The 57671-nt window shown below is 43.7% G+C and carries 49 protein-coding genes and 1 pseudogene (2 of these 50 cut by a window edge); 44 read left to right on the top strand and 6 right to left on the bottom strand.

The features are described 5' to 3' along the window. Together NV379_RS15450 and NV379_RS15445 are read left to right on the top strand one after the other, a co-directional pair. Positions 1-947 carry the 3' portion of a sodium-dependent transporter gene (locus NV379_RS15450; protein WP_258208223.1) on the top strand. Its footprint begins 406 nt before the window's first position, so only the last 947 of its 1353 coding nucleotides appear in the window; its start codon lies beyond the left edge, outside the window; the stop codon is at positions 945-947. Between the two features lie 169 nt (positions 948-1116). Then, positions 1117-2469: a sodium-dependent transporter gene (locus NV379_RS15445; protein WP_258208222.1), complete on the top strand. Its 1353-nt coding sequence runs from the start codon at positions 1117-1119 to the stop codon at positions 2467-2469. Between the two features lie 78 nt (positions 2470-2547). Here the strand turns inward: NV379_RS15445 and ald are convergent, their stop codons facing one another. Together ald and NV379_RS15435 are read right to left on the bottom strand one after the other, a co-directional pair. Next, on the bottom strand, positions 2548-3687 hold the full coding sequence (gene ald, locus NV379_RS15440; RefSeq protein WP_258208221.1) for an alanine dehydrogenase: 1140 nt from the start codon (positions 3685-3687) through the stop codon (positions 2548-2550). 140 nt (positions 3688-3827) lie between these two features. Further along, entirely contained in the window at positions 3828-4445 is a 618-nt protein-coding gene (locus NV379_RS15435) for a TetR/AcrR family transcriptional regulator (protein ID WP_258208220.1), read from the bottom strand. 255 nt (positions 4446-4700) lie between these two features. On the opposite strand from NV379_RS15435, the gene NV379_RS15430 reads away from it, so the two are divergent. The 4 genes from NV379_RS15430 (at position 4701) to NV379_RS15415 (ending at position 7680) form a co-directional block, all read left to right on the top strand. Next, positions 4701-5429, top strand: coding sequence for an amino acid ABC transporter ATP-binding protein (locus NV379_RS15430; RefSeq protein WP_258208219.1), 729 nt, complete (start codon positions 4701-4703; stop codon positions 5427-5429). 32 nt (positions 5430-5461) lie between these two features. Further along, positions 5462-6277 carry a transporter substrate-binding domain-containing protein gene (locus NV379_RS15425; protein WP_258208218.1) on the top strand — a complete coding sequence of 272 codons (816 nt, stop codon included), beginning with the start codon at positions 5462-5464 and terminating at the stop codon, positions 6275-6277. A 77-nt stretch (positions 6278-6354) separates the two neighbouring features. Next, positions 6355-7008, top strand: coding sequence for an amino acid ABC transporter permease (locus tag NV379_RS15420; protein WP_258208217.1), 654 nt, complete (start codon positions 6355-6357; stop codon positions 7006-7008). A gap of 15 nt (positions 7009-7023) precedes the next feature. Then, positions 7024-7680, top strand: a complete 657-nt coding sequence (locus NV379_RS15415; RefSeq protein ID WP_258208216.1) for an amino acid ABC transporter permease — start codon at positions 7024-7026, stop codon at positions 7678-7680. A 375-nt stretch (positions 7681-8055) separates the two neighbouring features. On the opposite strand, the gene kynU is transcribed toward NV379_RS15415, so the two are convergent. After that, positions 8056-9342 carry a kynureninase gene (gene kynU / locus NV379_RS15410; RefSeq protein WP_258208215.1) on the bottom strand — a complete coding sequence of 429 codons (1287 nt, stop codon included), beginning with the start codon at positions 9340-9342 and terminating at the stop codon, positions 8056-8058. 233 nt (positions 9343-9575) lie between these two features. Between kynU and NV379_RS15405 the strand changes: the two genes are divergently transcribed. The 11 genes from NV379_RS15405 to NV379_RS15355 all read left to right on the top strand — a co-directional run bounded on the left by NV379_RS15405 (position 9576) and on the right by NV379_RS15355 (position 19647). Continuing rightward, positions 9576-11687 carry a copper amine oxidase N-terminal domain-containing protein gene (locus NV379_RS15405; protein WP_258208214.1) on the top strand — a complete coding sequence of 704 codons (2112 nt, stop codon included), beginning with the start codon at positions 9576-9578 and terminating at the stop codon, positions 11685-11687. Between the two features lie 111 nt (positions 11688-11798). Then, positions 11799-12545, top strand: coding sequence for a tetratricopeptide repeat protein (locus tag NV379_RS15400; protein WP_258208213.1), 747 nt, complete (start codon positions 11799-11801; stop codon positions 12543-12545). A gap of 186 nt (positions 12546-12731) precedes the next feature. Continuing rightward, entirely contained in the window at positions 12732-13496 is a 765-nt protein-coding gene (locus tag NV379_RS15395) for an IclR family transcriptional regulator (RefSeq protein ID WP_258208212.1), read from the top strand. Positions 13497-13518: 22 nt separating this feature from the next. Further along, positions 13519-14292 (top strand): SDR family NAD(P)-dependent oxidoreductase, encoded by a 774-nt coding sequence (locus tag NV379_RS15390; protein ID WP_258208211.1) that lies wholly within the window; start codon positions 13519-13521, stop codon positions 14290-14292. A 31-nt stretch (positions 14293-14323) separates the two neighbouring features. Next, positions 14324-15220: a fumarylacetoacetate hydrolase family protein gene (locus NV379_RS15385; protein WP_258208210.1), complete on the top strand. Its 897-nt coding sequence runs from the start codon at positions 14324-14326 to the stop codon at positions 15218-15220. A 17-nt stretch (positions 15221-15237) separates the two neighbouring features. Continuing rightward, positions 15238-16089 carry an amidohydrolase family protein gene (locus tag NV379_RS15380; protein WP_258208209.1) on the top strand — a complete coding sequence of 284 codons (852 nt, stop codon included), beginning with the start codon at positions 15238-15240 and terminating at the stop codon, positions 16087-16089. A gap of 106 nt (positions 16090-16195) precedes the next feature. Further along, positions 16196-16519: an L-rhamnose mutarotase gene (locus NV379_RS15375; protein WP_258208208.1), complete on the top strand. Its 324-nt coding sequence runs from the start codon at positions 16196-16198 to the stop codon at positions 16517-16519. 40 nt (positions 16520-16559) lie between these two features. Further along, entirely contained in the window at positions 16560-16883 is a 324-nt protein-coding gene (locus NV379_RS15370) for a UxaA family hydrolase (RefSeq protein ID WP_258208207.1), read from the top strand. After that, positions 16880-18040, top strand: a complete 1161-nt coding sequence (locus NV379_RS15365) for a UxaA family hydrolase (RefSeq protein ID WP_258208206.1) — start codon at positions 16880-16882, stop codon at positions 18038-18040. The genes NV379_RS15370 and NV379_RS15365 overlap by 4 nt, the downstream gene beginning before the upstream one ends. 12 nt (positions 18041-18052) lie before the next feature. Next, positions 18053-18847, top strand: a complete 795-nt coding sequence (locus NV379_RS15360) for an SDR family NAD(P)-dependent oxidoreductase (protein WP_258208205.1) — start codon at positions 18053-18055, stop codon at positions 18845-18847. 89 nt (positions 18848-18936) lie between these two features. Then, entirely contained in the window at positions 18937-19647 is a 711-nt protein-coding gene (locus tag NV379_RS15355) for a class I SAM-dependent methyltransferase (RefSeq protein ID WP_258208204.1), read from the top strand. A 91-nt stretch (positions 19648-19738) separates the two neighbouring features. Here NV379_RS15355 and NV379_RS15350 read toward each other — a convergent pair whose 3' ends face one another. Further along, positions 19739-20344: a pentapeptide repeat-containing protein gene (locus tag NV379_RS15350; protein WP_258208203.1), complete on the bottom strand. Its 606-nt coding sequence runs from the start codon at positions 20342-20344 to the stop codon at positions 19739-19741. 192 nt (positions 20345-20536) lie between these two features. Between NV379_RS15350 and NV379_RS15345 the strand changes: the two genes are divergently transcribed. The 16 genes and pseudogenes from NV379_RS15345 to NV379_RS15270 all read left to right on the top strand — a co-directional run bounded on the left by NV379_RS15345 (position 20537) and on the right by NV379_RS15270 (position 41404). Continuing rightward, the gene (locus tag NV379_RS15345; protein WP_258208202.1) at positions 20537-22333 is read left to right on the top strand and encodes a CocE/NonD family hydrolase; all 1797 of its coding nucleotides are present in this window, start codon (positions 20537-20539) and stop codon (positions 22331-22333) included. A gap of 24 nt (positions 22334-22357) precedes the next feature. Next, on the top strand, positions 22358-22531 hold the full coding sequence (locus tag NV379_RS15340; protein WP_258208201.1) for a hypothetical protein: 174 nt from the start codon (positions 22358-22360) through the stop codon (positions 22529-22531). Between the two features lie 6 nt (positions 22532-22537). Further along, positions 22538-23725 carry an MFS transporter gene (locus NV379_RS15335; RefSeq protein ID WP_258208200.1) on the top strand — a complete coding sequence of 396 codons (1188 nt, stop codon included), beginning with the start codon at positions 22538-22540 and terminating at the stop codon, positions 23723-23725. Positions 23726-23878: 153 nt separating this feature from the next. Next, complete coding sequence (locus tag NV379_RS15330) at positions 23879-24577, top strand: Crp/Fnr family transcriptional regulator (RefSeq protein ID WP_258208199.1); 699 nt, start codon at positions 23879-23881, stop codon at positions 24575-24577. A gap of 18 nt (positions 24578-24595) precedes the next feature. Beyond that, positions 24596-26206 carry a response regulator gene (locus tag NV379_RS15325; protein ID WP_258208198.1) on the top strand — a complete coding sequence of 537 codons (1611 nt, stop codon included), beginning with the start codon at positions 24596-24598 and terminating at the stop codon, positions 26204-26206. Then, positions 26206-27975, top strand: coding sequence for a sensor histidine kinase family protein (locus tag NV379_RS15320; RefSeq protein WP_258208197.1), 1770 nt, complete (start codon positions 26206-26208; stop codon positions 27973-27975). Before NV379_RS15325 ends, NV379_RS15320 begins: the two co-directional genes overlap by 1 nt. Then, positions 27968-28942 carry a substrate-binding domain-containing protein gene (locus NV379_RS15315; protein WP_258208196.1) on the top strand — a complete coding sequence of 325 codons (975 nt, stop codon included), beginning with the start codon at positions 27968-27970 and terminating at the stop codon, positions 28940-28942. The genes NV379_RS15320 and NV379_RS15315 overlap by 8 nt, the downstream gene beginning before the upstream one ends. Before the next feature lie 315 nt (positions 28943-29257). After that, positions 29258-30333: pseudogene (locus tag NV379_RS15310) on the top strand (galactose ABC transporter substrate-binding protein). A 121-nt stretch (positions 30334-30454) separates the two neighbouring features. Continuing rightward, the gene (locus NV379_RS15305) at positions 30455-31972 is read left to right on the top strand and encodes a sugar ABC transporter ATP-binding protein (RefSeq protein WP_258208195.1); all 1518 of its coding nucleotides are present in this window, start codon (positions 30455-30457) and stop codon (positions 31970-31972) included. Positions 31973-32000: 28 nt separating this feature from the next. Continuing rightward, complete coding sequence (mglC, locus tag NV379_RS15300) at positions 32001-33020, top strand: galactose/methyl galactoside ABC transporter permease MglC (RefSeq protein ID WP_258208194.1); 1020 nt, start codon at positions 32001-32003, stop codon at positions 33018-33020. Between the two features lie 179 nt (positions 33021-33199). After that, positions 33200-34627: an aspartate ammonia-lyase gene (aspA, locus tag NV379_RS15295; protein WP_258208193.1), complete on the top strand. Its 1428-nt coding sequence runs from the start codon at positions 33200-33202 to the stop codon at positions 34625-34627. Between the two features lie 132 nt (positions 34628-34759). Beyond that, positions 34760-35665 carry an HPr(Ser) kinase/phosphatase gene (gene hprK / locus NV379_RS15290; protein WP_258208192.1) on the top strand — a complete coding sequence of 302 codons (906 nt, stop codon included), beginning with the start codon at positions 34760-34762 and terminating at the stop codon, positions 35663-35665. A gap of 197 nt (positions 35666-35862) precedes the next feature. Further along, positions 35863-37377: an efflux RND transporter periplasmic adaptor subunit gene (locus tag NV379_RS15285; protein ID WP_258208191.1), complete on the top strand. Its 1515-nt coding sequence runs from the start codon at positions 35863-35865 to the stop codon at positions 37375-37377. Between the two features lie 13 nt (positions 37378-37390). Beyond that, positions 37391-38086: an ABC transporter ATP-binding protein gene (locus NV379_RS15280; RefSeq protein ID WP_258208190.1), complete on the top strand. Its 696-nt coding sequence runs from the start codon at positions 37391-37393 to the stop codon at positions 38084-38086. A 20-nt stretch (positions 38087-38106) separates the two neighbouring features. Next, the gene (locus NV379_RS15275) at positions 38107-39258 is read left to right on the top strand and encodes an ABC transporter permease (RefSeq protein WP_258208189.1); all 1152 of its coding nucleotides are present in this window, start codon (positions 38107-38109) and stop codon (positions 39256-39258) included. 34 nt (positions 39259-39292) lie between these two features. Next, positions 39293-41404: a hypothetical protein gene (locus tag NV379_RS15270; RefSeq protein ID WP_258208188.1), complete on the top strand. Its 2112-nt coding sequence runs from the start codon at positions 39293-39295 to the stop codon at positions 41402-41404. Positions 41405-41471: 67 nt separating this feature from the next. Here NV379_RS15270 and NV379_RS15265 read toward each other — a convergent pair whose 3' ends face one another. Together NV379_RS15265 and NV379_RS15260 are read right to left on the bottom strand one after the other, a co-directional pair. Further along, positions 41472-43229: a M56 family metallopeptidase gene (locus NV379_RS15265; protein WP_258208187.1), complete on the bottom strand. Its 1758-nt coding sequence runs from the start codon at positions 43227-43229 to the stop codon at positions 41472-41474. Continuing rightward, on the bottom strand, positions 43226-43609 hold the full coding sequence (locus tag NV379_RS15260) for a BlaI/MecI/CopY family transcriptional regulator (protein WP_258208186.1): 384 nt from the start codon (positions 43607-43609) through the stop codon (positions 43226-43228). Before NV379_RS15260 ends, NV379_RS15265 begins: the two co-directional genes overlap by 4 nt. 229 nt (positions 43610-43838) lie before the next feature. On the opposite strand from NV379_RS15260, the gene NV379_RS15255 reads away from it, so the two are divergent. The 11 genes from NV379_RS15255 to NV379_RS15205 form a co-directional block, all read left to right on the top strand. Beyond that, positions 43839-45011 carry an ROK family transcriptional regulator gene (locus tag NV379_RS15255; RefSeq protein WP_258208185.1) on the top strand — a complete coding sequence of 391 codons (1173 nt, stop codon included), beginning with the start codon at positions 43839-43841 and terminating at the stop codon, positions 45009-45011. Positions 45012-45034: 23 nt separating this feature from the next. Further along, positions 45035-46144, top strand: a complete 1110-nt coding sequence (locus tag NV379_RS15250) for an extracellular solute-binding protein (protein ID WP_258208184.1) — start codon at positions 45035-45037, stop codon at positions 46142-46144. A gap of 60 nt (positions 46145-46204) precedes the next feature. Further along, positions 46205-47287 (top strand): ABC transporter ATP-binding protein, encoded by a 1083-nt coding sequence (locus NV379_RS15245; protein ID WP_258208183.1) that lies wholly within the window; start codon positions 46205-46207, stop codon positions 47285-47287. Between the two features lie 13 nt (positions 47288-47300). Next, positions 47301-49031: an ABC transporter permease gene (locus tag NV379_RS15240; protein ID WP_258208182.1), complete on the top strand. Its 1731-nt coding sequence runs from the start codon at positions 47301-47303 to the stop codon at positions 49029-49031. 78 nt (positions 49032-49109) lie between these two features. Further along, entirely contained in the window at positions 49110-51644 is a 2535-nt protein-coding gene (locus NV379_RS15235; protein WP_258208181.1) for an NEW3 domain-containing protein, read from the top strand. Between the two features lie 83 nt (positions 51645-51727). Next, entirely contained in the window at positions 51728-53233 is a 1506-nt protein-coding gene (gene argH / locus NV379_RS15230; protein WP_258208180.1) for an argininosuccinate lyase, read from the top strand. Then, a complete protein-coding gene (locus NV379_RS15225; protein ID WP_308860294.1) occupies positions 53221-54207 on the top strand; it encodes an N-acetylglucosamine kinase in 987 nt (328 codons plus the stop codon). Before argH ends, NV379_RS15225 begins: the two co-directional genes overlap by 13 nt. A gap of 110 nt (positions 54208-54317) precedes the next feature. Then, positions 54318-54791, top strand: coding sequence for a flavin reductase family protein (locus NV379_RS15220; RefSeq protein ID WP_258208179.1), 474 nt, complete (start codon positions 54318-54320; stop codon positions 54789-54791). Between the two features lie 89 nt (positions 54792-54880). Next, positions 54881-56419, top strand: a complete 1539-nt coding sequence (locus tag NV379_RS15215; protein WP_258208178.1) for a methyl-accepting chemotaxis protein — start codon at positions 54881-54883, stop codon at positions 56417-56419. A 92-nt stretch (positions 56420-56511) separates the two neighbouring features. Beyond that, the gene (locus NV379_RS15210) at positions 56512-57240 is read left to right on the top strand and encodes an NAD-dependent protein deacylase (protein ID WP_258208177.1); all 729 of its coding nucleotides are present in this window, start codon (positions 56512-56514) and stop codon (positions 57238-57240) included. 273 nt (positions 57241-57513) lie between these two features. Continuing rightward, on the top strand, positions 57514-57671 hold the 5' end (the start) of the coding sequence (locus tag NV379_RS15205) for an esterase-like activity of phytase family protein (protein WP_258208176.1). Its footprint extends 1294 nt past the window's final position; only the first 158 of its 1452 coding nucleotides appear in the window; the start codon lies at positions 57514-57516; its stop codon lies beyond the right edge, outside the window.

The following is a 57671-nucleotide window of genomic DNA, read 5'->3' as shown; positions in this document are numbered from 1 at the left end:
CTATGATTGCTAACCCTTATGAAGCTGTAGGCGCACACTTTATATTCATATTACTGACGATTATCGTGGTAGCACGCGGTGTTCAAGATGGGATTGAGAAATCCAGTAAGTACTTGATGCCTGCACTATTTGTTCTCTTCCTTGCATTAATCGTAAGATCATTGACACTAGAGAACGCAATAGAGGGTGTAAAGTTCTTCTTACTTCCTGACTTTGCAAAGCTCGATTCGAAAGCAATCCTATTCGCACTTGGACAATCCTTCTTCTCTTTAAGTGTCGGTGTGTCTGTCATGGCGACATATAGTTCGTATTTAAGCAAGAAAGAAAGCTTAACAAGATCAGCTTATTCAATCGCTGGTTTAAACGTATTGATCTCCTTATTTGCCGGGTTAGCGATTTTCCCAGCGATCTTCTCACTAGGAATGGAGCCTTCGCAAGGTCCAGGATTATTATTCGTTGTCCTTCCATCTGTATTTGAGAAAATTCCGTTAGGAAGTATGTTCTTGCTTATGTTCTTAGCGTTGTTCTTATTCGCAACACTGACATCTGCTTTCTCGATGCTTGAAATTATCGTGGCGAATTTGACGAAGGGTAATCCTGAGCAGCGTAAGAAATGGTCATGGGTTTGGGGTCTTATCATCTTCATTGTGGGTATTCCTGCTGCACTATCTTTTGGTATCTGGGCTGACATTAAGATTTTTGGACTTTCATTCTTCGATGCATCGGATTACTTAGTAAGTAATATATTGATGCCAATGGGCTGCTTATTAATTGCGATCTTCGTTCCGCTTCGTATGAAGCGTCAAGTATTGTTGGAGGAGCTTCAAGTTACCACTTCGTGGGGTAAGAAAATGTTTGTCGTATGGCTCATGTTGCTTCGCTACTTGGTGCCGTTTGTGATTATTATTGTATTCCTTAATGCGATTGGCATTATAGGATCTAAATAGAACGGAGAAGGAGCCTTGCGGTTATGCCACGGAGGCTCTTTTTGATAGGATCATGTTTATATAGTCGTGTGTGCATCAGCTGCTGCTTATTTGAAGGTGATCTGGGCAAACTTATGCTATAATCAAAACTTATAAAATTACATCTTAGATAAACGGAGCGAGTGAAGGTATGGAGAAACAAGATGAACAATGGACAAGTAGATTAGGATTTATTCTTGCTGCAGCTGGATCTGCTATAGGATTGGGTGCAATCTGGAAGTTTCCTTACATGGCGGGAATGGGCGGCGGTGGCGCATTTTTCTTACTCTTTATCGTTTTTACGCTCTTGGTTGGATTACCTCTATTATTAGCTGAATTTGTTATCGGTCGCAGTACAGGTAAGGTAGCCATTCCTGCGTATAAAGAAATTGCACCGAAGAAAAAGTGGTATTTACTTGGCTATGTTGGTATGGTATCTTCTGGAATTATGCTATCCTTCTATGCGGTAGTTGGAGGATGGATTCTCCTTTACTTATACAAAGCGATAACGGGTCAATTGATGAAGCCTGCTGGCGGTTATGGCGAGCTATTCAACAATATGATTGCTAACCCATATGAAGCTGTAGGTGCACACTTTATATTCATATTACTGACGATTATCGTGGTAGCACGTGGTGTTAAGGATGGGATTGAGAAATCCAGTAAGTACTTGATGCCTGGACTATTTATTCTCTTTGTTGCTTTGATCGTAAGATCATTGTCACTTGAAAACGCAATAGAGGGTGTGAAGTTCTTCTTACTTCCTGACTTTGCAAAGCTCGATTCTAAATCAATCCTATTCGCACTTGGACAATCCTTCTTCTCTTTAAGTGTCGGATTTTCTGTCATGGCGACATATAGTTCGTATTTAAGCAAGAAAGAAAGCTTAACAAGATCGGCTTATTCGATCGCTGGTTTAAACGTATTGATTTCCTTATTTGCTGGGTTAGCAATTTTTCCAGCGATCTTCTCACTAGGAATGGAGCCTTCGGATGGACCAGGATTATTATTCGTTGTTCTTCCATCTGTATTTGAGAAAATTCCGTTCGGAAGTGTGTTCTTGCTTATGTTCTTAGCGTTGTTCTTATTCGCAACACTGACATCTGCTTTCTCGATGCTTGAAATTATCGTGGCGAATTTGACAAAGGGTAATTCTGAGGAGCGTAAGAAATGGTCGTGGATTTGGGGACTAACCATCTTCGTTGTGGGTATTCCTGCTGCTCTATCATTTGGTATTTGGTCAGACATTAAGATTTTTGGACTGACATTCTTTGAAGCATCGGATTACTTAGTAAGTAATATCATGCTGCCATTGTGCTGCTTATTCATTGCGATCTTCGTTCCGCTTCGTATGAAGCGTGAAGTATTGATGGAGGAGCTTCAAGTTTCCACTTCGTGGGGCAAAAAAATGTTTGTTATATGGCTCATGTTGCTTCGCTACTTGGTGCCGTTGGTGATTGTGATTGTATTCCTTAATGTAATTGGCATTATAGGACCTAAATAGAACCTAAATAGAACCTAAATAGAACGAAGAAGGAGCCTCGCGGTTATGCCGCTGGGGCTCCTTTTTGATAGGACAAGTTTATACAGTCGTAACTAAGTGCTCATTTGCCAAAAAATCTTGGATACTCACATAAGTGTGACCATGTGCCTCAGCAACTGCTTTGTAGGTTACGTGTCCATCAACAACATTGATACCTTTTGCAAGAGCTTTGTTATCAAGTGCTGCTTGCTTGTACCCTTTGTTTGCGATTTGAACACCATAAGGAATGGTTACATTCGTAAGAGCGTTCGTGGAAGTGCGAGCTACTGCACCAGGCATGTTCGCAACGGAGTAGTGAACCACACCATGCTTTTCATAAGTTGGATTGCTGTGTGTTGTAATGCGGTCAACCGTCTCGATGGAACCACCTTGGTCGATGGCAACGTCAACGATTACGGATCCTGGCATCATGGATTTAACCATTTCGTCAGTAACAAGACGCGGCGCGCGAGCACCTGGAATAAGAACAGCACCAATAAGAAGGTCTGCTTTCTTAACCGCTTGTGCAATGTTGTAGCTGTTGGACATTAATGTCTTGAGGCGTCCACCGAATAGGTCGTCCAATTGACGAAGACGATCAGGGCTCACATCGATAATCGTTACGCTTGCACCCATTCCTACTGCCATTTTCGCTGCATTCGTACCTACGATACCACCGCCGATAATCACAACTTCAGCAGGGGATACGCCCGGTACACCACCTAGAAGCACACCTTTACCGCCATGTGGATTCTCAAGGAATTGTGCACCGATCTGGATGGACATTCTGCCAGCAACTTCACTCATCGGAGTAAGAAGTGGAAGAGCGCCATTATCCAGTTGGATTGTTTCATAAGCGATAGCTGTTACTTTTTTCTCGATTAATGCTTTCGTTAGTTCTGGTTCTGGAGCAAGGTGAAGGTACGTGTATAGAACTAAGCCTTCTCTGAAGTATTCGTACTCCTCAGCGATTGGTTCTTTTACTTTAATGACCATTTGTGCAGACCAAGCTTCTGCTGCTGTTGGTACGATCTTAGCGCCTGCTGCTGTGTAATCGCTATCCGCGAAACCGCTTCCAGAACCAGCATTCGTTTGAACCCATACCTCGTGTCCATTATTTAAGAAAGTTGTTACGCCAGCAGGTGTAATCCCTACGCGGTTTTCGTTATTTTTTATCTCTTTTGGAACCCCAATAATCATGTTGCTTGTCATTCCTTTCAGATATATAATTATGATGGTCAATATAGCTTCAATATAATACGAAATATGACATGATGTCAATATTTTCCTTTAAAAAAGCCACTGCGAAGTGGCTTTAAGTGATTTTATAATGATTGCGCTTACAAGTAGAGTGCATCCGTGTACATCGTTGTGATCGTTTCGGCTATTTGCTCCATTGGGGCGATGTGCCTGTTATGCACAATTTCCCATTGGTACATTTCATTGGAATAGAACCACTGACGAGCAAGTAACTCTGCCTTCAAGTCTGTACGAGCTAAACCATTCTTCTGCGCATAAGTGATATCTACCGTAATATTAGCAATTAATTTATTACGAATTTCATCCCATTTCATCGTAATAGCGCTAGAGAGTCCCATCGCTTCAGCAAACACTTTCATCATCGCCCGTTCGGATTCAGCAATCTGAAAAAAAGTATGTACTTGTCCTAGAATGATGGTACGAGCTTCTTCTTTTGATTTTGGAAAAAAGGATATATCCGCAATCTCAAAAAACTTTTGCATGACATCTTCCATTAATACAATAAGGAGATCATCTTTACCTGTAAAATGGGTGTAGGCAGTACCGTATCCTGTTTTTGCAAGTTTAATGATCTGATTAATTGTCGTATTCTGGAAGCCTTCTTTCAAGAATACATCTCTAGCTGCAAGCAGTAATTTTTGACGAGTCTGTTTGGATCTGAGATGTCTGCCATCTACACTTTTAATCGCTTTATCCATAACACCTCTACCTTTCCAGAGATTGATACTGTCAAATCTCAGTTTAATATAATATACACATATTTTTCCTAAAGTCAATTGAAATGGAAATAAGAAAATTTTTTGAACATCATATTGACACGGTGTCACTATTATCTTATATTCTAATTATTACAACTAGTCAGAAAACAAGGGAATCGCTCAGCCAGAAACTTGACTTAATGTCGTTAAGATTAACTTGTGTTCAATGATAAGAGATGGTCTGGGGGAATTGCATTGATCGAATTTCGCAACATTAACAAACATTATGGTTCCAACCATGTACTGAAAGATATTAATCTTCAAATTAAAGAAGGCGAAGTCGTCGTTATCATCGGACCATCTGGATCAGGCAAAAGTACGCTGCTGCGCTGTATTAATCGTCTAGAGACCGTAACTTCTGGTGAATTAATGGTACACGGTCAGAAGGTAAATGACAAGCATACCAACATCAATGTACTGCGCCAAGAGATCGGCATGGTATTCCAACACTTTAATCTATATCCACATAAATCAGTACTTGAGAACATTACACTAGCACCTACTAAAGTGCGTGGCATGTCTCCGGATGAAGCGAAGAAGATCGCGATGAGCTACTTAGAGAAGGTAGGTATTAAAGAGAAGGCAAACGCGTACCCAAGCAACTTATCAGGTGGTCAACAACAGCGTGTGGCGATTGCTCGTGGTCTTGCCATGCAGCCGAAGATCATGCTCTTTGATGAACCGACATCTGCACTTGATCCTGAAATGGTGGGCGAAGTTTTGGATGTTATGAAAGCGTTAACAAAAGAAGGGATGACGATGGTTGTCGTGACACATGAGATGGGTTTTGCACGTGAAGTAGCGGATCGCGTTATTTTCATGGATCAAGGCCAGATTGTGGAAGAAGGCACGCCAGAGCATTTCTTTACGAATCCGCGTGAAGACAGAGCACGACTATTCCTTAGTCGGATTCTGGTTCATTGATATTTTTGATAAAAATGATTGGGGGCTTAAGTATGAAAACGTGGCATAAGAAAATGGGTATTACAATGGCAACGGTTCTACTTGCAATTGGTGTGGCAGGTTGTGGAAAAAGTGATACAACAGGGTCCAAGGCAGCTGATGGTCAATCATCTTTAAAAAGTAAGGCGAAGTTAGTAGTTGGTGTTGGTGCTGACGCATTCCCATTCGGTTATGTGGATACGGCAGATAACAAGACTAAGGGCTTCGACCTTGATATCGCTGCTGCCATTGTAAAAGACATCTTAGGCGCTGACAACAAGATTGAATATAAAGAAGTAAATGGTCAAACACGTATTCCGATGCTTAAGAACGGCGACATCGACATCATCGTAAGAACAATGACGATCACAGAAGATAGAAAGAAAGAAGTGGATTTCTCTGATCCTTACTTCAGTGCTGGTCAATCCTTGCTAGTAAAGAAAGATTCCACAATTACAGGGATTCAAGATCTTAAAGGCAAGAAAGTTATTGCTGTAAAAGGAACAAGAGATGGCAAGACGATTCAAGACAAAGCACCGGGTGCAGATGTAAGTGAGTACAACAACTTGGGTGAAGCATTCACTGCGCTTAGCACAGGTAAAGGTGAAGTTCTTACAACGGACAACGCAATTCTAATGGGTCTTTCCTTGGAGAACCCAGGATATAAATTAGTTGGCGGTGTGATCAGCGATGAGCCTTGGGGTATTGCTGTTCGTAAAGGCGACAAGGAAATGTTAGATGCAGTTAATGCATCCCTTAAGAAGCTGAAGGACAATGGCGAATACGCGAAAATTTACGAGAAGTGGTTAAAAGAAAAACCTGCTAAATAATGATTCGTGGGGATGAACGGGTATCGCTCGTCCCCTTACTTCCTTTGTGCATCTAGATAAGGAGAGGGTTTGGTCGCATGCTGGACTTTTCGATCTTAATCGATTATAGAAAAGAGTTTCTATCTGGTTTCTTAACGACAGTTGAAGTGAGTGTTCTTGCCCTCTTGCTTAGTATCGTAATTGGGATTGTATTTGCCATTATGAAAATATCGCCGGTCAAACTACTCAATGTTATCGCAACGGCGTATATCGAATTTATCCGCAATACACCGATGTTAATTATTATTTTCTTCTTCTATTTTGGATTACCGTCATTAGGGGTTCATTTGAACCCGTTTATGAGTGGTACACTGGGACTTGCTGTATACACGAGTGCGTATATTGCAGAAGTAATTCGAGCTGGTATTCAGGCTGTGCCGAAGGGTCAGGTTGAAGCTGGAAGAGCATCAGGACTTAATTATATCCAAACGATGCGTTATATTATTTTGCCGCAAGCGATCAAAATTGTTATTCCTCCACTTGGAAATCAGTTCTTGAACTTGGTGATGGGGTCTGCGATCTTAGGCGTCATCTCGGGGAAAGACTTAATGTACTATGGCGACATTATTTCGTCGAACACATTCGTCGTATTTGATGTGTATATCTTTGTAGGGATGTTCTATCTATTACTCACCATACCACTCAGTCTTCTGATTCGATACCTCGAACGCAGATTTGCTGTGAGTGATTAGAAGGGAGCAATTCATATGGATTTTGCAGGCGCATATTCACCGAACAATTTATTGTATATATTAGAAGGATTTCTTGTCACGATTGAGGTGTCCCTCATTGCGATTGTCTTATCTTTCATTATAGGAAATATTCTGGGCTTGATTCGTTTTTCCAAAGTTCCTGTATTGTCCAAGGCAGTGGGAGTCATTGTAGACGTGATTCGTAACGTACCGCTGATCTTGATTATATTCTTCGTGTTCTTCGCACTTCCGGAGATTGGGATAAAGATGAGCATCTTTGCGGCTGCGACGAGTGCGATTACGATTTATGCATCAGCGATGCTGTGCGAGATTGTACGTGGGGGACTCAACTCCATTGCCAAAGGGCAATTTGAGGCAGCAAGAGCTTCAGGACTTACATACGTACAGACGATTCGCTATATCATTTTGCCACAAGCGCTAAGACGCATGATTCCACCGATCCTAAGTGAATGTACATCTATATTCAAAGGAACATCGCTTGCGATTGTGATTTCCTTGCCGGATATGATGCATCATGCGCAGATGATCTATAATTTTAACGTGAAAGCTGTTATTCCGGTCTTATTGCTCGTGTCAGTCTTGTACTTTGTTGTGAACTACGGTTTGACACGCCTGGCGAATGTCGTTGAGAAGCGATTGTCGGTCTATTAATAGGAAAAAAGCTAACATCAAGTGACTGCATTCGGTTAAACGGTGCAGTCTTTTTGTGGTTACTAAATATTTCTTATTTATTCTGTACAAATATCCATTTATAATATAAATTGTATTTTTATAGAAAAATCGAATGATAGAGGGATGGTAAATGGAAATAACTGCACTCATATTCGGCTTAGCCGTTTTATTTTTCTTACAAACGATTAGTTGCATTGTAAACAAGAAACAAAATGCGTACATATATGCATGTTTAACTGCTTTATGCTCAGCAATTAGTTTTTACTTCTTATTGGGAGTTCTAATGAGTAAAGTATGAAAAAGGAGTCAGAACAAGTCGAGCTTGTTCTGACTCCGTTGCTATTGATCAAGCGATTAGGCAACAACGCCACGCTGTGAATCATACTTCTCATACTGCTTCTCGGTAATGATCGCTTTAAGCACTTGAACCGTCTTCCATACGTCTTCATATGTCACGTAGAGGGCAACTGGAGCAAGGCGTACGATGTTCGGTGCACGGTAGTCTGGAATGATATTATTATCCTTCAGCGCCTTACAGATTCGAACCGCTTCCTCATGGTGCAAGCTGATATGACCTCCACGACGAGGATCTTCAGTCGGATTCATGAGGGTGAAGCCTAGACCTGCTAACGCATCATTTACTAATTGAGTGAAGTATTGCGTAATGTGAAGCGACTTCGCACGAATTTCTTCGATGGATGTCATTGCAAAAATTTCCAACGAACCAATCAATGGAGCAATACTTAGAATGTGTGGCGTTCCAGTCTGGAAAGCACCAGCAGAATGCTCAACAGTTAGTGTATGTTCCATATCGAACTGCTTATCTTTACGAGAGCTATACCAGCCTGTTAGACCTGGAACACGGCCAAAGTGTTTCTTGTTCACGTAAAGGGAGGCAACACCGCCAGGACCGGCATTCAAGTATTTGTAGTTGCACCATAGGGCGAAGTCTACATCCCACTTGCTGAAGTAGTGAGGGATTGCGCCTACAGAGTGACAACCATCAAACCCAATTACAATTCCACGCTTATGTGCTTCAGCTGTTAGACGCTCTATATCGAGCAATTGACCGCTGCGGTATAACACGGTAGGAAGTAAGATAAGAGCAACTTCATCGGACATTGCTGCGATAATATCGTCTTCTTCGATTATACGACCATCACGGCTTTCAATGGAGATCAAATGTGTCTCAGGATCATAGCCACGTAGACGAATCTGGCTTTGCAGCGCATAAATGTCAGTCGGGAAATCAAGGGAAGTTGCGATGATCTTCGTACGATTGCCTTGTGGCTGGTAGAACGTAGCAACAAGTTGATGAATATTGATTGTAGTTGACCCCGTTACGATAACTTCTTCTGGCTCAGCGCCAACAAGCGGTGCCATGAGTTTCCCTAATCTTTCAGGTAAGAAGAACCAAGGGTCTTCGCCTGATGTCCAACCGTCGATATTATAATTTTTCCAAGATTGGAGCATATCTAGCAAAGTCTGCTCCGCACGCTTGGAGAGAAGTCCAAGTGAATTTCCATCTAGGTAAATCATCCCTTCAGGGATATAGAACTCTTCACGAAGAGCACTTAATTTATCTTGTGCATCTAGGCTTTTAGCATAATCTAGCGAGTTGTCAAATGTTGTGATTCCCAAGTCAATTCACCTCTTATTTTGTATATTCAGTCAATTTATTTCCAATATAATATAAATATGACGTAGTGTCAATATTTATAGGAAAGCGCTAACATTTTTTCGTTAAGCCTAAAAGATAATGTTCAGAAAATTTTAACAAATTATATTGACGTTGTGTCACATTCATTATATTCTATGTTTATTCCGGAATGTCTTATCCTATTTTATCCAAATCGATGGAGGAGTTCACTTAGATGAAAAAAGCATTGAAGCAACGTATCTTAAAAAGCGTGCTTGCCGCTTCTGTTGTTGTAAGCGCTCTCTACTTGCCGACAGCTCCTGTAAGTGCTGCAAGTGATGACAAAGCTGCTCCAGTTGTAAGAGAAGACATTTATGGTGCACCTGCTACAGGTGCAAATGCGAATGCGCCGCTTGTTGCGCTTCCAGAGCACGAAGAACCGCGGAAGCCACTACCTGGTGAGCCGACTGAACCAGATTCAAGTTCTTGGGGATACGATGTCAAGACAGGTAAGTTTACACATCCGAAGTACACACCAGACAATGAAGGACCTCAGCCGTTTAATGGCAGCTTGCCGTACCTCGATCAGAATCAATATTTGAAAAATACGAAGGTAGAAGCATTCTATCCATACGTAGCAGGTTATGGTCACAGCTGGCAGACAAGCTTCGATCTTGATGGTCGTCGTTATTTGTATGACTATGAAACGAACCAATACAACTTGTTTGACATTACAGATCCACTAAATGCAAAACATATTACGACCAAATGGTTCGATACAAAAGTCGAGCACCAATTCGGACCACTAAACGTGAAATACAACAAAACATTGGACAAGAACCTTGCGGTTCAATGTTATGAGGTTCCACGTTACGGTAAAATTACGAACAAATACTTAAACCCTAAAGAAGTAGATACAATCCGTGAGTGGAAAATGCTTCGTGGATTCCGTATTTACGAAGTAAACGGACCAAACTGGACAGATTGGAAAGTTCTTTCCGAGACGCCACTAGACTCCAGCACTTATGATCCAAGTAAACCACAACAAGGCTCTGGTTGCCAAGATATTCCAGTGTATTCTGGTGATCAATACTTATTCGTTGCAGGTGCACCGAATGATTCTTATGCGAACACAGAATACAAGACTTACTTGTACTCGGGTGCACAAATCGCTTATGACATTTCCGATCCAACGAAGCCGAAGCAATTAGACATTTGGTCTGTACCTGGCCAAATTAAAGGTGAAGAGGCTGATTACAACAAGAATCCGCGTGCTGGCAACAAAACAAGCTGGATGGGTTCACGTATGCCGTTATTTATTCCAAAGACAGTTGAAGAAGGCGGTAAGTATGGATACGCTGCAATGGGCGGATTTGGTTTCTACGTTGTAGACATTACAGATCCAGCTAACATGAAGACGGTATCACATATTGATATGCCGATGAGCTACACGGGTACAGAAGGTGACAACATCGACGTATCCAAAGTAGAGACGACAGGTATGGTGTATTACAGTGGTTATCCGCTAAGCGAGGATTGCCATGAGCCATACAAAGAAATTTATGCAATTGATGTAAGAGATCCGAAGAATCCTAAGATTGCAACGACACTTGAGCGTCCAACGCCTCCGAAGGATGCGCCGTTTACTGATTATTGTCAGCGTCGTGGCAGCTTCGGTCCGAAGCGTACAGGTTATGCGGAAGTTCAACCAGGTACACCAAGTCAGAAGTATATGCCTTATTCGTTCTACAATGCAGGTATGCAAATGTTCGATTTGACTACCCCTGACAAGCCGACAATCGCTGCTTACTTCGTTCCGAAAATGGCTGGCGAATTAACGGATGATGAAGGAAACAAATACTTTAACGATCAGTCAGATCCTGTACACGGTATTTTCGTTGAGTGGGATCGTAACTTGATCTGGGTATTCTCTGGTCATGGTATGTACGTAGTATCTTCACCATTACTAGGTGAGCCAGTTAAAGGAATGCCGCAAGCAGGTCTTCAAGTTGCGGATGCTAAGGGCGAACTTGCTACAGATTCTCAGCCATTCACACGCGATGGTGCAACGATGGTTCCACTTCGCTCTGTGTTTGAAAAATTAGGCTTAACCGTTTCTTGGGATGCAGCAGCAAACAAGATCACAGGTAAGAAAGATGAACTGACACTTGAGCTTATTGTAGGTGAGAAGTTCGTTACAGTTAATGGCGAAAAGAAAGAAACGGCTGCAGCGACAATCGTAGAAGGTGGACGTGCATTCGTTTCCTTGAAAACAATTGCTGACGCAGCTGGTGTCAAAGCAGAGTGGAATAACAAAGCGAAGACCGTTGTTATTTCTAGTAAATAATGAGTATGTAGTGATGATAGAGGAGACCGTGAGCGATTTTGCTCCGGTCTTTTCGTATGGATGGAAGGATGTCATAATAAATAATTTCATATATAAAGGGAGTAAAAGGTTATGAAGCTATGGAATGCAGTTAGTTTTATTATCACAGCTGGAGGGACTTTTTATTTGCTTTGGACCGGACAGACATGGGGATTGTTTTGGTTTCTCCCATTGGTACTGATAATGGCACTAGTGAGTTCGTTTATAGATTCTTTAAAGTATTATCGTCTATTTCTAGCTGGACGTATTAAAGAAGCGTTTGAAGAAATTGAAAAGAGGGAACAGAAATATCCGAAAAATATCAAATTTAAGAATCAAATGAAGCTTGCAAAGGCGATAATACATACAAACATTGGTAAATATGAGATGTCTGATCATACGTTAAAGTTAATGACAGGTTCCCTTGATAAGAATCTAGAAGGCGTGAAGTTAGGTCTTCTTCCATTTAATACGTTTATGACAGGTGGAGATTTTCTAGAGGCTAGAGAAATGATACATCAATCGATGAAATTGGTTGATCTACCTAGTAACTTCATCATTCTAGCAAATATTGAATTAGAACTTGGGAACAAGGATATTGCTAGACAACCGATTGAATCCTATAAGCAGAATCGTAACAAGAGATCGATTATTTATGGTCGAAGTACACTTCTAGTTAATAAGAAACTACAAGAGCCGTTTGATAATTATTTGTTAGGTCGGTATTACCTCTCGTTAGGCGAGACGAAGGCAGCACGAGAACACTTCAAGCTTGCTTCCGAATCCACGTTACCTAACCTATATACGGAACTTTCGAACAAGCTTATAACAGATTTGTGACATACGAATAAGAGAAAAGAGATAAGTAAACCGTCCATGTAAGCCTTAATCATGCGGCGGTTTTTTATTATGCAAAAATACAAGAAAATGAGTTGACACCCATTTTGCTCGTTGTTATGATTAAGTTGTATTAAATACAAAACATGGTTTATTATACAAAACCAATTAGACGATTGGATGAAAATGATGGAGAAAAAGTATTGGGTTCCCGCACTTGAGAAGGCGAACGATATTTTACTACTTATCGCTCAGTTTCCTTCAGAATTAAAAATGATGGATTTATCGAAGCAGTTAAACATTCATAAGAGCTCGATGTTCTCCTTGCTTAACACAATGGAGATACTGGGGTGGATCGTCCGCAATGCGGATAGCACGTACGGACTTGGTGTACAGATGGGTATGCTTGGTATGTGTTACAGCAATAACAATTCATTAATACACAGCTTTCATCGAGAGGCAGCAATTAGTCGAGAGTTGCTCGGTGAGACGATTCAACTTGCTAAGCTGGAGCAGCAGGACGTTCTTTATTTGGCTAAAGAAGAAGCGCCTACACCAGTTAAGCTAGCTTCCCATCCGGGTATGAAGTTGCCAGCCCATGCAACAGCACTTGGGAAGTGTATGCTTGCTCGACTGGATCAAGCGAAGCTCACGCAGTTATATCCAGTTGAAGAAGCAACGCTGAAAGTATTAACACCTTATACATTAAGCACAACTAGACAACTGAAACAGGAGCTCACGGAGATTCGAGTGAATGGCTATGCCCTGGATCAACAAGAATCAGTTGAAGGGTTTCAGTGTGTTGCCGCACCTATCGTTCAAGCAAATGGTCAAGTCGTCGCTGCCGTAAGTTGTTCCATGCCCAAGCATGTGTGGGAGCATAAAGAACAGGCCGTGATACGTGAGATCGTCTCATTAGCTGAACGCTTATCTGGCAGCACACACATCATATAACGGGTTAGAAGGAGTTGTTACTATGCGCTTACAGGATAAAGTGATTCTAATTACAGGCTCAGGTTCAGGCATTGGAAAAGCGACAGCGTTATTGTTCGGTCGTGAGGGAGCGACAGTGATCGTGAATGACTTGGATTCGTCCAAGGGTCAAGAGACGTCTGATGAGATCGTTAAAGCTGGTGGCAAGTCAACTTTTATTCAAGCAGATGTAACGAATCCCGAATCTGTGAAGCAGATGGTGGACGCGATAATAGCGCAGTATGAGCGAATCGATGTTCTTTTTAACAATGCAGGAATTAGTGGGGTTGGAGCACTTCATGAAGTGGAGCCTGAGACGTGGAGTCGCGTGATGAATGTGAATATTAACGGGGTGTATCTGCCTTCGAAATATGTGCTTCCGCATATGATGGATCGCCGTTCAGGCTCAATTATTAACATGTCTTCATGTATTGCTGAGATTGGACTTGCGGTGCGTGCATCCTATGCAGCAACCAAAGGAGCGGTACTCGCTCTAACGAAACAGATGCAGGTCGATTATGCGCCATATAACATTCGAGTGAATGCCCTGCTTCCGGGGACGATTCTAACGCCTTTTGTAGAAAATTACTTGCGAACGTCGTATGACAATCCAGAGGAAGCATTCGAATCGCTCAAGAAGCGTCAGCTTAGTGGAGATCTGGGACGCCCAGATGATGTTGCGAAAGCAGCTCTGTTCCTTGCTTCAGATGAATCTCAGTTTATGATGGGTTCCCCACTATATATCGATGGCGGTGTGGTATTCGGTAAGAATGCTTAATTAAACCTACCAATAAAGGAGTGTATCGCAAGTGAAATTTCTTAATTTTCAAAATAATAATGAGCTAGCACTTGGAGTAAAGGTAGATGCAGGCATTGTCGATTTGGCTAAAGCATCTGAACTGACAGGTCAAGTCATAGCTTTAGATATTCATGAGGTTATGGAAAATGGTCAATGTGCTGTGAGTCGAATTCATGATGTTGTGGAAAGCGTACTAGCAGATGCGACTTTACGTGAAGCATGTGTATTAGATGAAGAAACAATTACATACGGTCCTTGTGTGACACGTCCGAATAAGATCATTTGCGTTGGTTTGAACTATCGAAAGCATGCGGAAGAGACGAATGCACCGATACCGGAATATCCGATTCTTTTTAACAAATTCAACAATACGATCTCCGCACCAAATCAAGATATTCCACTACCAAAGGTTTCAACGAAAGTTGACTATGAAGCGGAGCTTGTCATTGTAATTGGGAAGACAGCGAAGTATGTTGCGCAAGAGGATGCATTAAGTCACGTATTCGGTTATTGCAATGTGAATGACTTGTCTGCACGTGATTTGCAATTGCGTACGCATCAATGGCTGCTCGGTAAATCTTGTGATGGTTTCAGTCCGCTTGGACCTTACCTTGTGACAGCAGATGAAGTGGGTAATCCGAATGATCTTACGATTAGCTGTACGGTCAATGGAGAAGTGAGACAGAGCTCGAATACATCTGATATGATCTTCCACTGTGATTATATTGTCAGCTACATTTCGCAGCATATGACACTTGTGCCGGGTGACATTATTCTAACGGGTACGCCTGAGGGGGTTGTGCTGGGTTTGCCGCCTGAGAAACAAGTGTATCTGCAAGATGGAGATATGGTAACGATCGAGATTGAGAAGCTTGGCAGCCTTACGAACCGCATGGTGAAGGAGTAACGCATAAGGAGGTACTTATGGCGATTAGAATTGACTCTCATCAGCATTTCTGGAATTTGGATCAGGTCGAATATCCTTGGCTAGTCCCTGCATTTGGACCGTTGTATCGGACGATTGAAGCGGATGAGTTGGAACCGCAATTACGGGATAGCGGTGTGGAGAAGACGGTAATCGTGCAAGCAATGGATTCGTATGCGGATACGGCTTATATGTTAGACACGGCAGAGCGTTACAACTGGGTTGGTGGCGTGGTAGGCTGGGTACCTCTACATCGACCAGCGGAAGCAGCGGAACGTTTAGCGCAATATGCGAAACTGCCTATATTCAAAGGAATTCGCCATCTCATCCATGAAGAGCAAGACCCAGATTGGGTTGTACAAGATACAGTCATTGAGAGTTTGAAAGTACTGGCAGATATGAATCTAACTTTCGATGTAGTAGCTGTATTTCCGAATCATCTGAAGCATATTCCAACCCTTGCTAAACGTATTCCGAATTTGAAAATGGTCATCGATCACTTGGCGAAGCCGCCACTTGATCAGGAGGCACTGCGTCAATGGGAGCGGGAGCTCGCGGAAGCTGCGCAATATCCGAATGTGTACGCCAAAATCTCAGGATTGAATACGGTAATGGCAGATCCGCTCAACTGGACTTATCTGGACTTGAAGCCCCATGTTGATAAGGCAATCGAGTTGTTCGGTGCGAACCGCTGCATGTTCGGAAGTGACTGGCCAGTTGCCTTACTTGCAGGCGACTATGCGAAAGTATGGAACGAGACGAACCGTGCATTAGCTGATTACTCGCAAGCGGAAATCGACGCCGTGCTCGGCGGTACAGCTGCTGCATTTTACAAGATTGATGTGGGGTAGGGTGTGCGTAAAAGTTAAACGGAGGAGGAAAGTAGCGACTGGAAGTGCTATTTTCCTCCGCAGTGATCGAACTTTGAATCACACGATTTAGAAGGAGGCTTGTCTAGTGAAGCGTTATGGCAGTGTGATCGGAGTACAGCCTGAGAAGCTGGAAGAGTACAAAGCGCTTCATGCAGCCGTATGGCCGGAAGTACTCCAGATGATAACCGCATGCAACATTCGCAATTATTCCATTTACTATAAAGACGGATATTTGTTCAGCTATTATGAATATATCGGTGAGGATTATGCTGCAGATATGGCGAAGATGGCGGCTGATCCGACAACTCAGAAGTGGTGGGAAGTATGCGAGCCATGCCAACAGCCGCTTGAGACAAGAGGCGAAGGTGAATGGTGGGCAGCGATGGAAGAAGTGTTCCATACGGATTAAGGATTTCGCTATTGATCATGGCATGGGAGGATGAGCTACGATGGCAGGTAAAATTGAAACGGGTGCTGACGCGCTCGTGATGGATGAGCAAGATCATGTAGCAACGGCAATTCGGGAAATGCAAGCTGGTGAACGTATTCAATACCGTAAAGGCGAAGAGTTGCACGAGGTTACGTTGGTTGACGCGATTCCTTTTGGGCATAAAATTGCACTGGAGACAATTGCGAAAGGGACTGAAGTTCGTAAGTATGGTGAAGTGATTGGCTTATCGAATTTAGACATCGCACAAGGTGCGCATGTGCATGTACATAATATAGAAGGTATTCGTGGCAGAGGAGACCAAGCAAAGGGGGATGCACAGTGAGAACGATTATGGGGTATGAGCGAGCAAATGGAGAGATCGGGATTCGGAATCATCTATTAATTATTCCTACCGTTATATGTTCGAATCAGGTGTGTAGTCGCATCATGCAGATGGTTCCGGATACTGTCGCGATTCCGCATCAGCATGGTTGCAGTCAGATTGGCGCAGATAAATCACGTACATTCGATGTGCTAGCAGGAACAGGGAAGAATCCGAATGTAGGTGGGGTCATCATCATTAGTCTAGGCTGTGAAGTCGTTGACCCGATTGCACTTGCGGAGGATATCCGATCAACTGGAAAATTAGTAGAAGTATTCGATATCCAGTCCGTTGGTGGCTCAGTGAAAGCTATTCAGCATGGCGTAGAACTTGCTCGCAAGATGCGTGCTGAGCTTGATACGATGGAGAAAGTGCCCGTACCGCTTAGTAAGTTAAAAGTAGGTGTGAAATGCGGGGGGTCTGATGCAACTTCAGGACTTGCTTCTAATCCTGCGCTTGGTGTTGCGGCAGATTCTCTTATTGCAGAGGGCGGCAGCATTGTGATTGGAGAAACTACCGAGATTATCGGGGCGGAACACGTCTTAGCGAAGCGTTGCAGTACAGCAGCTATTGAGCAGCAGCTTTATCATATTGTGGATCGGTTCGAAAAAGAAGTCGAGCGAATGGGTGCGGACATGCGTGGCGGCAATCCAAGTCCAGGCAACATTGCAGGTGGTCTGTCTACAATTGAAGAGAAGTCATTAGGATGTATTAGTAAATGTGGAACCTCCCCGATTAAAGGCGTAATCGAATACGCGGAACATATTCCAGACGGGGGACTTTATTTCATGGATTCCCCGGGAAATGATATCGAATGTGTATCGGGTATGGCTGCGGGTGGTGCTCATATCGTATGTTTCACAACAGGGCGTGGAACACCAACCGGTGCTGCTGTTATCCCAGTTATTAAGATTACAGGCAACAAGCAGATGTTCGATCGGATGTCGGACAATATGGATGTTGATGTAAGTGATATGCTTGCAGGTACGCTGAGTCTTGAAGTAGCAGGAGAATCGATCTGGCAGGAAATCGTGAATGTAGCAGATGGTCAGCTGACAAAAGCAGAAGTTCTAGGGCATCAGGAATTCAGTATTAATCGAATCGGCCCGAGCTTATAGGAGGAGAAACGCATGAAAAGGTTAGAAAATCGCGTAGCGCTAGTTACTGGTGGCAGTCAAGGTATTGGAGAAGCGATTGTTCTGCGTCTTGCAGAAGAAGGTGCAGATGTAGCAATCATTTTCCGTTCAGATAGTTCTAGAGAGATGTCAAGTGAAGTGAAGGGGAAAGTGGAAGCGCTCGGTCGTAGAGCCATTATTGTTCAAGCAGATGTCGGCATCAAATCGTCTGTTGAAGAGATGTTCAGACAAACGGAGGAACAGCTTGGACCAGTTGATATTCTCGTAAACAATGCGGGGATAGCACCGTTTGAATCCTTTTTGAATGTAACAGAAGAGACTTGGGATCGTACATACAACACGAATGTGAAGTCGATCTTCTTAGCTTCTCAGCGGGCAGCTCAGGGTATGATCGAACGTCGTTACGGTAAAATTATCAATATCTTATCTACAGCAAGCCTAGTCGTGACAAGTCCAGTCATTCCTCACTATCAATCTTCTAAAGCTGCTGCTCACATGCTAACCAAGGGAATGGCAATTGAGCTGGGTAAATTTAATATTAATGTGAATGGTGTTGGACCGAGTACGGTAGATACTGAGATGTGTCGGGATTACTTAGCAGATCAGACGATTTATGATCGCGAAGTTGAAGCCAATCCGATGAAACGTCTGGGAACAGCTCGTCAAATCGGAGATGCAGTTGTATTCCTAGCTTCGGAAGAGTCTATGCAGATCAACGGTCATCTGCTTATGGTCGATGGCGGACTATCTGTGAAGGCAGCCCAGCCAGAAGATCATATGGAGCGATAAATATGGGTTGAATTGTGCGAATAGGCTTAGTACGAGAGTCCTTGATCTTGCATAAGATATGTCAGTTGCAAGAGGAGGGTGGTACTTACATGAATGTTTTTTGGGAAAAAATCATATATCCTATATTGCTTAGTGAGAATTCAAAGCGCATGGTAGAAGTAGGATGTGAATATGGAATAAATACAGTGAACTTACTAAGTTATGCCTATCGATTTAGTGGGCATGTCACTGTAATTGATCCGTTCTTATCGGATAATGTGCGTATGTTGATGACACAAGCAGGTTCCTTTATGGATTTTATTCCTATAACAAGCTTAGAGGCACTTCCCCAACTAACGGATTATGACGTTATTTTCCTCGATGGGGATCACAATTGGTATACGATTTATCATGAATTGAAAATAATTGAAGCAAAAGCCGTACGTACGGGTAAATTCCCACTTGTTCTGATGCATGATGTTTGTTGGCCATATGCAAGACGCGACATGTACTACAATCCAGAAACAATTCCACCCGAATACTTATTGCCTTATGCGAAAAAGGGGATTCTGCATGGTGTGTCTGAACTTGCAAGTGTAGGGGGAGCTAATGCAGAGCTGAACAATGCGATCTATGAGAATGGAGTGCGCAACGGGGTACTTACAGGTGTTGAAGATTTCATGAAACAGACGACACTTTCCTTAACTTTCCATTTGTTCCCAAGACAATACGGTTTGGGAATAATCGGATTGCAAGATCGCAGACGGGATGCGCTCATTCAGCAACTCATGCACATTTGTGGAGAGATTCCAGCAAGTTAATAAGGTTTATCATAACCTTAACAAAAATCCTGATTACAAGCTGGGGGCTTGCGATCAGGATTTTTCGTGCATTCGTATGGAATGGAGGGTCCTAGTCGATCTTTGCACCATAAGAGCGGGCAACAGCTACAGCTTGTTGCATATCCATGCGTACCCCTTTAATATCGAGAAACTTAAAGTCAACGCCATCTAAGAGCGCTCCTCTTAAATCAGCCCCATGCAGACGGCATTTGGACATTTGGGCGCGAGATAAGTCGGCATCTCGTAAGTCCGCTTTCTCCAGATTCGTTTCGTGAAGATCAGCTTCAATGAAGCGAACACCGCGTAAGTTTTGTTTGGCAAGATGTGCATGGCGCAAATTGGTATACGACCAATCGCCTTCAAGTATCGTGATCCCATCCATATGAGCTTCGGCAAAGTCAGAACCGACCATTTTACAAGATTCAAATTTAGCGACGAACAGATTCGCCCCTCGGAAACGGCAATTCGTAAAGGACGAGCCCTTATGTATAGAAGCATTGAATGCGGTATTCGTAAAATCACATTCGATAAAATGGCATGCATTCGTCCACACTTCATCTAGATGCGCACCCGTAAAGCGGCATTTAGTAAATGTGCACTTGTTCAATTCACCTTCTCTAAAGTCGGCATGGCTAAAATCAACTTGATTGTACTCTTGTTCATTATATTGTTGCATGGAGCGAGTCCCCTTATCTTATCGGTTTCTTCAAAGTTACTTGTATTTTTATCCTACACCATGAATAGAGAGGGAACAACTTTCTATTCTCAAATAAATTTTCAGACAATTTGATTTTATGTCGCATATGCGATAGACGGTGATGCTTGCTCCCCTTAAACTATCAATAATACGTGAAAGGAGGGCGACATCATGCGTATCGACTTACAAGAAACAGCAGGTCTTGATCGGGTTCCCCCGTATTGGGACAGCAGGTATACGAAAAATTTGGAGCAGCTATCAAAACCCATTTATCAGGTAAAAGAGGAACGAGACGTCTGGATGACACTCCGGGACGGTACGAAGATTTGTGTGGATATTTTTAGGCCGGATACAGAGGATGAGCAGTTCCCAGCATTGTTATCTTGGGCAGCGTATGGTAAGACGATCCAGTCCATGAAGCGGGGGACGATACCTCCAAGTTCGCTACTATTCGATCATAGCTTGGAAGCAGGGGATATTGATTTCTATGTCAAAAGAGGCTACGGCTTCATTATTCCTGATCCGCGTGGAATTGGTAAATCGGAAGGTGAGTTCTATGGGGTATATAATCCGCAAGAACAAGAAGATGTATATGACGTTATTGAATGGATGGCTGAACTGCCCTGGTGTGATGGCAATGTGGCGATGAACGGCTACTCGTACTTTGGGATTATCCAAATGCTTGTAGCAGCCCAGCAGCCTCCTCATCTGAAATGCATCATGCCGTTGTCCTTTACGAACGATTATTATCAGCATGGCTATTATGGCGGTGTGGGAAATACGTATATGAGTATTTATTGGGAGTTATCTCCAGCGAACAATCCAGTTGCGTGGTCAACGAAGTTATATGACGACAAAGAGTTGCAACAAAAGATGGCAGATCGACTTCAAGATCCGGACATCGCAGTGAACTCTTATTTTGCCAAAATATTAACGACATGGCCGCCGAAGTATCACACGTTCTATCTGGATTACTTGCTGCATCCGCATGATGGTCCATTCTGGGAAGCGCGATCGGCTAAGTCGATGTATGACAAAGTAAAGGTTCCGGTGTACATGAAGTGCGGTTGGTCGCCGAACGGACGTTGGAGCGCGCCTGCCTTTGAGGCTTTTAATAATGAAAGCTTGAATGTGCCGAAGCGAATGGCAGTGATGGAAGCGTATAACGGACTTGAGCTGCCTTATCGGTTTATGAACGAAGAGAGTCTGCGATGGTATGATCATTGGCTCAAAGGTGTGGATACAGGCATCATGGATGAACCACCGATTAAGCTGAACATTATTGGTGCTGGTTATCGTTATGAGAAGGAGTGGCCGCTGGCACGAACCGAGTGGCGGAAGTTGTATTTACGCAGTTTTGGCAAACTTCGCTGGGAGGTAGATCCAGAAGGTCAGGTACCCCCGGATAGTCTGACTCATCTGCCACCTAACATATCGACAGAAGTGAAAACGCTTACGTACACTTCGGATATTCTAACTCGCCCAATGGAGTTCACAGGTCCGATTGAGCTACACTTGTTCGCTGCAATTGATGCAGAGGATGCGAACTTTATCGTGAAACTGTGGGATATACTTCCGGGAGGTAGTCGATTACCGGTGTCACGTTGGGGTGCCTTACGAGCATCGCACAAGCTAGATACGGAGAAGTCGCTTCCAGGACGTCCTGTCCATGATCATACGCAGTCGGTTCCCGTTGTTCATGGAGAGATCAGTGAGTATGTCATTGAGGTCAATCCAATTGGCATGGTATTTGGACCTGGTCATCGCATTGAAATTGAGATTATGAGTGCGGACCCATTCGAGCATCAGCAGAATAGCTGGACGGGAAAGACAGGTTTCATGGGACCTATTCCAAGTGCCAATACGATTCATTACAAAATATACAGAGATGCGGATTACCCTTCCTATATACTCATGCCTTACATTCGGGAAACACCGAGAGATCAATGGCTCCAGCCGATGGACTAAATTCATGTGGAGGAGACGATGAACATGTCAAATCGCCCGTCTAGCAGGTCTTTGTTAAGCAGAGTGGATGACATGCGTGTGAACGGCTGGCATTGGAGGCTGCTGCTTATCTGCGCGCTGGGGATTACGTTCGAGAATTTTGATCAAATCTCTATTGCGATGACGATGCCTGTTATTGCTGGGGCGTGGAAATTGTAGCCTTCGATGATCGGTGTACTGCTCTCTGGAAGCTCACTTGGCTTATTGATCGGAGCCGCTGTATTCGGAATTTTGACAGATGTGATCGGTCGGAAGAAAACGCTCATTCTCACCACGATTATTTATTCCGTATTTGTAGGATTGTCTAGTTTCTCTCAAACGTTCACAGTTCTATATTTGTTTCGTGTACTTGCCGGTGTTGGATTAGGCGGATTTATTCCGGTTGCTTCCGCCTATGTCAGTGAATTTACGCCAGTGAAGGTACGAGGTAGATTCATGGGAATGTTCACCATTGGTAACGGAATTGGGTACTGCTTAGCCGTAGTTGCTTCGATGTTGCTTGTTCCAAACTTGAAAGAAGGCTGGCGCTATGTGTTCGCGTTCGGCGCACTTGGAATCATACTCATCCCATTCGTTATCCGCATGCTGCCTGAATCGGTTCGTTGGTTACTGAGCAGAGGACGGAAGGAAGAGGCGATTCGCACGGTCGAACGTATTGAACAGAAGGCGCTGGGTCAAGTTACGGTTCCGTTTGAAGAGGCACTAGAAATGGAGAATGAGGCGGCGAAACAATCTGTTGGTCAGAAGAGTGGCTTGCGCTCCTTATTTACCCCGCAGCTGCTTAAGTTCTCGATCTTAGTGGCGATTCTCTGGTTTATTTCCAGCTATACGTTCTATGGATTTATTCAATGGCTGCCGACGTTTCTAACGAAATCGATGGGCTATACGCTGACAACAGGTTATCAGTTCACGCTTATCGCAGCGCTCGTCGGCACAGGTACACCAGGAATTGCAATGGGTTACTTGTGTGATTATATCGGTAGACGCAAGACGCTCATTCTCTGCTTTCTGACTTATGCGATTGCAGGACTGCTGTTCCTCGCCTTCGGTGGATGGTGGATCTTACCGCTCTATTGGTTCTCCTCAGCAATGACATCTGTCTTGTACATCTACTCACCTGAATTGTTCCCAACATTGCTCCGTGGAAGTGGACTTGGATTTGCGACAAGTATGGGTCGGATTGCTGGATTTGCTGCACCGATGCTTATTGGTCTTACCTTGCAAGGTTATGGATTTAGCGGTGTGATGTATGTGAATACGGGATTGCTTATCGTAGGTATTCTTGCGATGCTTCTGCTCGGTGTAGAGACTAGAGTGAGAACACAAGCTGCAAATCATCATCAAGCGATGTAAGTGGATGTATTGACCGACGGTCCTATGTGGATCGTCTTTTTTTGTCTTTTTTCTTAATGCCAAACAGATATAAATATGATAATATTTCGTTGAACTTTGAGATATATACAATAGAAAGCGCTTTCTATTCTTAAACGGTCAGGAGGATTGCATGTGGCAGACTCACGAATGAAAGCTTCCGAAATCTACTCGTTTATTCAAAAGGTTCCGCTTCTTGCTGGACTTAGTCAAGCTGCACTTATCTCCCTCTCTACATGCTGTTACATGAAACAGGTGCCGAAGGGTAAACCGATCTTTACTCGCGGGGAGCCTGCGGAAGCCGTATATATCGTGATGTCAGGTGGCGTGGCAGAGTTTGTCGGTGGTCCTAATGATCTAGAGATCGTTGTGAAGGTCAGAAGAGAGTATGACTTCTTCGGTGAACTCGGAATGCTGATCGATGAACCTCAATCTGTTACAGCGATTTCCATGCATGCAAGTACACTTATCGTGATTCCACGTGAACAATTCCTTCAATTAATTCGAACAGAATCTGACCTCGTGCAATATTTACTGAAGACATTTGCGATGCGCCTCAAGATATCGGGTGAACGCATGATTGCCAAAGCTTTACTTGATGCTCATGCTCACCTCGCTTATGTGCTGTTGTGGCTGGAGCAAGAAGAAGGCGGGCATGGAACAATTGCTGTACCTCAAGAATATTTGGCGCAATGCTGTGGGCTTGTTCGGCAAACTGTTGCCAGAATATTGGGTGAATGGCGCCGGGAAGGTTTTATCCAGACGCAGCGCGGTAAAGTCGAAGTTAGGGATCGAACGGCACTTCGCAATGTATTATTACGCAATCTTCCATAGAGAAAGGTACGAGAAACCATGTATAAATTGCTGCTTGTTGATGATGAAGAAGATGTGCGAGATGAAGTGGATTGGTCCCTATATGGCTTTCAGGCGGTAGAGAAGGCAGATAACGGCATCGATGCATTAGAGATTATAGAGCGGTCACTGCCTGATGTGGTAGTAACAGATATTAAAATGCCTTTTATGGACGGTCTGGAACTATCTGAGATCATTCGTGAGAAATATCCGCATACGAAGATTATCATATTAACCGGGTTCGACGAGTTTGAATATGCGCAGAAAGCGGTACATCTTCATATTGACGAGTATGTGCTCAAGCCTTTTTCCGCACAAGAATTGATCGAAGTGCTTGTGAAGGTGAAAGATAAGATCGATCAGGAAATTGCGCAAAAAGAAGACATTCAAACGCTCAAGGAGCAATATCGCAAAAGCCTCCCGATTCTCAGAGAAAACTTTCTCACCTCTCTTATTAACGGAAGACTCACCCCGCAGCAAATCCAAGATAAATCCTACTATTATGGGCTTCAATTGCTTGGAAAAGGATACTTGGCATCCGTCATCCGCATGGATGCACAGACTACGCAATCTTCTCTTATGAACGCCTCGAATAAAGAACTTCAAGGATTCGCTGTGTTTAACATTACCGAAGAAATTGTGGATAAGCACGGTCTTGGGGTTGCTTTTGTTTACCATGAAGATGTGATCCTGCTAACAGTAAGTGATGAAGGTGATCGTGAAGCGATCATGTATACCACGATTCAAGTGCTGAATGAAATTCGCCAAAGTATTGAAAAGCATCTCAAAACGACGGTAACCATCGGTATGGGCACGGTTGAGCATGAAGCGGTTCGATTGAGTCATTCGTATGAGGATGCTAGGCAAGCGCTCGACTATCGTCCGATTCTGGGCAATAACCGTGTGATCTGTATTGATGATGTGGAGAAGCGCTTTAACGATCAATTACGATTCGATGAGAACAAAGCGCATTCACTCATTCTTGGTATCAAGATTGGAACGGCTGAGGAAATCACAGTTATCGTCGAGGCGTTGTTCGCAGGTATTGCGGATCGGAATATTTCATTTAAGGACTATCAGATCTATTTGCTAGAGATGATGACAACGATTCTAAAGGCAGCCAAGGATGCGAATGTGGATTTGGATACGGTCTTTGGTATGAATAGCATGCCGCTTGCACAGCTGTATCAATTTACGAATTTGAGTGAAACGAAGAGTTGGTTCTTACATATTTGCATGCGGATGATGGAGCAAATTTCATCTGCGCGTCAATCAACCTATACGCATTTAGTCAATAAGGCGATTCACTATACGAAAGAACATTATGCCGAAAGTGACATCTCGATCCAGAAGGTGTGCGATCATCTCCATATTAGCGCCGGGTACTTCAGTAGTATTTTTAAAAAGGAAACGAAGTTGACGTTCGTCACTTATTTACTACAAGTTCGCATGGAGGCAGCGAAAGAATTACTGCGAACGACTGATCTTCGAGCACTAGATATTGCGGAAAAGGTTGGCTATGCCGATGCGAATTACTTCAGTCACAGCTTCCGTAAATTCGTAGGTCAATCGCCGAAAGAGTATCGGAATGTGGCAGGAGCGGCAGGATGATGAAACGTTTCTTGCGGAGGTCATTTCACAATGTAAAGGTGAAGAGTATCCAGTTCGTCATCACGGTTTCGTTTACCTTAATCTCAGTCGTGATGTTAATAGTCGGGATTGCTCTTTATCAGAAATTTTCCAATACGGCGGAGCAGAATGCGTTCTTAAATACCGAGCAAATCGTCGATCAGGTTAGTTACAACTTGGAGTATTACATCAAAGGGATGTCCGATCTATTCGAAGTCATTGATTACAAGATCCAGAATAACAAAGCGGTGGAAAGCGATGTGCTGCGTGAGCAATTGGATGGGATTCTAAGCTCAAGGCAAGATATTGTATCGCTTGCGCTATTTACGAATAAAGGCGAGATTTTTACTGAAATTCCAAAGCACGATGTCCGGCGCAATGTGAATTATAAGGAGCAAAGTTGGTTCCAAGCGGCGATGGAGAACCCGAATCACCTGACTTTCTCGCTGCCGCACATCCAGAATATATTCAAGGATCAATACAAATGGGTCGTCTCGATGAGTAAGGAAATTGTATTCAATCGAGGTGGGGAGCAAGTTCGCGGTGTGCTCTTAATCGATGTGAATTTCAAGACAATTGATGATCTGTGTCAGCGGGTAAGTCTGGGAAAGAAAGGTTATGTATATATCATTGATGAGTCGGCAGGTAACATTGTCTATCATCCACAGCAGCAATTAATTAATGTGGGACTGAAATATGAGAATGTTGAACAAGCTTTGCAGTTCTCGTATGGACGTTATACGGACAAGATGAACGATGAGAAGCGGTTAATTACGGTGAAGACGGTTAGCAATATTGGATGGAAAATTATCGGCGTATCGTATTTGAATGAAATTGTGACGGTAAAAAAGGATACGGGCAGCTTTATCGTGTGGCTGCTTGTGATCGTAATCCTCTGTATCTTGCTGTTATCAGCCTTCATGTCGGCACGCATTTCCAAACCGATTAATCGCTTGAAGAAGTCCATGGAACAAGTCGAGCGTGGAGACTTTGATATTAGCATCAATGTAAAAGGCGGCGATGAGGTTGAGCAGTTATCTCGTAGATTCAACCTCATGGTCGCGCGAATTAGGCAGTTAATGGATCAGAGCATGCGAGAGCAAGAGACGAAGCGCAAGAATGAGTTGGAAGTGCTGCAGTCGCAGATTAACCCACATTTTCTCTATAATACGCTAAATTCGGTCGTTCGGATGGTCGGAAGCGGGAAGAGTGAAGATGTGGTGACGACGATTACGTCGCTGTCGAAGTTCTTCCGAATATCGCTGAGTCGGGGGAAGTCGATCATTACGGTTCAAGAAGAATTGGAACATATTCGGCACTATCTGATCATCCAGACGATGCGCTACAAGAATAAATTCGATTATGAAATAACAATCGATGATAGAGCGCTGGTGTGCTTAACGCCGAAGCTGGTTCTCCAACCCATTGTAGAAAATGCGATTTATCACGGCATCGAATATATGGTGGATAAAGGGCTCATTCAGATTACTGCTTCTGTAGTTGATGAGAAAGTGTTAATTGTCGTTCGGGACAATGGGCTTGGGATGAAGCAGGAGGCACTTGCCAACATCCTAGTTGGTGAAACGAAGAGTGATGCAGGTTCGGGTGTTGGTGTACGTAATGTGCATGAGCGAATCCGGCTATATTTTGGCGAAATGTACGGACTCGAAATTGAAAGTGAGCTAGAAGAAGGCACAGAGGTTCGAATATGGCTGCCACTGCTTAAAGAGGGGGATGAAGCAAGTGGATAATAAGCGAATCGGATTGTTGTTCATGCTGCTGTGTATCGTATTATCGATCAGTTCCTGCTCCGATCAGACGGTAGAACAGAGCGCGAATCAGCGCAAAGAGGTGACATTCGTTGCGAAGCTAAAGCAAGGTGACTATTGGAATACGATTCGTATGGGTGCTGAAGCAGCAGCCAAAGAATTCGGAGCGAACTTGAATTTCATTGCGCCAGATCTAGAAGAGGACACGAATCGACTTCATAATATGGCGCTACAGGCGATTCGCAGCAGTGTGGATGCCGTCGTAGTTGCTGCAAGTGATGAATCGTCCCTGCAAGAGATTACAGAGCAAGCGGGTAAACAGCACATTACGGTCATTACCGTAGACTCCGAAGTGGAATCAGATACGGTTAAAAGTGTGATTGGTACGAACAATTATGAAGCGGGAAAGAAAGCAGGCATGAAGCTAGTTGAGTTAGTCGGAACATCAGGGAAAATAGCCATGATGAGCTTTGTCGAAGAATCCCATCAAGCTGATTTGCGTGAGCAAGGCTTCTTAGATGCACTCAAGCTGTATCCGGATGTAAAAGTTCTAGAGACCGGCTATTGCCAGTCCGATGTGAAAATAGCCAAGCAATTAACACAGCAATGGTTAGCGAAACATGGGCAAGTAGACGGTATCGTAGCTTTGAACGCAGCAGCATCTGTCGGCGTTGCCGAAGCCATCAAACAATCAGGACTGGCTGGCAAAGTAAAGATCGTCGCCTTCGACAACACACCTGCTGAATTAGAGTTCTTACAAGATGGAGTGCTCCAAGCCACCATCGTACAAAATCCATTCAGCATCGGCTATTTAGGCGTCAAATATGCCATCGAAGCCACACGGGGCATGCATGTCCCGAAGCGCGTCGACACCGGCTTCAAGGTTATCGACCTTGCCAACATGTTCTGGTCGGAGAACCAGAAGTTGTTGTTCCCGTTCGTGAAATAGGAGTGTGCTGGTTGTGCGCCGTTTGCGGGTTCCAACAGTCCGGCGGAGGAGAAAAGAGTCACTGTAGGAGCGTAGCGTTCGCCTTTGAAATCGTGAAAATACCATAAATCCAATTCAGAATTCACGATTGAGACAGCGACCGGAAGTGATTCTTTTATCCGCAGCAAGCAGACTGTTGGAACCCGCCTAAACACATGAGGATTTTGCTAGAACACATGAGGATTTTATATTTGTTTTCACTGTGTAATCCCTTACATTTAGGGTGTAGAGAGAAAGAAATCCTAATTATGAATATTTAAGGGGAGGTATATGAATATGAAAAAATTGTTTCCAATCGTAGTTGCAGGTGCCCTAGCGGTCATGGTAGCAGGTTGCTCCACATCCAGTGGGGGTTCAAGCAGTGCGACAAGTTCACCAGGTGCGGCAGCGACGCCAGCAGCAACAGCTGCGGCTAAGGGTGGTAACTCCACAATTGGTGTAGCTATCTACAAATTCGATGATACGTTCATGACTGGGGTGCGTAATGCAATCTCCACAGCAGCTGAAGGAAAAGGCAAAGTTGATATCGTAGACAGCCAGAACTCACAGCCGACACAGAACGATAAAGTCGATCTATTCATTACGAAAAAGTAAATGCACTTGCGATCAACCCCGTTGACCGTACAGCTGCAAGCGTCATTATCGATAAAGCCAAAGCAGCAAGTACACCTGTTGTATTCTTCAATCGTGAACCGCTTGCTGATGATATGAAGAAGTGGGATAAAGTGTACTACGTAGGTGCGAAAGCGGAGCAATCCGGTACGATGGAAGGTCAATTGTTAGTCGACTACTTCAAGGCACATCCTGAAGCAGATAAGAACAAAGACGGCGTGATCCAGTACGTAATGCTTAAGGGCGAGCCAGGTCACCAAGATGCTGAACTTCGCACGAAGTTCTCCATCGGAGCGATTGTTGATGCAGGCATGAAAGTGGAGAAGCTTGCGGAAGATACAGCGATGTGGGATCTTGTTAAAGCGCAAGACAAGATGGCAGCATTCCTAGCTGCACAAGGTGACAAAATTGAAGCCGTTCTTGCGAACAATGATGATATGGCACTTGGTGCAATTTCCGCACTGAAAGCAAAGGGCTATTTTAAAGATAATAAATTCATGCCGGTTGTAGGTGTTGATGCGACAGCTCCTGCGCTTAAAGCTCTTGAAGAAGGTACACTGCTTGGAACCGTTCTGAACGATGCGAAGAACCAAGGTAAAGCGACATTCAACTTAGCGAACGTGCTTGCACAAGGTCAAACGCCTAACAAAGATAACACAGGCTACGATGTAACAGATGGCAAATATGTATGGGTTCCTTATAAGAAAATTACGAAAGACAATATGGCGGACGCAAAATAATAACGTTACTCACAAGAATGACAAGGGAGCAATGTATGCTTACGTTGCTCCTTTGTTCATGAATCAGATGAAAAAGGTTATAGAGCGGATAGGTGAATTGCAATAGGCAGGAGGCGTTACGATGACCCCGAGTAAGTTCTTACTTGAGATGAAGAACATCGCCAAAGAGTTTCCTGGTGTGAAAGCGCTGGATGATGTCACGCTCCAAGTACGTCCGGGCACTGTACATGCACTTATGGGTGAGAATGGTGCAGGGAAATCCACACTGATGAAATGTTTGTTCGGAATCTACACACCAGATGCTGGTGAGATCTACTTAGATGGCGTGAAAGTGATCATTCAAAATTCCAAAGATGCATTAAACAATCGAATCTCGATGATTCATCAAGAATTACATCCGATTCCTTATCGAAGTGTAATGGAAAATTTATGGCTGGGTCGGTTTCCACTTAAAAATTATCGACTTTTTAAATTCGTAGATAGTAAGAGAATGCTTCATGACACAGAGAAGCTGTTACAAGAATTGAACTTGGATATTAATCCGAAAGCTACCGTTGGCAGCTTGTCCGTTTCCAAAGTTCAGCTGCTGGAAATTGCGAAAGCCGTGTCTTATCAGGCGAAAGTGATCGTTATGGATGAACCGACTTCTTCCTTAACAGGCAATGAGGTCGAACAATTATTCTCAATAATTAGTGAATTGAAGAGTCGTGGCGTCGCCATTATATATATTTCACACAAAATGGAAGAAATTTTGCGTATCTCCGATGATGTAACGATTATGCGTGACGGCAAGCGCACAGGCACATGGCCGGCATCCGAGCTTACAACCGATCTCATTATTAGCAAAATGGTCGGTCGCGATCTAACCGAACGCTTCCCAGAGCGCAGCAATATTCCACACGGAGAGATTCTACGAGTAGAAGGTTTAACATCTGCTGTGGCTAAATCGTTCGAAGATGTTTCTTTTACACTGAAAAAAGGGGAAGTACTTGGCATTGGCGGTCTTGTTGGCGCACAGCGTACGGAACTCATGGAGTCACTGTTCGGGCTTCGCACCTTGTCTGGTGGCAAGATCATGCTGCATGGCAAGGAAACAGTCATTAGAACACCTCGTGATGCGATTCGCCAGAAGATTGCACTACTAACAGAAGAACGCAGGGTGACGGGGATATTCCCTGTGCTATCGGTCTTAGAGAATACTGTAATAACGAGTCTATCTCGGTATTTGAACCGTTTGTTCCTCATTGATGATAAGAAACGCAAAGTGGAGGTGCAGGCGAGTATTGAGAAGCTGCGTGTGAAGACGCCGTCTTACAAGTCGCTGATCGGTAATCTGTCTGGTGGTAATCAACAGAAGGTGCTGTTCGCAAGATGGCTGCTAACCGAGCCAGATATTCTATTACTTGATGAGCCTACGCGTGGAATTGATGTCGGGGCGAAATACGAGATATATACGATGATTGCGGACCTTGCGAAGCAGGGTAAGAGTATTATTATGATTTCCTCTGAAATGCCAGAGCTTATGGGCATGTCCGACCGCATTATGGTCATGTGTGAAGGGCGATTAGCTGGAATCGTAGATGGCAAGACAGCAACGGAAGAAGAGATTATGCGCCTTGCCGCACAAGATACGGCATAAATGATCATAAGATTGGAGGAAATGAACAATGAACAGCTTGCAAGCCAAAAAAGTAGGAAATTTCATGACACAGTATGCGATTTATATCGTATTAGTCGTGCTGGTCATTGGTATTGCGCTATATGATCCAAACTTTTTACAGTTATCAATTTTGCGGGATATCTTATCACAATCCTCTACACGCGCAATTATTGCATTAGGTACAGCATGTATCCTCATTACAGGGGGAACGGATCTTTCCTCCGGTCGGGTAGTGGGACTAACAGCGGTTGTGTCTGCATCTATGCTCCAGATGAGCGATTATCCACGTAAGTTTTTCCCGGATATACCGGAGTTAAATATGTACATTCCGATCGCAATTGCAATTATTACGGGCTTGATTATCGGTATTATCAATGGTGTGATCGTGGCGAAGTTTAAAGTACCGCCATTTATCGCAACGCTCGGTACGATGGTTATGGTGTATGGTTTGAACTCCATTTACTTTGATACGAAGCCGAATGAATCCCAGCCAATTGGCGGATTGCGTGAAGACTTTACCAACTTGGGACAAGGGTATATTGGAACGAATGGTTCATTCTCGATTCCATATATCGTGCTCATAGCAATTGGTGTTGCGATTATTACATGGATTATTTTTACCAAGACACGTTTGGGTAAGAATATGTATGCTATTGGTGGCAACATGCAGGCAGCTACGGTATCCGGCATTAACGTGGCACGTAACTTGATCTATATTTACGCTTTCGCTGGTGCGCTCTACGGATTAGCTGGTGTTCTTGAAGCTTCACGTACAGGTGGGGCAACGAACAACTACGGCAATATGTATGAGCTTGATGCGATTGCAGCGTGCGTAGTTGGTGGGGTATCCACTTCAGGTGGGATTGGTACGGTACCAGGCGTGCTTGCAGGGGTGATGATCTTCGGGGTTATCAACTATGGCTTAACGTTCATTGGTGTAAGTCCATATTGGCAGCTTATTATTAAGGGGTTAATCATTGTCGCTGCGATCGGATTTGATATTCGGAAATATTTAGCGAAAAAATAAACACAGGGAAAGGCTATCGGGATTGTCCACGATAGCCTTTCCCTATGATTATAGTAAAGCTGATATAATTTGTTTATTATTGTGATAATTTATTTTTTTCTCACAGAAATAGGAGTATGATTAAGGAGTAAACATGTGTTAGATATTAATCATTATTCATGTACACGGAGGTCTTTGTAATGACGAAAGAAGCAGTTCGGATCGAGAAAGATTTTTTAGGTTCTAAGGAAGTACCGGTTGATGCCTATTATGGCGTACAAACATTAAGAGCAATCGAGAACTTCCCAATGACCGGATATCGGATTCATGAAGAACTCATTAGAGCAATGGCAATGGTAAAGAAATCAGCTGCACTTGCTAACATGGAAATTAAGCGTTTGCAACCTCAAATCGGTGAAGCAATTGCACAAGCTGCCGATGAAATGATTCAAGGTAAGTGGCATGATCACTTTATCGTTGATCCGATCCAAGGCGGAGCAGGTACTTCGATCAACATGAATACGAATGAAATCATCGCGAATCGTGCAATTGAGATCCTGGGTGGAACGAAAGGGGACTACTTCCAAGTTAGTCCGAACACGCATGTGAACATGGCACAATCGACGAACGATACATTCCCAACAGCGATTCACCTTTCAACACTAAATTTAATTGATAAATTACTTGTAACGATGCAACAACTAGCAGGAGCATTCTTCGATAAGGCAAAAGAATTTGACGGTATTATTAAGATGGGTCGTACGCACCTTCAAGATGCAGTTCCGATTCGTCTTGGTCAAGAGTTCGCAGCTTATGGTCGTGTTCTGGAGCGTGACATTAAGCGTGTGAAACAAACGCGTGAGCATTTGTACGAAGTAAACATGGGTGCAACAGCAGTCGGTACAGGACTTAATGCTGACCCTCGATATATTAAGCGTGTGGTTGAAATTCTAGCTGAAGTGAGCGGCTTGCCAATTGTGGGTGCAGAAGATTTAGTCGATGCAACACAGAACACGGACGCATACACAGAAGTTTCCGCAGCGCTTAAAGTATGTATGATGAATATGTCCAAAGTGGCGAATGACTTACGTCTAATGGCATCTGGTCCACGAAGTGGTTTTGCAGAGATCAAATTGCCAGACCGTCAACCAGGTTCCTCGATTATGCCGGGTAAAGTCAACCCTGTTATGTGTGAGGTTCTAAACCAAGTGGCATTCCAAGTTATCGGTAACGATCATACGATCTGCCTAGCTTCTGAAGCGGGTCAATTGGAATTAAACGTGATGGAACCTGTCCTTGTGTTCAACTTGCTGCAATCTCTAAGCCTCATGAACAATGTGTTCACGGTATTCAGAACGCACTGTGTTGAAGGTATCGAAGCGAATGCAGAGCAGTGTAAAGAATACGTAGAGAAGAGTATCGGTATTATTACGGCGCTTAACCCGCACCTTGGCTATGAAGCGGCTGCTCGTATTGCGCGTATTGCTTCTCAGACAGGTCAATCCGTACGTGAACTGATCTTACTTCATAACTTATTGACAGAAGAAGAGCTAGACAAAATCTTAGATCCTTACGAAATGACTCACCCAGGTATCGCTGGTGAAGAATTGTTACTAAATCAAGGATAATTAGTTCCTGATGTATGAAATAATTTCCCCTTTTAAGTAGAACCTATTACGAAAGTAAGCGTTTCGTTGTACACTACTTAAGAGGGGATTTTTGTTTCTTTTTAATAAAAATGGGTTCAGGCAGGTGTCCTTGTGAAAAAAATAACCGTTAAAAATTTGGTTGATAGATTTAAGTTAGAAGTGCTTGCTGGGGAAAGCCAGTTAGAAAATCACGTAATCGTGCAGAAAAGTGTACACCGTCCTGGCCTTGAGTTTGTTGGATACTTCGAATTTTTCCCACAAGAGCATGTACAAGTCATGGGTGAGAAGGAAGTGGCGTACTTACATACGTTAAGCAAAGAAGAGCGGGATAGCCGGATTAAGAATGTCGTGCAGTACCATCCGCCATGCTTTGTTGTGACGTGGAACCAAGAGGGCCTAGATTACTTAATCGAACATTGTACCCGTGAGAATATTCCACTTCTGCGCACACCGCAGCCGACGACGAAGTTTATTGAGCTAGTGGATAATTACTTAGCCAAAGCTTTAGCGGAAGAGATCCAAGTGCATGGTGTATGCGTCAATGTAGCTGGGATCGGGATTCTTTTGCGTGGAAAATCAGGAATTGGTAAGAGTGAAACTGCGCTGACGCTCATTCGTCGCGGACATCGATTAGTTGCAGATGATGCAGTTGTGCTTAAGAAGATTAACCCGGAGAACATTATCGGAACACATACAGGTGCAACGAGGGAATTGCTTGCACTTCGCAGTGTTGGTCTCATTAACGTTGCTCGTATTTATGGTCGAGGCGCTTTCCAAGATGAATCACGAATTGTGCTCGATATTGAACTTGTAAAGTGGAACGAGAATGAACTGTATAATGACTTGGAAGTGGAATCGAGGTTTACCAGCTACATGGACGTGAACATCCCACATATTCAAATTCCACTTCAACCAGGTCGCGATGTAGCAGGACTTGTTGAGGCTGCTGCCCACAACTGGTACTTGCAGCTTCAAGGGTATAGTGCAGCCGAGGAGTTTATGCAGAGGCTGAATTAATATATGTATCTTTTGAAAAGAGGATCTTAGGATCCTCTTTTTTCTATTTATTTACAGAGATAATAAATTCAAATATTCGGACTTTTAATAGATTATTAAGACAATTTTCATTATTTCTTCAGGTTTGCTTAGTACCTTGAATCTAGTACAGCGAATTCGGGCTTTCATGTACATAGGAAAGGGGACTGGTTAAGCGTATGGGGAATGTTGGTCGCAGCAATAAGAAGAAATGGTTGCTCATTTCGCTAAGCATTGTGGTATTAGCGGCTGGAGGCGGGGGTTGGTATTATGTTTCCAGTAAAGCCAATCAGGTCAAGCCGATGGTCACGAATACAGCGCAAGTAAAGCAAGGTTCCATTAAGGTTAGCGTGGGTGGATCAGGTGTCATTGCATCGGCTGAAAGACAGACCCTTAAGGGTGGAGACGGCGGCAAGATTAAGACACTTTCCATTAAACAGGGCGATCATGTGACGAAAGGGCAGGAGCTAATCGTATTCGAGGGCAAGGATGTCAAAGACTCACTGAATCAAGAGCAACTCTCTTTGCAAAAAAAGCAGATGGATCTTGATGCAGCGCAGCAAGCACTTAAAGATAATACGGATGAGACGAAGATTGAAGACATGAAGCTTAATATCAAGAAGCAGATGCTGGATATCGATCTTTCCAAGAGCAAGATTCAATCCTTGTTGAATGATCAGAAGCCGCCTGCACCTGTTGTATCACCAATCGATGGAGATGTTCTTACGCTTAACAGTGCCCTTGGTGATCAAGTAACGGGCAATACAACAATTGGGGAAATCGTAAATTACGATAATTTAAAATTAGACATTGAAGTCGATGAGATGGATGTTTTGAAAATAAAAGAAGGCTTGCCAGCTGACGTCACCGTTGACGCTTCTCCTGGTAATAAATTTAGCGGTGTTGTCACGAAAGTGGCTAAAGAAGGGACAGCGAAGAATGGGGTATCAGTGTTCGTAATAACACTCAGTGTTACAGGCGGAACAGATACAACGATTAAAGCCGGAATGTCGGCTCGTGCAGATATTAAGATCGAGGAGAAGCAGAACATTCTCGTCGTTCCGATTGAAGCGGTTCAGCAAAGACAAGGTAAGAGCTATGTGATGGTGGAAGAGCTTGTTGATACTGCTGGAGCAGCATCCGCATCTGCTGAGCCTAATAAGCAAGCTGGATCAGACTCCACAGCTTCTACTCACCCTGAAGCTTCTTCACAGCCTAGTGGTACTAACGGAGAGGGACATACAGGTGTTGGAAACTCAACTGGCCAATCAAGTCAATCCGGTCAGTTTAGACAGCGAGGTCAAGGACAACAAGGGCAAAATCAGCAATCAGGTAGCGGTCAATCCCAAGCATCGGGTGGTCAATCTCAAGCACAAGCAGGGCAAATGCAGCCTGCGCAAGCTCCATCGGGTCAATCACAAACCATGTCCCGTCCAACAACAGGAGCACAAGGTACAGGTACAAGTAAATTGCGCGAAGTTCAAGTAGGCATTCACAACGAGAGCTTAATTGAAATCGTTAGCGGTCTGAAGCCGGGCGAGAAAGTCATTTTACCTGCAACCGTATCAAGCTCTAATCAACAGGCTAAACAACAAGTTATGATGATCGACGGTGCGCGTATGCCTGCTGGTGGAGGCGCTGGAGGTCAAGGTCAAGGATTCACTCGATCTAGCGGTGGTGGAAATGGAAGATAAGGAGACTTGCGGCATGGAAGATAAACCGCTTATTGAAATCAATCAATTGGTGAAGACATACACGATGGCTGGCGAGGTCGTTCCGATTCTCAAAGAAATCTCATTTTCCATTGAACAAGGTGAGTTTGTTGCAATCGTCGGACCATCAGGCTCGGGTAAGTCTGCACTTATGAATATGATCGGATGTCTGGACATTCCGAGTTCGGGCAGCTATTTGTTAGACGGGCAAGAAGTCAGTAGCATGTCGGAGAATCGGCAGGCGCAGGTGCGTAATGAGAAGATTGGATTTATATTTCAGAGCTTTAACTTATTACCGAAATTATCTGCCTTGGAAAATGTGGAGTTACCGCTCATTTATCGCGGAATCTCGCAAAAAGAACGCCATGCGATGGCGGAACTTGCGCTTACGAATGTGGGGCTCGCAGATCGAACTCATCACAAACCGATGCAGTTATCAGGGGGTCAACAGCAACGGGTAGCGATTGCGCGCGCACTAGCGGGCGATCCGCCAATCTTACTTGCCGATGAGCCTACGGGTGCGCTGGATACGAAGACAGGCAAAGAAATTATGCAGATGCTGCACGATCTAAATGCGAAGGGACATACCATCATCGTCATTACTCATGATCCCGAGATTGCGAATCAAGCGAAGCGGGTTATTCGGATTCAGGATGGTCAGATCACCGAGGATCGAGGTGTTGCGTCATGATATTCGCCCAAGCGCTTAAGATGGCATGGAAGAGCATGATCGGCAGCAAGCTGCGCTCATTCTTAACGATTCTGGGGATGATTATCGGGGTATTCTCCGTCATCGCTCTCGTCTCTCTGGGTCAAGGACTTGGCAGCAACATCAAGAGTGAGCTGAATAAGCTCGGTACATACACACTTTCAGTTAGCATTACGGGACGGGGAACGAAGGCGTCACTCAGTCTAGAAGATACGATGGCTTATGCAAGTAAGCCGAATGTTGTTGCGGTTTCGCCTACAATTAGAGGCAGCGTGAAAGCCAAGAACGGTAGTAAGAACAAGGATGTTCCCGTAGAAGGGGTTACGCCTGATTATGAAACGGTGCAGAACTTTCATGTGCAGAGCGGGCGATTCCTCGTGCAAGCGGACATTGACCATAGACAGAAAGTTGCATTGATCGGTACGACCACTGCTACCAACTTATTCGGTCTTCTTGATCCAGTCGGTCAAGATGTCATTATTAATGGGATTCCGTTTCGCGTAGTAGGACTGCTTGAATCCAAAGGGTCCAGCTTTGCCGGATCGAATGACGATAAGCTCATTATTCCGCTTACGACTGCGGAGCGGGTGCTCGCAAATCCAGGAATTAAGAGTTTTATCGTGCAGGTCGATAGTGCAGAGAACGTGAATGGTGTGATGGATAGTCTTAAAGCGGATCTGCTTAAGCGATTCAAGACTGCGAACAGCGATGGATTTACGATTTTTAATCAACAAGACATTCTAAATTCCAGCGCAAGTATCATGTCAACAATCTCTGCGGTACTTGGTGGTATTGCAGGTATTTCCCTGCTAGTTGGAGGGATCGGCATTATGAATATTATGCTCGTATCCGTTAGTGAACGGACTAGAGAGATTGGCATTCGAAAAGCCGTTGGGGCGAAGAAGCGGGATATTCTGCTGCAATTCTTAATTGAATCCATCATGCTAGGTGCAACAGGTGGGCTCATTGGCGTTATTGTCGGGATTGGACTCGCAATTGGTCTAGCGAAGGTGTTCGCACTAGGCGTTGTAATTTCGTGGCAAATTATTACACTCGCGTTCTCATTCTCATTATTCATCGGGGTTGTGTTCGGTCTGTTCCCAGCGAATAAAGCAGCCAAATTACGCCCAATTGATGCCCTTCGGATGGACTAACAAGTAGGCAGATCACGTATTAGAGGAGGCTTGTATGAAGAAACATTTTTCAATCATAATGATGAGCGCTGCACTTGGGGTTACCCTTAGTTTAAGTCCACTAGCATCCTATGCGTATGCAGCAGATGGAGCGGAGACTACGGCGGTAGCGCCAGCACCGAATATTTTGCAAGTGACGAAGGATGTTACGTTCGAAGTGAAACAAGTACAAAGTCTGGTGGAGCAAGGCAGCAGCATCTTATCGTTCGTGGTTTCTGTGGTAAATAGCAGTGATAAAGTGGTGGATTGGTCGGAATACCGCATTCGTGCGACATCAAGTACGGGTCATACGTATACTGCTCAGCAAAATGTGGTGAGTAAAGACAAGAACAAAATTGCGTCAGGGACGTCAAGAGACATCAGCTACTCTGTCAAAATGAACGAAGTCGCTAAACCACAGGATGTGAAGCTCGACTTCATCAAATGGGATTTCAGCAAAACGAATTTTGAGAGCGCAGTTGGTACGCTCGCGATTGATGATACGATGATTCCGAAGACAGCCTCTCAAATATCGACCCCGATCCAGAACAATGAACTAGGGTTAATCGCAGCCGTTACGAAATTTAATCGGACAGCGAATGAAAAGTATTACAGCCCTTCGGTTACCGTGGAGATGAAGAATCTAGGTTCCGAGAGCGTGGATATTCCAGATTACAAATACAGTATCCGTACGGCTGAGGGTATCATGTATCCACTTGATCGTAAGGAAGAGAAGGCGGCACCACTGCGTGCAAAAGACAGCAAGACAATTATGTTGACAGGTCAAATTCCAATTGCAAACAATCCAGACAACTGGGAGCTCGTAATGACTCAGAATGTGACAGAGCTTAAACGCAACATTCCTGTTCTTACATTTTCCTTACCTGAAGTGGCACAGATGACGACGCAACCGATGAAGACGAAGGTAGAACTGAATAGTTCGAAGGGGCAATATAGCGCAATGCTAAGTCAAGTGTATCGTCTGCCTTGGGAAGGGGATGACATCGTCACTGCAGAGATTGTAATCACGAATGAGGATGTTAAATCACTGCCAATCCCATCTTTATCGAGTAATTTGCTGCTTGATGATTCGTTCGAGATCAAAGCGAGTGTGATCAGTTCTTCCAAGGCAATCGGGCTAGCGCCGCGCGAATCGATTAAATTGCAGGTAACAGGCAAGATTCCATACACAACGGATTACAAGACATTAAAGCTGGTTCTTCAGGAAAAAGGGGACGGCGACGTGTTGAATGATCTGGTTGATTTTTCAGTTGATAATGCAACACAATCGTATCCGATTTATCGCTTTGGTGATCGCTACACGAATACGGAACCGGGTCATCAGACGAAGTATCAACTGCTGGAGACGAAGATGTATCAAGGCTTAACCCGTAATGTAATCATGACACGATTAGAAGTCGAGAATAGTGAGAAGCGTCAGGTGAATATCTCGAATCTTGTAGGTAACTTCATGACGACAGATGGAGGATTATACCCCGCACAAGCGGCACCTATTACAAGTAAACTTAGCCCGAATAACAAGGCGGTGCTGGAATATTGGAGCTATGTACCGACGACCTTTAACCCTTCATCGGCGTATCTTCTGATTGGGGATGGTGTCACTGCAGGGAAGTTAAGTGAAGCGAAAGATGTTCCGGATAGCTTCATTAACCCTGTTGCTTTCTGGCTGCCGGAGGAATCCACTAACAAGCCAGGTGCGATTAATAAAATTGTGGTGAATCCGTATACGCTCACGTTTAAGGACGTTACGACGACTGTATCCAAGTCCGATAGCTTGCAGATGAAGATTAATTACGATCTGATCAAAGACATGCAAGCCGAGACCAACTCCGATGGGCACAAGCTCATACTTGAATTCAGACTGCCAGAAGGCAATCAAACCTTCGAGAAATCGTTCGCGATGAAAGACCTCGATGCCAGCGATGCTGACCCTGGTAAGCTGAAGGTCGGTAAGAATCAACAATTCCAAACGTCTGTGAATTTACCTGGTGTATCATCAAGTGTCACGAATACGTTCATCTTGAACTTATACGATGAGTTCCAAGGTCAGCGTAAGCTGATCGGTACGCAGGCAGGCTCATGGGATACGGAAGAAGTAAAGAAGTAGTTTACGTTTTGGAAAATGAAATGAAGCAGCCTCCGCTCACGTTTGTGAGGGAGGCTGTTTGGGTTTGTTAGTTGAAGAAGGGTTCGACTTTTATTGGAAGAAATTTTTGACCGAGTTCATTGTATTCATCTGCAGTCAGAACGAAATAATCCAGGGGTTCGAAGTTCGAATTAAAATCAATTTCCTGAACGGTGATCTCAGGTGTTATCTTACCACTTGTATCCATCACTTCACGTTTTAACAAGACACCTGTTTCCTTATCAATCCACATGGTGAACTGGTATGCCTGAAGTTTAGCTTTCATATCATTCGGCAATTCACCACCGATGCGAATGACAGATCTGCCTAACATGCTTGTCTCATCCTGAATGCTCCATAACGTATCATCTTTTAAGTAATCAACTGCAGCATATTCAGGAGCAACAATCGGCTCGGCGAGGCCAGATTTCGCTTGATCACGTCTTGGAACATCTGGTAATACAGGATATTTCTTTGGCGTTGGTCGCCCAGCTGGCTCTAGAAAGCTTCTGATATTGGTGTATTCGCCATTCTCTCGTGTATAGGAATGGTATAGTTTATAAATGGTTTCTATATTGCCCTTCTTCACATAGCTAAATGGACGGTCGCCTTGCAGGACTTTAAACTCAATCAACTCTCCTTCTGTATTTGTAAATGAACCTTGTAAACCTGCGAATCGATCAACAGAATTACGCATTAACTCCCGAACTTCATCTTTCGAGATAGATGTGCTGAGCCATCCTGACTTCGCATTCGTTAATGCGAGTACACTAATGAGAATGACGACGGTTAGTCCAAGAATGGACCATTTCAGTGAACGGTTGTATTTATGATTTTGTTTAATCAAGGTGAGCCTCCGTAGCAATTGTTGTTTCGTTCCAGTGATAGGGGTAATTCCGACTGCACGCTTTGGTTTGGCATTATGTTCAATTAATTTAATTAAGGTATGTGCATAAGCGAGAGATTGCTCAGGTCTGATATAGCGCAGTACGCGAGCATCGCAGGAAGTTTCCTGATCTTCACGCATCCGTGCGGAAGCCAGCCATAGAATGGGATTAAACCAATGAACAATTAGCAATCCATGCATGATCCAGTTTATCGCGATATCATGGCGCTTAGCATGCATGAGTTCATGAATCATGATATGACGAATCTCTTCAACCGATAAAGTGTCCATGAGTGATGCAGGCATTACGATTCTTGGGCGCATCCATCCAGATAGAGCAGGTGTCTTTAATTGATCAGAAATCAGAATCGGGATTGATCGGCGTATACCCAGTTCTTCCTTCACTTGCATATACATTTGATACACTTCGTGGCTAGGAGTCAGTATCTTTGTACGACGCATATTCCTATTCCACAGATAAGTAGATAATATTGTCTTTCCACTTAAGACGAGTACACCCGCAATCCAGATCAACCCCGTTATTTCAAGCCACGTAAAATCAAACGTTTCTGCTTGTCCGTCTTCTATTTCTTTTCTTGTGCTGTTCGATTTCTGACGCTCATGTTGCCTGGCAACAGCTGGATCTAGATTCGGATCTGCATAATGAATAGAATTTGCTTTATCGATTTGGCTGCTCAGATCTACTTTCTGTACATCGTGACTCGATAGTAGATTAAATACACTAAGCGGACTTTCAGGTGTCCAAGGCAGCAAGAGTCTAACAATGAGCAGCATCCACAGCATATAATGCCAGTTCGGCGTAAGCTTTGTGCGAAGTACCCATCTAGCAGCGAGGATTATTCCCGCAAGTACGGTTCCCATTACCGATGTGAGGAGTACCCATTCCCACAACTCGCTCATTTCTTCTCCTCTTTGTCATCGAGCATTCGTCTAAGCTCCGCAATGTCTTCTTGGGAGAGGCTGTCCTCTTCACGTAGGAAATTCACGAGCATAGGCTTTAATGCGCCGCCGTAAATCTTTTTCAAGAAAGATTGATTCTCTGCTCGTAAACATTCGTCTTGCTCCACTAACGGATAGTAATAATAGGAGCGTCCTTCTTCTTTATAGCCGAGAACATCTTTCTTTACGAGTCGGCTAATAAACGTCTTCACCGTGGTCGGTTTCCAGTATGTATCATCGTTTAAGATGGCAATGATTTCGTTGGCTGTACGTGGAGATTGTTCCCATAAGATTCGCATGATTTCCCATTCGGAATCTGAGATTTTAGGTGTGTGATTCATATTGTTCCTCCTTCATGACTACAAATGTAGTTGATAGGGTGATTATATATTTGTCCACCAAAAATGTCAATTGCTTACTTCAGGTAATAATCGCCATTAATAATAAACAAATAAAATTTTAAATTTGCTAAATTAAAGTGTTGACATTTGAAAGCGCATACAATAGACTTAATAATCAGAATACTTTGTTAGTTATTTTAACTAACTTAAGGGTGGTGAGCAGTTTCGAATGCGTGGTCGTGGGCAAACAGGAAATACCAAATATGTGAAACAGATGAACCGTGAAGGAATTCTTTTTCAATTAAAACAGAAGCAGATGTCCAGAGCAGATCTGGCAAAGGAAACTGAACTTAGCAGACCCTGTGTCTCTGCGTTAGTTGATGAAATGATTAACGAAGGTTTAATTTGCGAAGTAGGAATAGGTGCATCCAAAGGTGGGCGCAAGCCTATGCTTCTAGAGTACAATACACAAGCTTTTGGCGTTGTTGGCGCAGTGTTTGAGGGTAGTACGATTCGAATGGCACTTGCTGATTTAAAAGGAGAACTTCTTGCGCAATATGAAGCAACATTGCCACAACCTACAAGCGGAGAGATGGCGATTAAGGGTCTTGAGATTGGGTTGGAACAATTATTAACACAGACCCATTATGACAAGAGCAGACTTCTCGGTATGGGGGTTGGATTACCCGGTGTCACACAGAAACGCAGCGGTACTATCAGCTATTCGCCCAGTACGGGCTGGATGGGACTACCTGTTCAACAGGAGATTGAAGCGAGGCTTGGATTACCTGTAACCATTGATAATGATGTCAACATGATGACACTGGGTGAGTATTACCAAGGTGCTGGCAAAGAAATGTCAACCTTAGTGAACATGTATGTGGGTACAGGGATTGGTGCTGGTATTATCATCAATGGTCAATTTTACAGAGGTTCTCATGAAGCTTCAGGTGAAATCGGCTATATGATGGTGGGTCCTTCGAATAATCCAAGACCGGGTGATTACGGGGTTTTCGAGAGTAATTACGCAGTACCTGCCATATATGCGAGGGCGAGTCAGCTACTTCCTTCAATCCAAGAAGGGGTAAGTATTGTAGAACAACTTGTTGTTCATGCGCAGCAGGGAACAGAAGGTGTACAAGAATTACTGGATGAGCTATATCGCAAATGGGCTTATGGGATTGCCAATATTATCAGTGTACTTGATCCTGAGCTCTTAATTCTAAGCGGAGAGATGCTCTACATTAAAGAACAAGGGGTTCAAACGATTCGTGAATGGCTATCTAATTGGGTTCCAGTTGTACCTGTAATTCGACTTGCCTCATTAGGGGATCAAGCTGGGATTGCTGGTGCCGTACATAGCGTTCTTGAATCGTTTCCAAATAAAAGTGCAACCATTTAAAAGCTGCTTAAGGGGGATTTAGAATGAAACTTGCATTAGGAAAAATGAAGGTATTGCTTAACACAGCTGTAGTAGGTTCTATGGTACTTGCATTAACAGCGTGTGGTGGAGGAACTGCTGCAGACAAGCCGGCAGATCAATCATCGCCTCAGCCAGCTGCAACTAAATCGGCAGAAGGTCAGAAGCTCGTCATTTACACAGGAAGAGACAAGAATGTTGTAGATGTTGTTATTCCTAAATTCAAAGAAAAAAATCCGGGTATTGAAGTTGAATTTCTAACCATGGGTGCACAGCAAATTTTGGAGCGTGTACGTGGGGAGAAAGCGAATCCGCAAGGGGATTTCTGGTGGGGAGGCACACAATCAGCTTTAATGACAGCAGCAGACGAAGATTTGCTGAAGAGCTTCAAGCCAAGCTTTGCTGATAGCATTGATCCAACCCATAAAGATGCTAAGGACCGTTGGTATGGGGAGATGTTACTTCCTGAAGTGATTATGTACAATCCAACTGCGATGAAGAAGGAAGATGCACCGAAAGATTGGGATGATTTACTTGATCCGAAGTATAAAGACAAAATCATTATTCGTGGGGTATTAGCATCCGGTACGATGAGAACGATCTATTCTGCAATGATTCATCGCCAAGGTGCTGCTGATCCAGCTAAGGGTTACGAATGGTTGAAAAAACTAGATGCGAACACGAAAGAATACGCACAAGATCCAACGAACTTATATTTGAAATTAGCTCGTCAAGAAGGTTCCTTATCCTTATGGAACTTACAAGATATCATGTTGCAAAAAGAAACGAAAAATCAACCATTTGACTTCATCTATCCTACGAGTGGCGCGCCTATTCTCGTAGATGGCGTGGGGATGATTAAAGGCGGTAAGAACGAAGAAGCAGCCAAGAAATTCTATGAATTCTTGTTTGAGCCAACACTTCGCGCAGAACTTGCAGAGAAATTGTATCAAATTCCAACTCGTAGTGACCTTAAGAAAGAAACATTACCTGCTTGGTTAAAAGGTCTTGAACTGAAGCAGCTTCCGCTTGATTGGTCTGTCATGGCATCCAAAGAAAAAGAGTGGATGGACTATTGGGATCAAAGCATCAAAGGTAAAGGTGCAAAAAAATAATTATCGAAGCTGGGCGGAGTGCGAACTCCGCCTCATTCATACAACAAGGGGGATACCATCTTGATCAGTGTCACATTGGATCATGTAGGCAAGCAATTTGGGAGTGCAAAAGGTGTAGAAGATGTCCACATTGAAGTCAAACCGGGTGAATTTTTCACCTTCCTTGGACCAAGTGGTTGCGGGAAAACAACCACACTGCGTATGATTGCTGGATTTTACTATCCAAGCTCGGGTCGCATATTATTTGGGGATCAGAATGTAACGAATCTTCCACCAAACAAACGCAATACGGGAATGGTATTTCAGAACTATGCTTTATTTCCACACATGACGGTATATGAGAATGTAGCCTTTGGGTTACAAGTGAGACGGCAATCGAAGCCTGAAATTGCTCAAAAAGTAGAGCGTGCACTAAAACAAGTTCATTTAGATGGTTATGGAACAAGACGAATTGATCAATTATCCGGTGGGCAGCAGCAGCGCGTAGCTTTGGCGAGAGCGCTTGTGATTGAGCCTCAGATTTTACTGTTAGACGAGCCATTATCCAATTTGGACGCTAAATTAAGAGAAGAAACAAGGTTGGAAATAAAGAGACTCCAGATGGAGCTGGGAATCACGACGATTTATGTTACGCACGATCAGGCAGAAGCGATGTCTATGTCCGATCGAATTATGGTAATGCAAGGCGGCGTTGTTCAGCAAATTGGAAGTCCTCAAGATATATATAATCGTCCAGTGAATCGCTTTGTGGCATCGTTTATTGGAGAAACCAACTTATGGGAAGGTATTGTGGAGCGTGTTGAGGGGAATGAGGCATACGTACGTATCTCACCGGATCTTGTACTGTGCGGACTTGTTCATCAAGCTTCCAACGACCAAGTTCTCAAAGTAGGAGTTTCAGTCACCTTATCCATTCGACCAGAATCTGTAACCGAACATAAAGCAGGAGAAACGGGTCAAGGAAACATCGTGACAGGAAAAGTAATAATCTCCGAATTTACGGGAGTTAGCGTTAATTATATTACCCAAGTAGGGGATGCTTCGTTAAAAGCGATGTTCATCAATCAGGGACATACCTTACGAGAACGTGGTGAGCAAATTTCCTTTCATATTCCAAAAGAAAGTATCTTCTTTGTAGGATAATAGGGGATCGAATATGAAACCACAGCTGCAAACACAGAATCCACAAGTGAAAACTTGGCAATCGGTAACCTCATCCCGCTACTTTGTTTATGTACTTGTTGCTCCTTTATTTATCGTATTGCTGGCTTACGTTGTGTTTCCGTTCTATCAGACATTCATGGATGGTGTGCTGATCAAGGGTGAGTATTCCTTTAAGAATTATGCGAAGTTCTTCTCGCTCGAACATACGGCTAATCTAGAAGCGCTATGGAACAGTATCTACATCTCGGTACTCAGTGTGATTTCATGCGGCATTGTCGGTGTAGCGATGGCATTCTTGCTAGAACGCTATGAGTTTCCCGGTCGCAAAATTTTAATGGTACTTGCACTTGTTCCGATGGCGTTGCCTCCACTTATTGGCGTATTATCTTTTACCTTCTTATACGGAGAGAGCGGGATTATCCCACGGGCGCTCAAATTACTTTTTGACTTAGATAAAGTGCCGTTTTCTTTAAAAGGAATCTGGGGTGTCATCATGGTACATACATTTACGATGTACACGTACTTCTACATGACCGCTTCAGCTGCCATTAAAGGGCTTGACCCCTCTCTAGAAGAAGCAGCAGCAAGTTTAGGTGCAGGAAGATTGTATGTATGGCGCAGAGTCATTCTTCCGATGCTTACACCGGCCTTAATTGCATCATCCCTACTCGTGTTTATGATCTCAATGGCTTCTTATACAGCTCCATTAATTTTCGGCATTGAACGTACGATGACGATGCAAATTTACTTGTCACGGACGAATGGAAGTCTAGATATGGCTTCCACACAATCGACTATTTTATCCGTGGTATCAATCTTATTCTTACTACTTATGCGCTGGTATCAAGGTAGACGTAACTATCAGAACATGAGTAAGGGCATTAGTGTACACCGTACAGAAGTGAAGAGTGCGATTGGAAAATATGTTGCACTTACGCTATCTGTCATTGGTGTCATTATTCTATTGCTTCCAATCTTTGTGCTTATCCTGATCTCTTTCTCGGTCGATGGTACATGGACGGTGCAAATATTACCTCCTGAATATACGATGAGTCATTACTTGGACTTATTCACAGATAGTAGGACATGGAAACCTATTCTGAACAGCTTTAAGATGAGTGCAATCTCCGTTGTCGGAATTGTGATCTTCGGTGTTGCGGCAGCTTATGCCATGGTTCGCTTGAAGTTCAAAGGGAAGTTCTTGCTCGAATTATTGATCATGCTGCCTTGGGCACTTCCAGGAACGGTAGTCGCTGTTAACTTAATTTCCGCTTTCAGTGAGCGTTCTGTATTTAGCTTTAATCAGGTATTAATCGGGACGTTCTGGATATTGCCGCTTGCGTATTTCGTTCGTCATTTACCGCTTGTGTTTCGTTCGACGTCTGCAACACTGATTCAGATGGACGCATCAATTGAGGAAGCAGCGCGGAATCTTGGCGCTTCTTGGTGGTACAGCTTCCGACGTGTCGTATTCCCAATGGCACTAAGTGGGATTCTGGCAGGGACATTGCTTGCATTTGTGCAAGGGATGGGTGAGTTTGTGTCCTCTATTCTTCTTTTTACAACCAAGACAGTTCCGATTTCCGTAGAGATTTTCCAGCGGATGTATGCATTTGATTTCGGTACAGCTTGTGCTTATGGGGTTCTACAGATTCTACTTATTATCATTGTGTTGTTCGTATCTCGCAAAATTACTGGAGATAACGCTAGTTCCGCCATTTAACAGTTGGATCATTATGTGGGGATTACCTAGGAATCTGAACCACGTTGTGATAGATGAATGGATTAAGGGAGGAAAACTATGAGTCAAGCGAAGCGATTCACGAAATTATTGTCCATGATTACATGCGTAACATTGGTGGGTAGTGCGTTGTTGACCGTGACACCGAAACCTGCGCTTGCAGATCGTGGGATTGTTGATCTGTGGAAGTCGATTAAGCCGCTTACTACGATCGCAAGTGCGATGAATACGGGCGCTCATCCAGATGATGAACACAGTGCGACACTAGCCTATCTCTCACTTGGAAAAGGCATTAATACGTCAAGTGTTATTGCGAACCGTGGTGAGGGTGGACAGAATGAAATTGGCAGTGAACTTGGAAACGCGCTTGGTATTATACGGACTCGCGAGTTGCAAGAAGCTTCCAAGATTACGAACATCACACTTGCGAACCTCAGCGAACAATTGAATGATCCGATCTTTGATTTTGGATTCTCGAAGAGTCCAGACGAAACTTTGCAAAAATGGGGAGACGCCGTTGCTTATGAACGCTTGATTCGTAAGATTCGTGAATTGCGTCCTGATGTCGTCATTCCTGCCTTCTTAAATGAAGACTCCACACATGGTCATCATCGCGCGATTAACGTCATTACCGTACGTGCATACAAAGATGCAGCTGACCCGAACATTTTTCCTGAACATTTGAAAAAAGGCTTGCAGCCTTGGCAGATCAAGAAATTGTACCTGCCAGCTGATAAGAAGGAGTTCAATGTCTCCGTACCTGTAGGCGACTACGATCAAATTTATGGGGCTACGTATGAACAGCTTGGCGAAGAGTCTCGCTTCATGCACAAGAGCCAAGGAATGGGGCGCATTGTAAGTGAAGGGCCTAATTTTACCTATTACAAGTTAGACTCCTCGATTGTTAAAGGGAAAGATAAAGAGAAAGATTTGTTCGATGGGATTGCGTTCACATTCGAAGATTTAGCCAAAGAAATTGAAGCGAAATCCAAAGATACGCAAGTAGCGAAAGGGCTGCGCGAACTTCAAAAAGACGCGAATGACATTATCGCATCTTATCCTAAATTTGTAGACGTTGCGCATGACGTTCAAGAAATGAAGCTTGATGTCGCTAGCACACTCGCAGACATTCAGAAGTCTGGTTTAGACGAAGCAACCAAGACCGATCTTACTTATCGCTTACATGTGAAAGAAGATCAACTAAACAAGGCAAGTGCAGAAGCGGCTTCATTCGTAGCGAAGGTAAAACCTGAGACAGGAGAACTTGTGCCAGGTCAGACAACGAAGATGACAGTGACTGCTTATAACGGTGGGGATGTTGACATCAAGAATGTGAACTTGAAACTCAATGTACCTGAGGGTTGGACAGCAAAGGCTACTGGACCAACAACATTTAAGAAATTAAGTAAGAATGAGACCGCATCAGCTGTTTATGAAGTGGTTGTGTCAGCGAACGCTTCTGGATTCAAACCTTACGACAAACCGGTTGTAACGGGAAATGTATCTTACGAGAGCTATACGGTTACGACGGATCTGCAAGTGACACCTGATGTGGCGGTAGCAGTACTTCCTCCGTTCTCAATGTCCTTAAATCCAAGTGCAACTGTGCTTAACACGTTAAAGCCTGGTGATCCAATTCCAGTCAAAGTAACGGTTCGTAACTACAATCCGGGTGCTGCTAAAGCTTCATTATCGTTGCAGTTACCAGATGGTTGGAAAGCAGAGCCGGCTGTAGAAAACTTAAGTTTTGCGGCAAAAGGAGAAACGAAATCCGTTGCATTTACGGTTACGCCTTCTTCCGATGTGAAGAATGGAAGTTATTCGATTAAGGCAGTGGCGCAAAGTGGTGACGTTAAGAGTACAGAAGGCGCACAAGTTATCTCTTACCCTCACATTGGTAAAACATACTTTGTTCAACCTGCAGAACTAAAGATCGAGGCATTCGATCTCGTCGTTCCTGACAAAATCAAAGTGGGTTATGTCTCAAGTGGGTTTGATAACATTGATCAGTACTTACGCCAAGTTGGGGTAAATGTTGTGAAGCTGGAAGAGAAAGATATTCAGTTCGGCGACCTGTCTCAATTTGATTCTATCGTACTAGGGATTCGTGCTTACGCGTTCCGTCCTGAACTGATCCCGAGCAATCAACGTCTACTGGACTATGTGAAGAATGGCGGCAATCTTGTCGTACAGTACCACAAACCGGAAGATAAATGGACACCAGATTTAGCACCTTATCCGATTAAAATCGGTGCACCACTTATTAAGTGGCGTGTAACAGATGAAACATCCAAGGTGACGATGCTAGCACCTGATCACAAAATTTTTAACTATCCAAACAAAATTACAGATAAAGACTGGGACAACTGGATTCAAGACCGTTCGGCTTACAATCCTTCGGAGTGGGGTAAAGAGTATACAGAGCTCATCTCCAATGGCGATCCGGGTGAGGCAGAATTTACGGGAACCTATTTAACCGCACCTTATGGAAAAGGAACTTATTCTTACAGCTCAATTGTATGGTACCGTGAAATTCCGAATTTGGTTCCAGGTTCAATCCGCATGTTCGTCAACATGATCAGTCAAAAGCAATAATATAAATAGAGATGAAGAGAGGGACTTGAACCCAGTCCCTCTCCCAAAAAAAACGTATCTGTCAGATGGAGGATGAGTGCATAATGGGATTTCGTGAACAGATTATTGCAGAGGAAGGCAGTTGCTTTCCAGGTAAAACATATACAGAGGTCGTATTAGAACCTGCTTTTAATGAAGCGAAACAGCAATTACTTGGGCCAATGATGGCCATTAACAAAGCGCATTTAATCATGTTGTTACAGGAGAATTTGATTACACCTGAAGATGCTCATGCAATTGCCAACGCCATTACGGATCTAGATCTGGATGGACTTCGCAAGTGTACATACACAGGCGAATTTGAAGATTTATTTTTCCAAGTTGAGAAACAATTGTTAGATAAAGCGGGGGATATTGCGGGTAATTTGCACTTAGGCAGAAGCCGTAATGATATGGGAATCGCAATCTACCGGATGACTTTGCGTGAGAAGATGCTAATTACGCTAGGTTCAGCCCTGCATTTAAAGGAGCATTTGCTTGCATTTGCTGAGGAGCATGTGGATACCTTAATGATCGGTTATACCCATACGCAGCAGGCACAACCAACGACAATGGCACATTACATCATGGCGGTCGTTGATTCATTAAGTCGCGATATTCGTCGGTTAATTGCAGCGTACATGAACTGTAATCGCAGTAGTATGGGCGCAGCAGCACTGACAACATCGGGCTTCCCTATTAATCGTGAGAAAATGATGGATTTACTCGCATTCGAAGGACTCGTCGAGAATTCGTATGATGCGATTGGCGGAGCCGATTATGTAGGTGAGATCGCGAGCTGTGTGCAGCTAGCAGCCACCAATTTAGGACGAGTTACACAAGACTTACTGTTATGGAGTACACAGGAGTTTGGTGTGCTTAAGGTATCAGCTCCTTATGTTCAGATCAGTTCTATTATGCCGCAAAAAAGAAATCCAGTATCGCTTGAGCACATGCGCTCCTTGTTATCCAGTTGTGTAGGGAATGCAAGTGCTGTACTGACCATGATACATAATACCCCGTTCGGTGATATTGTCGATACAGAAGATGACATGCAGCCCTATGCATGGAAATCTCTAGAAATTTTAGAAAAAATGTACCGATTGCTTGCAGCTGTTATAGGAACAATGGAAGTAAACAAAGAGGTTCTTCGCAAACGTACAGAGGGCAGCTTTGCTACAGTAACTGAGCTTGCGGATACACTCGTTCGCACGGATGGACTTTCCTTCCGTAAATCGCATCACATTGTGAGTGGAGTTGTTAAGAAAGCACTAGAACAAGGACTTGCAGCTAATGAGATTACTTTACCTTTAGTTAACGAAGTTGCGATCCAAGTTATTGGTCGTGAACTGTCTATTGATGAAGTGATCTTGCAGCAATCCCTTGACCCTGAACACTTTGTCAACATCCGGTCCTTACCTGGTGGCCCAAGTCCTAAAGAAATGGAGCGCATGATCACTGATCGTAAACTACGACTACAAGCAAATCGTCAGTGGCTTCATGAATCTACAGAAAAGTGCGAGGCAGCTCTGCAGCATCTGGATGAGGTGATTACGGAGTGGAGCAAGTAAGAATGGCTGTACAGATCCCTCTACTAGCTGTAGATGGTGGGGGGACCAAATGTGTTGCTATGTTTGTGGATGAAAGGGGTAACCTCTTAGGAGCAGGCAGGTCGGGTTCTTGTAATTATCAAAGTGTTGGTCAAGCTGTAGTTAAGCAAGAATTGATCTCTGCAATACGTGATGCTCTACATGAATATGAGGCAATGGGGGATCGAAGTGAATCTTCTTCCATTGTAGTCGAGTGTGCAGTGTTTGCGCTCGCTGGATTGGATACGGACTATGACCGTGAGATCATTAGCTTCTTTGTTCAGGAAGTGCTGGCGGAACTTAACATCAAAGTTGATCAGCTCATCATTGAAAATGATGGTCTAGCTGCTCTTCTAGGGGCGACAAGTGGAAAGGCGGGCGTTCTTGTTATTGCGGGTACAGGTTCAATCGTCTTTGGGATCAATGGACAAGGTGAGCGTACCCGAGTCGGAGGATGGGGACATATCGTTGGAGACGAGGGAAGCGGATATTGGATCGGGAAGAAGGCGATTATAGCCATTTTGTATGCGGAGGATGGTAGAGGAAAGCCGACGAGACTAAGCGAGTGGATATTCCCTCATCTAGATGTAAAAAACTCCGAGGAATTATTTAATTGGACGTACAGTGCCGATGCTACGATTGATCAAATTGCGGGTCTACAAAAGCTGGTACGAACGGCTTACCTTGCAGGTGATGAGGTGAGCAAGGAATTGTTAGAAGCGGCAGTTCAAGAATTGTTCTTAGGTGTAAGCACCGTTATTAAGAAGCTAGGACTTGTGGATTCGCCGTTTACAATTATTTTGCAAGGAGGCGTGCTTGAGAATGGCGACTTCATGCGGGAATTGTTGATAGAGAAGCTGCAAAAGCTTGCGCCACTCTCCCAATTGTACACGGCTAGTAATGAACCAATCGAAGGCATTATTGCACTCGGGTTGTCTGTGCTTAAAGATAGCTAACGAAATAATGATCGTTGATAGGGGAAGAGACTTCATGCAAGTCTCTTTTTTAGCATAGAAATGAAGGATATAATCGTATTAGATTCTAATTACTTAAGGAGGATGTTCGAATGGATGATCAATTGTTTAAGAAAGCGATGGGGAAGTTCGCAACTGGTGTCACGGTAATTACGACGGAGTGTGAAGGAGTCCCGTATGGAATGACGGCGAATGCATTCATGTCCGTATCGCTGGATCCAAAGCTTGTATTGGTATCTGTTGCGCATAAGGCGTCAATGTTCCAAAGGCTTGAGCAGAGCAAGAAGTATGCGGTTAACATTCTGTCCAGTGAGCAGCAGGAGTACTCCATGATATTTGCTAATCAGTTAAAAAAAGAAGTGGAGTTTGCCTATCTAGATGGGTTTCCAGTTCTGAATGGGGCGCTTGCAATTGTGAAATGTGATCTCGTCGCAGCACATGAGGCGGGAGATCATACGCTGTTTATTGGGCAGGTTACAGATATAGAGTTAAACGAGGGAGAACCGCTTTTATATGCGAGTGGAAAGTACCGTGTGCTAAGCGGAAATACGGAAAGTATGGATTAATCCGATCTTATAAAATTATTCATTGCTATTTCCTTTCAGCATGGTAAAATTACGTGCATAAATTTACATGGAGGGAAGTACAATTCGTTATGTTTTTTAAGAAAAATAGGTTGATGCTTGGTTTTGCAGCAGGGGCAGTTATGATCAGTTTGCTGGTTCATTATATGCATCGTTATATGAAACTTTTTGATTCGATGGGGATGCATGGGGCTGTTCACGTGGAAGACCATCCGGCGACCTACCCATTATTATTGAATATGTTGCTAATAATTCCAGTTGTATGTTTAATAATTGGAATATTGTTTTATATGAAAAATAGCAATGATACCAAATGGGTCCCTCTATCCGTCACGTTAACACTTACTTTTGCTAGTTTTTCGATTATAAGTGGTAGTGGGGGTGGAATTGAGTTCCATTTCTCTATCTTTATGGTACTGGCTTGTATTGCTTATTATGAACAGGTGAAGCTGATCGTTACGATGACTGCTCTATTTGCAGTCCAGCACTTAATCGGATTGCTGTTTGTTCCAGAGCTTGTGTTTGGAGTATCTTCCTATTCGTGGACGATGATCTCGATACATGCGGTATTCTTGATACTTACTTCACATGTCACGATTGTGCAGACTGTATCTAAGCGTAAGATCTCAGCCCAATTGGAACAAGAGAAGCAAGAGAAGGAAAGTGAGATTCGCACACTTCTATCGAATGTGAAGAAATTATCGGATCGTCTTGAACAATCGGCTGTTATCGTTGCGGATAATTCATCCAAGAACATACATACAGGGCAGGAAATCGTAATTGCGTTTAAAGAAGTTTCCGCAGGGATGGAAGATCAGAGTCGTTCTTTAGCTCAAATGGAGAGTAGTATTGTCGAGATTAATGATCGTATTGATAAAACGACTGAAGACTCTTCGGATATGCACAATAAGGCAGCGGCGACAGAGCAAGTAATTCTTGATAACTTCGAGCATATCCAATCGTTATTTGAACAAATTCTCGTCGTATCGAAATCCATGGAACAGACTTCAGCGACGGTTACGAAGTTATCCGAATCGACACATCAGGTTGGGAATATCATTACGGTCATTCAGCAGATTGCTAGACAGACGAATTTACTCGCGCTTAATGCCGCTATTGAGGCATCGCGTGCAGGTGAGCATGGAGCTGGCTTTGCTGTTGTTGCGGGTGAAGTTCGGAAGCTTTCGAGTCAAAGCAATCAAGCGGCCGAGCAGATTGAAGCGATCTTGAGCATGATCCAAGCGGAGAGTGAAGTTTCAAGGAAACAGATTGAACTTGGTGAAGCGGCAACACAGCTATCGGTACAGAAGGCTGAGATGACAATGACGAATTTTGAAGCGGTCAAAGAGTCAATCGGCCAAATTAGGGTATACACGAATAGCTTGAATCAATCCATCTCACAGATTAAGACCGAGTCGCACGAAATATCAGGAGAGATGATGAACATAACAGCAGTGATTGAAGAGAATTTGGCATCACTGCAGCAGCTCTTTACGAGCGTAGATGAACAGACGAGCTTCTCTCATCAAATCAATGATGAAGTCGTTAACTTAAAAGGTTTGTCGCAGACGATTCAAGAGCAGTTCGATACAACCAAGCGGGAAGCGTAAACGGAGGCAGCACATAGGTGCTGTCTTTTTTGTATGGTATTTTTTCGTGGTATAATATTGGAAAAGATTCGGCAGTAATAGGGGGAGTTTACATGAGCGTATCGGAATTGAAGCAGATAATTGAGCAGAGCGAAAATATCGTCTTCTTCGGGGGAGCGGGAACGTCGACAGAGAGTGGGATTCCAGACTTTCGTTCGGCAGATGGCTTGTATAATACGAACACAGGTCACAACTATGCGCCAGAGGAAATCTTAAGTCGAGATTTTTTCATGGGACAGACGGACAAATTCTATGAATTTTATAAGGGGAAAATGTTGCATCCAAGCGCGCAGCCCAATCCAGCACATAAAGCGCTCGTCGAACTGGAGAAGCAAGGGAAGCTGAAAGCGATCATTACGCAAAATATTGATGGTCTGCACCAATTAGCAGGTAGTATGAATGTGCTAGAACTGCACGGAACTGTACATCGGAACTATTGTATGGATTGCAAGGCGTTCTATCCACTCGCGTTTATTGTAGATGATACACATGAAGTTCCGACTTGCACACAGTGTGGTGGTGTGGTGAAGCCGGATGTAGTGCTCTATCAAGAGAGTTTGGATATGGACTTACTGCAAAGAGCAGCGACCTACATTCAGCAAGCAGATGTGCTAATCGTAGCGGGGACTTCCTTAACGGTGCAACCAGCGGCAGGGCTTGTGAGGTACTATAGCGGTGATAAGTTTATCTTAATTAACAAGAGTACAACGCCAATGGATCGTCTGGCGAATTATGTGGTGAATGAGAGTATCGCGAAGGTACTTGGGGAGATTGTGGGGTAGAGGGGAGTCTAAGGACCCCCTTTTTTTCATGGAGAGAATCGTTATTATGAGAAGTCAGTAGCGAGTATTCCTAGGGTATGTATATAGTGAAACTTATTTTTATTAAAAATGTAGATGTCCATAAGTGTAAATGAAATTGCTTCTTTATCGGTATTTGGTTGCATAACTTATCTCATTTACAAAACCTTAAAATTAGATCCACGTAAATTTTACATACCGCAAATAATTCTCCTTTATGATCAATTTATAACATGAACATAAAGGAGTAAACACATGAATAAAAAATGGATGATAACGGCAGTAGCTGCGCTGACACTTACGAACGCGAGCATTGCAACTGCCGCAAATGTAGAGGGAACAACAAACGATTCGATTAAGTACACGAGTAACGGCCAATCCGTGACACCATCGACAACTGCAGTTAACTTAGA

This window comes from Paenibacillus radicibacter (genome assembly GCF_024721995.1).
Lineage (GTDB): Bacteria > Bacillota > Bacilli > Paenibacillales > NBRC-103111 > Paenibacillus_AM > Paenibacillus_AM radicibacter.
This window is presented reverse-complemented; position numbering and strand designations above follow the sequence as displayed.

What these genes read in the sequence shown, in the direction of transcription:
- NV379_RS15285 (WP_258208191.1), top strand. Translation starts at nt 35,863, where the DNA reads ATGGGGAATGTTGGTCGCAGCAATAAGAAGAAATGGTTGCTCATTTCG.
- NV379_RS15435 (WP_258208220.1), bottom strand. Translation starts at nt 4,445, where the DNA reads ATGGATAAAGCGATTAAAAGTGTAGATGGCAGACATCTCAGATCCAAA.
- NV379_RS15235 (WP_258208181.1), top strand. Translation starts at nt 49,110, where the DNA reads ATGAGTCAAGCGAAGCGATTCACGAAATTATTGTCCATGATTACATGC.
- NV379_RS15405 (WP_258208214.1), top strand. Translation starts at nt 9,576, where the DNA reads ATGAAAAAAGCATTGAAGCAACGTATCTTAAAAAGCGTGCTTGCCGCT.
- ald (WP_258208221.1), bottom strand. Translation starts at nt 3,687, where the DNA reads ATGATTATTGGGGTTCCAAAAGAGATAAAAAATAACGAAAACCGCGTA.
- mglC (WP_258208194.1), top strand. Translation starts at nt 32,001, where the DNA reads ATGAACAGCTTGCAAGCCAAAAAAGTAGGAAATTTCATGACACAGTAT.
- NV379_RS15255 (WP_258208185.1), top strand. Translation starts at nt 43,839, where the DNA reads ATGCGTGGTCGTGGGCAAACAGGAAATACCAAATATGTGAAACAGATG.
- NV379_RS15320 (WP_258208197.1), top strand. Translation starts at nt 26,206, where the DNA reads ATGAAACGTTTCTTGCGGAGGTCATTTCACAATGTAAAGGTGAAGAGT.
- NV379_RS15215 (WP_258208178.1), top strand. Translation starts at nt 54,881, where the DNA reads ATGTTTTTTAAGAAAAATAGGTTGATGCTTGGTTTTGCAGCAGGGGCA.
- NV379_RS15275 (WP_258208189.1), top strand. Translation starts at nt 38,107, where the DNA reads ATGGCATGGAAGAGCATGATCGGCAGCAAGCTGCGCTCATTCTTAACG.
- NV379_RS15305 (WP_258208195.1), top strand. Translation starts at nt 30,455, where the DNA reads ATGACCCCGAGTAAGTTCTTACTTGAGATGAAGAACATCGCCAAAGAG.
- NV379_RS15420 (WP_258208217.1), top strand. Translation starts at nt 6,355, where the DNA reads ATGCTGGACTTTTCGATCTTAATCGATTATAGAAAAGAGTTTCTATCT.
- NV379_RS15335 (WP_258208200.1), top strand. Translation starts at nt 22,538, where the DNA reads ATGATCGGTGTACTGCTCTCTGGAAGCTCACTTGGCTTATTGATCGGA.
- NV379_RS15350 (WP_258208203.1), bottom strand. Translation starts at nt 20,344, where the DNA reads ATGCAACAATATAATGAACAAGAGTACAATCAAGTTGATTTTAGCCAT.
- argH (WP_258208180.1), top strand. Translation starts at nt 51,728, where the DNA reads ATGGGATTTCGTGAACAGATTATTGCAGAGGAAGGCAGTTGCTTTCCA.
- NV379_RS15250 (WP_258208184.1), top strand. Translation starts at nt 45,035, where the DNA reads ATGAAACTTGCATTAGGAAAAATGAAGGTATTGCTTAACACAGCTGTA.
- NV379_RS15360 (WP_258208205.1), top strand. Translation starts at nt 18,053, where the DNA reads ATGAAAAGGTTAGAAAATCGCGTAGCGCTAGTTACTGGTGGCAGTCAA.
- NV379_RS15210 (WP_258208177.1), top strand. Translation starts at nt 56,512, where the DNA reads ATGAGCGTATCGGAATTGAAGCAGATAATTGAGCAGAGCGAAAATATC.
- NV379_RS15355 (WP_258208204.1), top strand. Translation starts at nt 18,937, where the DNA reads ATGAATGTTTTTTGGGAAAAAATCATATATCCTATATTGCTTAGTGAG.
- NV379_RS15345 (WP_258208202.1), top strand. Translation starts at nt 20,537, where the DNA reads ATGCGTATCGACTTACAAGAAACAGCAGGTCTTGATCGGGTTCCCCCG.
- NV379_RS15340 (WP_258208201.1), top strand. Translation starts at nt 22,358, where the DNA reads ATGTCAAATCGCCCGTCTAGCAGGTCTTTGTTAAGCAGAGTGGATGAC.
- NV379_RS15425 (WP_258208218.1), top strand. Translation starts at nt 5,462, where the DNA reads ATGAAAACGTGGCATAAGAAAATGGGTATTACAATGGCAACGGTTCTA.
- NV379_RS15270 (WP_258208188.1), top strand. Translation starts at nt 39,293, where the DNA reads ATGAAGAAACATTTTTCAATCATAATGATGAGCGCTGCACTTGGGGTT.
- NV379_RS15240 (WP_258208182.1), top strand. Translation starts at nt 47,301, where the DNA reads ATGAAACCACAGCTGCAAACACAGAATCCACAAGTGAAAACTTGGCAA.
- aspA (WP_258208193.1), top strand. Translation starts at nt 33,200, where the DNA reads ATGACGAAAGAAGCAGTTCGGATCGAGAAAGATTTTTTAGGTTCTAAG.
- NV379_RS15265 (WP_258208187.1), bottom strand. Translation starts at nt 43,229, where the DNA reads ATGAGCGAGTTGTGGGAATGGGTACTCCTCACATCGGTAATGGGAACC.
- NV379_RS15325 (WP_258208198.1), top strand. Translation starts at nt 24,596, where the DNA reads ATGTATAAATTGCTGCTTGTTGATGATGAAGAAGATGTGCGAGATGAA.
- NV379_RS15445 (WP_258208222.1), top strand. Translation starts at nt 1,117, where the DNA reads ATGGAGAAACAAGATGAACAATGGACAAGTAGATTAGGATTTATTCTT.
- NV379_RS15415 (WP_258208216.1), top strand. Translation starts at nt 7,024, where the DNA reads ATGGATTTTGCAGGCGCATATTCACCGAACAATTTATTGTATATATTA.
- NV379_RS15370 (WP_258208207.1), top strand. Translation starts at nt 16,560, where the DNA reads ATGGCAGGTAAAATTGAAACGGGTGCTGACGCGCTCGTGATGGATGAG.
- NV379_RS15400 (WP_258208213.1), top strand. Translation starts at nt 11,799, where the DNA reads ATGAAGCTATGGAATGCAGTTAGTTTTATTATCACAGCTGGAGGGACT.
- NV379_RS15390 (WP_258208211.1), top strand. Translation starts at nt 13,519, where the DNA reads ATGCGCTTACAGGATAAAGTGATTCTAATTACAGGCTCAGGTTCAGGC.
- NV379_RS15395 (WP_258208212.1), top strand. Translation starts at nt 12,732, where the DNA reads ATGGAGAAAAAGTATTGGGTTCCCGCACTTGAGAAGGCGAACGATATT.
- NV379_RS15260 (WP_258208186.1), bottom strand. Translation starts at nt 43,609, where the DNA reads ATGAATCACACACCTAAAATCTCAGATTCCGAATGGGAAATCATGCGA.
- NV379_RS15220 (WP_258208179.1), top strand. Translation starts at nt 54,318, where the DNA reads ATGGATGATCAATTGTTTAAGAAAGCGATGGGGAAGTTCGCAACTGGT.
- NV379_RS15380 (WP_258208209.1), top strand. Translation starts at nt 15,238, where the DNA reads ATGGCGATTAGAATTGACTCTCATCAGCATTTCTGGAATTTGGATCAG.
- NV379_RS15280 (WP_258208190.1), top strand. Translation starts at nt 37,391, where the DNA reads ATGGAAGATAAACCGCTTATTGAAATCAATCAATTGGTGAAGACATAC.